This is a genomic window from Pseudomonas gessardii (assembly GCF_001983165.1).
GTDB classification, from domain to species: domain Bacteria; phylum Pseudomonadota; class Gammaproteobacteria; order Pseudomonadales; family Pseudomonadaceae; genus Aquipseudomonas; species Aquipseudomonas gessardii.
The window spans coordinates 1-57,671 of sequence record NZ_MNPU01000032.1; the positions used below are offsets into that span (position 1 = coordinate 1).

Annotated in this window: 51 protein-coding genes and 1 pseudogene (1 of these 52 running past the window's edge); 26 read left to right on the forward strand and 26 right to left on the reverse strand. The window is 60.6% G+C overall.

Translation table 11 applies throughout. The annotated features are described in order from the left end of the window. Positions 1-170: 170 nt before the first annotated feature. Positions 171-1,517: a metalloprotease PmbA gene (pmbA, locus tag BLL38_RS19775; protein ID WP_076964011.1), complete on the reverse strand. Its 1,347-nt coding sequence runs from the start codon at positions 1,515-1,517 to the stop codon at positions 171-173. A 108-nt stretch (positions 1,518-1,625) separates the two neighbouring features. Here pmbA and yjgA point away from each other — a divergent pair, with 108 nt between their 5' ends. Beyond that, positions 1,626-2,147: a ribosome biogenesis factor YjgA gene (yjgA, locus tag BLL38_RS19780; protein WP_029291815.1), complete on the forward strand. Its 522-nt coding sequence runs from the start codon at positions 1,626-1,628 to the stop codon at positions 2,145-2,147. A gap of 45 nt (positions 2,148-2,192) precedes the next feature. Here the strand turns inward: yjgA and tldD are convergent, their stop codons facing one another. The 8 genes from tldD to mreB form a co-directional block, all read right to left on the reverse strand. Next, positions 2,193-3,635 carry a metalloprotease TldD gene (tldD, locus tag BLL38_RS19785; protein ID WP_076964012.1) on the reverse strand — a complete coding sequence of 481 codons (1,443 nt, stop codon included), beginning with the start codon at positions 3,633-3,635 and terminating at the stop codon, positions 2,193-2,195. 16 nt (positions 3,636-3,651) lie between these two features. Further along, positions 3,652-4,500 (reverse strand): carbon-nitrogen hydrolase family protein, encoded by an 849-nt coding sequence (locus BLL38_RS19790; RefSeq protein WP_076964013.1) that lies wholly within the window; start codon positions 4,498-4,500, stop codon positions 3,652-3,654. Positions 4,501-4,548: 48 nt separating this feature from the next. Then, positions 4,549-8,364: a YhdP family protein gene (locus tag BLL38_RS19795; protein ID WP_076964014.1), complete on the reverse strand. Its 3,816-nt coding sequence runs from the start codon at positions 8,362-8,364 to the stop codon at positions 4,549-4,551. Positions 8,365-8,439: 75 nt separating this feature from the next. Continuing rightward, on the reverse strand, positions 8,440-9,897 hold the full coding sequence (gene rng / locus BLL38_RS19800; protein ID WP_076964015.1) for a ribonuclease G: 1,458 nt from the start codon (positions 9,895-9,897) through the stop codon (positions 8,440-8,442). A gap of 69 nt (positions 9,898-9,966) precedes the next feature. After that, positions 9,967-10,563: a Maf family protein gene (locus tag BLL38_RS19805; RefSeq protein WP_076964016.1), complete on the reverse strand. Its 597-nt coding sequence runs from the start codon at positions 10,561-10,563 to the stop codon at positions 9,967-9,969. A 50-nt stretch (positions 10,564-10,613) separates the two neighbouring features. Continuing rightward, on the reverse strand, positions 10,614-11,102 hold the full coding sequence (gene mreD / locus BLL38_RS19810) for a rod shape-determining protein MreD (protein ID WP_029291827.1): 489 nt from the start codon (positions 11,100-11,102) through the stop codon (positions 10,614-10,616). Then, the gene (gene mreC, locus BLL38_RS19815) at positions 11,102-12,154 is read right to left on the reverse strand and encodes a rod shape-determining protein MreC (protein WP_076964017.1); all 1,053 of its coding nucleotides are present in this window, start codon (positions 12,152-12,154) and stop codon (positions 11,102-11,104) included. The genes mreD and mreC overlap by 1 nt, the downstream gene beginning before the upstream one ends. Positions 12,155-12,293: 139 nt before the next feature. Then, positions 12,294-13,331 (reverse strand): rod shape-determining protein MreB, encoded by a 1,038-nt coding sequence (gene mreB, locus BLL38_RS19820; RefSeq protein WP_002555108.1) that lies wholly within the window; start codon positions 13,329-13,331, stop codon positions 12,294-12,296. A gap of 210 nt (positions 13,332-13,541) precedes the next feature. Between mreB and gatC the strand changes: the two genes are divergently transcribed. From gatC to BLL38_RS19850, 6 genes are all read left to right on the forward strand, one after another. Beyond that, complete coding sequence (gene gatC, locus BLL38_RS19825; protein WP_003216077.1) at positions 13,542-13,829, forward strand: Asp-tRNA(Asn)/Glu-tRNA(Gln) amidotransferase subunit GatC; 288 nt, start codon at positions 13,542-13,544, stop codon at positions 13,827-13,829. Positions 13,830-13,845: 16 nt separating this feature from the next. Continuing rightward, on the forward strand, positions 13,846-15,297 hold the full coding sequence (gene gatA, locus BLL38_RS19830; RefSeq protein WP_076964018.1) for an Asp-tRNA(Asn)/Glu-tRNA(Gln) amidotransferase subunit GatA: 1,452 nt from the start codon (positions 13,846-13,848) through the stop codon (positions 15,295-15,297). A gap of 10 nt (positions 15,298-15,307) precedes the next feature. Continuing rightward, a complete protein-coding gene (gene gatB, locus BLL38_RS19835; protein WP_076964019.1) occupies positions 15,308-16,753 on the forward strand; it encodes an Asp-tRNA(Asn)/Glu-tRNA(Gln) amidotransferase subunit GatB in 1,446 nt (481 codons plus the stop codon). Positions 16,754-16,913: 160 nt separating this feature from the next. Then, positions 16,914-17,285 carry a septal ring lytic transglycosylase RlpA family protein gene (locus BLL38_RS19840; protein WP_076964020.1) on the forward strand — a complete coding sequence of 124 codons (372 nt, stop codon included), beginning with the start codon at positions 16,914-16,916 and terminating at the stop codon, positions 17,283-17,285. Positions 17,286-17,344: 59 nt separating this feature from the next. Further along, the gene (locus BLL38_RS19845) at positions 17,345-18,394 is read left to right on the forward strand and encodes a calcium/sodium antiporter (protein WP_169899099.1); all 1,050 of its coding nucleotides are present in this window, start codon (positions 17,345-17,347) and stop codon (positions 18,392-18,394) included. After that, on the forward strand, positions 18,391-18,774 hold the full coding sequence (locus BLL38_RS19850) for a carboxymuconolactone decarboxylase family protein (RefSeq protein ID WP_076964022.1): 384 nt from the start codon (positions 18,391-18,393) through the stop codon (positions 18,772-18,774). The genes BLL38_RS19845 and BLL38_RS19850 overlap by 4 nt, the downstream gene beginning before the upstream one ends. A 110-nt stretch (positions 18,775-18,884) precedes the next feature. On the opposite strand, the gene BLL38_RS19855 is transcribed toward BLL38_RS19850, so the two are convergent. After that, positions 18,885-19,826, reverse strand: coding sequence for an AEC family transporter (locus BLL38_RS19855; RefSeq protein ID WP_076964023.1), 942 nt, complete (start codon positions 19,824-19,826; stop codon positions 18,885-18,887). A gap of 263 nt (positions 19,827-20,089) precedes the next feature. On the opposite strand from BLL38_RS19855, the gene BLL38_RS19860 reads away from it, so the two are divergent. Together BLL38_RS19860 and BLL38_RS19865 are read left to right on the forward strand one after the other, a co-directional pair. Next, positions 20,090-21,247, forward strand: coding sequence for a phospholipase (locus BLL38_RS19860; protein WP_076964024.1), 1,158 nt, complete (start codon positions 20,090-20,092; stop codon positions 21,245-21,247). A gap of 189 nt (positions 21,248-21,436) precedes the next feature. Further along, on the forward strand, positions 21,437-21,649 hold the full coding sequence (locus tag BLL38_RS19865; protein WP_076964025.1) for a hypothetical protein: 213 nt from the start codon (positions 21,437-21,439) through the stop codon (positions 21,647-21,649). A 16-nt stretch (positions 21,650-21,665) separates the two neighbouring features. On the opposite strand, the pseudogene BLL38_RS19870 reads toward BLL38_RS19865, so the two are convergent. From BLL38_RS19870 to rplM, 8 genes and pseudogenes are all read right to left on the reverse strand, one after another. Beyond that, positions 21,666-21,848: pseudogene (locus BLL38_RS19870) on the reverse strand (GntR family transcriptional regulator); the annotation flags it as partial. Between the two features lie 105 nt (positions 21,849-21,953). Further along, entirely contained in the window at positions 21,954-22,367 is a 414-nt protein-coding gene (locus BLL38_RS19875; RefSeq protein WP_076964026.1) for a ClpXP protease specificity-enhancing factor, read from the reverse strand. 17 nt (positions 22,368-22,384) lie between these two features. Continuing rightward, a complete protein-coding gene (locus BLL38_RS19880; protein WP_027604841.1) occupies positions 22,385-23,002 on the reverse strand; it encodes a glutathione S-transferase N-terminal domain-containing protein in 618 nt (205 codons plus the stop codon). Between the two features lie 150 nt (positions 23,003-23,152). After that, complete coding sequence (locus BLL38_RS19885; RefSeq protein ID WP_076964027.1) at positions 23,153-23,932, reverse strand: cytochrome c1; 780 nt, start codon at positions 23,930-23,932, stop codon at positions 23,153-23,155. After that, positions 23,932-25,143, reverse strand: coding sequence for a cytochrome b (locus BLL38_RS19890; protein ID WP_076964028.1), 1,212 nt, complete (start codon positions 25,141-25,143; stop codon positions 23,932-23,934). Before BLL38_RS19890 ends, BLL38_RS19885 begins: the two co-directional genes overlap by 1 nt. Beyond that, positions 25,143-25,736, reverse strand: coding sequence for a ubiquinol-cytochrome c reductase iron-sulfur subunit (petA, locus tag BLL38_RS19895; protein ID WP_076964029.1), 594 nt, complete (start codon positions 25,734-25,736; stop codon positions 25,143-25,145). The genes BLL38_RS19890 and petA overlap by 1 nt, the downstream gene beginning before the upstream one ends. Positions 25,737-26,003: 267 nt before the next feature. Beyond that, positions 26,004-26,396 (reverse strand): 30S ribosomal protein S9, encoded by a 393-nt coding sequence (gene rpsI, locus BLL38_RS19900; protein WP_003171743.1) that lies wholly within the window; start codon positions 26,394-26,396, stop codon positions 26,004-26,006. Between the two features lie 14 nt (positions 26,397-26,410). Next, complete coding sequence (gene rplM / locus BLL38_RS19905) at positions 26,411-26,839, reverse strand: 50S ribosomal protein L13 (RefSeq protein WP_029291908.1); 429 nt, start codon at positions 26,837-26,839, stop codon at positions 26,411-26,413. A gap of 248 nt (positions 26,840-27,087) precedes the next feature. Here rplM and BLL38_RS19910 point away from each other — a divergent pair, with 248 nt between their 5' ends. After that, on the forward strand, positions 27,088-28,128 hold the full coding sequence (locus BLL38_RS19910) for an NADP(H)-dependent aldo-keto reductase (protein ID WP_076964030.1): 1,041 nt from the start codon (positions 27,088-27,090) through the stop codon (positions 28,126-28,128). Positions 28,129-28,240: 112 nt separating this feature from the next. Here BLL38_RS19910 and BLL38_RS19915 read toward each other — a convergent pair whose 3' ends face one another. Then, a complete protein-coding gene (locus BLL38_RS19915) occupies positions 28,241-29,377 on the reverse strand; it encodes an acyl-CoA dehydrogenase family protein (RefSeq protein WP_076964031.1) in 1,137 nt (378 codons plus the stop codon). A 220-nt stretch (positions 29,378-29,597) separates the two neighbouring features. On the opposite strand from BLL38_RS19915, the gene BLL38_RS19920 reads away from it, so the two are divergent. Beyond that, positions 29,598-30,518, forward strand: coding sequence for a GlxA family transcriptional regulator (locus BLL38_RS19920; RefSeq protein WP_169866093.1), 921 nt, complete (start codon positions 29,598-29,600; stop codon positions 30,516-30,518). A 172-nt stretch (positions 30,519-30,690) separates the two neighbouring features. On the opposite strand, the gene zapE is transcribed toward BLL38_RS19920, so the two are convergent. The 3 genes from zapE to BLL38_RS19935 all read right to left on the reverse strand — a co-directional run bounded on the left by zapE (position 30,691) and on the right by BLL38_RS19935 (position 33,874). Beyond that, on the reverse strand, positions 30,691-31,785 hold the full coding sequence (gene zapE / locus BLL38_RS19925; RefSeq protein WP_076964033.1) for a cell division protein ZapE: 1,095 nt from the start codon (positions 31,783-31,785) through the stop codon (positions 30,691-30,693). Positions 31,786-31,864: 79 nt separating this feature from the next. Continuing rightward, entirely contained in the window at positions 31,865-33,220 is a 1,356-nt protein-coding gene (locus BLL38_RS19930; RefSeq protein WP_076964034.1) for a tryptophan--tRNA ligase, read from the reverse strand. Positions 33,221-33,244: 24 nt separating this feature from the next. Further along, positions 33,245-33,874, reverse strand: a complete 630-nt coding sequence (locus BLL38_RS19935; protein ID WP_076964035.1) for an alpha/beta hydrolase — start codon at positions 33,872-33,874, stop codon at positions 33,245-33,247. A gap of 147 nt (positions 33,875-34,021) precedes the next feature. On the opposite strand from BLL38_RS19935, the gene BLL38_RS19940 reads away from it, so the two are divergent. Beyond that, positions 34,022-34,459, forward strand: a complete 438-nt coding sequence (locus BLL38_RS19940) for a Z-ring associated ZapG family protein (protein ID WP_076964036.1) — start codon at positions 34,022-34,024, stop codon at positions 34,457-34,459. Between the two features lie 183 nt (positions 34,460-34,642). Here the strand turns inward: BLL38_RS19940 and BLL38_RS19945 are convergent, their stop codons facing one another. Further along, a complete protein-coding gene (locus BLL38_RS19945; protein WP_029291924.1) occupies positions 34,643-35,203 on the reverse strand; it encodes a response regulator transcription factor in 561 nt (186 codons plus the stop codon). Then, a complete protein-coding gene (locus BLL38_RS19950; RefSeq protein WP_076964037.1) occupies positions 35,196-36,458 on the reverse strand; it encodes an ATP-binding protein in 1,263 nt (420 codons plus the stop codon). Before BLL38_RS19950 ends, BLL38_RS19945 begins: the two co-directional genes overlap by 8 nt. 225 nt (positions 36,459-36,683) lie before the next feature. Between BLL38_RS19950 and BLL38_RS19955 the strand changes: the two genes are divergently transcribed. From BLL38_RS19955 to BLL38_RS20005, 11 genes are all read left to right on the forward strand, one after another. Beyond that, positions 36,684-37,391 carry an SIMPL domain-containing protein gene (locus BLL38_RS19955; protein WP_076964038.1) on the forward strand — a complete coding sequence of 236 codons (708 nt, stop codon included), beginning with the start codon at positions 36,684-36,686 and terminating at the stop codon, positions 37,389-37,391. Between the two features lie 86 nt (positions 37,392-37,477). Then, positions 37,478-39,079, forward strand: coding sequence for an ABC transporter substrate-binding protein (locus tag BLL38_RS19960; RefSeq protein WP_076964039.1), 1,602 nt, complete (start codon positions 37,478-37,480; stop codon positions 39,077-39,079). A gap of 258 nt (positions 39,080-39,337) precedes the next feature. Beyond that, positions 39,338-40,963: an ABC transporter substrate-binding protein gene (locus BLL38_RS19965; RefSeq protein WP_076964040.1), complete on the forward strand. Its 1,626-nt coding sequence runs from the start codon at positions 39,338-39,340 to the stop codon at positions 40,961-40,963. Positions 40,964-41,328: 365 nt separating this feature from the next. Further along, on the forward strand, positions 41,329-42,873 hold the full coding sequence (locus BLL38_RS19970; protein WP_373562104.1) for an ABC transporter substrate-binding protein: 1,545 nt from the start codon (positions 41,329-41,331) through the stop codon (positions 42,871-42,873). A gap of 170 nt (positions 42,874-43,043) precedes the next feature. Further along, on the forward strand, positions 43,044-44,447 hold the full coding sequence (locus tag BLL38_RS19975; protein ID WP_076964042.1) for an OprD family outer membrane porin: 1,404 nt from the start codon (positions 43,044-43,046) through the stop codon (positions 44,445-44,447). An 81-nt stretch (positions 44,448-44,528) separates the two neighbouring features. Continuing rightward, a complete protein-coding gene (locus BLL38_RS19980; protein WP_076964043.1) occupies positions 44,529-46,124 on the forward strand; it encodes an ABC transporter substrate-binding protein in 1,596 nt (531 codons plus the stop codon). A gap of 72 nt (positions 46,125-46,196) precedes the next feature. After that, positions 46,197-47,207, forward strand: coding sequence for an ABC transporter permease subunit (locus tag BLL38_RS19985; RefSeq protein ID WP_076964044.1), 1,011 nt, complete (start codon positions 46,197-46,199; stop codon positions 47,205-47,207). A gap of 10 nt (positions 47,208-47,217) precedes the next feature. Then, positions 47,218-48,129, forward strand: a complete 912-nt coding sequence (locus BLL38_RS19990; protein WP_038443398.1) for an ABC transporter permease subunit — start codon at positions 47,218-47,220, stop codon at positions 48,127-48,129. A gap of 10 nt (positions 48,130-48,139) precedes the next feature. Then, the gene (locus tag BLL38_RS19995) at positions 48,140-49,108 is read left to right on the forward strand and encodes an ABC transporter ATP-binding protein (RefSeq protein ID WP_076964045.1); all 969 of its coding nucleotides are present in this window, start codon (positions 48,140-48,142) and stop codon (positions 49,106-49,108) included. After that, complete coding sequence (locus BLL38_RS20000; RefSeq protein WP_076964046.1) at positions 49,108-50,079, forward strand: peptide ABC transporter ATP-binding protein; 972 nt, start codon at positions 49,108-49,110, stop codon at positions 50,077-50,079. The genes BLL38_RS19995 and BLL38_RS20000 overlap by 1 nt, the downstream gene beginning before the upstream one ends. A gap of 341 nt (positions 50,080-50,420) precedes the next feature. Further along, a complete protein-coding gene (locus tag BLL38_RS20005) occupies positions 50,421-52,679 on the forward strand; it encodes a TonB-dependent siderophore receptor (RefSeq protein WP_076964047.1) in 2,259 nt (752 codons plus the stop codon). Between the two features lie 159 nt (positions 52,680-52,838). Here the strand turns inward: BLL38_RS20005 and BLL38_RS30685 are convergent, their stop codons facing one another. Further along, the gene (locus BLL38_RS30685; RefSeq protein ID WP_139201316.1) at positions 52,839-53,264 is read right to left on the reverse strand and encodes a hypothetical protein; all 426 of its coding nucleotides are present in this window, start codon (positions 53,262-53,264) and stop codon (positions 52,839-52,841) included. A 220-nt stretch (positions 53,265-53,484) separates the two neighbouring features. Next, positions 53,485-55,068 (reverse strand): peptide chain release factor 3, encoded by a 1,584-nt coding sequence (locus tag BLL38_RS20010; protein ID WP_076964048.1) that lies wholly within the window; start codon positions 55,066-55,068, stop codon positions 53,485-53,487. Between the two features lie 329 nt (positions 55,069-55,397). On the opposite strand from BLL38_RS20010, the gene BLL38_RS20015 reads away from it, so the two are divergent. The 3 genes in view from BLL38_RS20015 to BLL38_RS20025 are tightly spaced (at most 20 nt apart) and all read left to right on the forward strand, a layout consistent with a single transcriptional unit that may run on beyond the window. Then, positions 55,398-56,114, forward strand: a complete 717-nt coding sequence (locus BLL38_RS20015; RefSeq protein ID WP_076964049.1) for an ABC transporter permease — start codon at positions 55,398-55,400, stop codon at positions 56,112-56,114. A 20-nt stretch (positions 56,115-56,134) separates the two neighbouring features. Further along, a complete protein-coding gene (locus BLL38_RS20020) occupies positions 56,135-57,028 on the forward strand; it encodes a glycine betaine ABC transporter substrate-binding protein (RefSeq protein WP_076964050.1) in 894 nt (297 codons plus the stop codon). Positions 57,029-57,041: 13 nt separating this feature from the next. Then, positions 57,042-57,671: the 5' portion of an ABC transporter permease gene (locus BLL38_RS20025; RefSeq protein ID WP_076964051.1), read on the forward strand. Its footprint extends 24 nt past the window's final position; 630 of the gene's 654 nt are visible here — the first part of the coding sequence; it begins with the start codon at positions 57,042-57,044; its stop codon lies off the right edge, out of view.

Here is a 57,671-nt window from a genome sequence, read left to right on the forward strand (position 1 = left end):
CCTCTGGCTAACACTTCCCCTTGCCGGGTGTGTAGAGGACTTTCACCTCCCAGTCACCAGCGTGGCCACCACAGCCAAGCTGGTTGCGCTTGCGCGCAACGCGCCATGCCTGGCGCACCAAAAAAAACGCCACCCCAAGGGGTGGCGCTGTTGTGCAGGCGGCGGGGGGCTTAGCTGCCGGCGATGGTCATACGCTCGATCAGCACCGAGCCGGTGCGGATATTGCTGCGCAGTTCCAGATCGTTACCCACGGCGACGATCTGCTTGAACATATCGCGCATATTGCCGGCGATGGTCACTTCCTGGACAGCGAACTGGATTTCGCCATGCTCCACCCAGAAACCTGCGGCACCACGGGAGTAGTCGCCGGTGACCATGTTCAAGCCATGGCCCATCAACTCGGTCACCAGCAAGCCACGGCCCATACGGCGCAACAGCGCCGCCTGGTCTTCATCGCCATGGGTCACGAACAGGTTGTGGACGCCACCGGAGTTGGCGGTACTCGGCAAACCGAGCTTGCGCCCGGCGTAGGTGCCCAGTACGTAGGACACCAACTCGCCCTTCTCGACAAACGGCTTGGCGTAGGTCGCCAGGCCATCGCCATCAAAGGCCGAACTGCCCATGGCGCGCATCAGGTGCGGGCGCTCATCCAGGGTCAACCACTCGGGAAACAACTTCTGGCCCAGTGCACCTTCAAGGAACGACGATTTGCGGTACAGGTTGCCCCCGGAAATCGCCCCCAGGAAGCTGCTGAACAGACCACCTGCCAACTCCGCCGAAAACAGCACCGGCACTTCGCACGTCGGCACCGGGCGCGCGCCCAGACGGCTCGCGGCCCGCTGCGCGGCGCGTTGGCCGATGCTGGCCGGATCCGCCAACAACTCGCCCTGGCGACTGACGTCATACCAGTAGTCACGCTGCATCTGGCCATCACCCTCGGCGATCATCACGCAGCTCAAGCTATGGCGCGTTGATGCATAGCCGCCGATAAACCCGTGGCTGTTGCCATACACACGGCAACCCTGGTGGGTACTCAAGGTGGTGCCATCGGCATTCTTGATCCGGCTGTCGGCATCAAACGCCGCAGCTTCGCAGGCCAGGGCTTTTTCGATGGCCTGCTCGGGGCTGATATCCCAGGCGTGAAACAGGTCGAAATCTTTCAGATCCCGCGCCATCAAGGCCGCATCCGCCAAACCCGAGGCCTCGTCTTCGGAGGTATGCCTGGCAATCGCCAGGGCGGCGGCGACGGTTTCGCGAATGGCTTCCGGGCCGCTGGCCGAGGTACTGGCCGAGCCTTTGCGTTGCCCCACATACAAGGTGATACCAAACCCCTGGTCGCGGTTGAACTCGACGGTTTCCACTTCCCGCTGGCGTACCGAAGTCGACAGCCCCTGCTCCAGCGACACCGCCACTTCACAGGCACTGGCGCCCTGGCGCTTGGCCTCATTGATGATCTGTTCAACTTGTTCCTGCAGTGCCGGTAACGCTTGTGGACCGACGCTTTGGGCTGCACTCATGGTGTTCTCCACTCAAATTCTGCTTTCGGTTAAGGCCATCGAGCGACCGGGCCGGACAAGCGGCCCCCGACTGGTTATCATGGCGGCGTTTCTTTGCGGACTGCCACCATGGTTGATTCTTACGACGACTCCCTCGATGGGGAGAAAAGCAAAACCCAGGTCAAACGCGAGCTGCATGCTCTGGTTGATCTCGGCGAGCGCCTTACAACACTCAAGCCGGACTTGATTGCCAAACTGCCACTGACCGACGAAATGCGCCGGGCCCTGGCAGATGCACCCAAGCACACCGCGAATATCGCGCGTAAACGGCACATCATGTTTATCGGCAAGCTGATGCGCGACCAGGACACTGACGCCATTCTGACCTTGCTCGACCAACTCGATGCTTCCACCCGCCAATACAACGAACGTTTCCATAACCTGGAACGTTGGCGCGACCGCCTGATCGGCGGTGACGACGCTGTATTGGAGAAGTTCGTCCTGGACTATCCAGATGCCGACCGCCAGCAACTGCGCTCCCTGATCCGTCAGGCCCAGCACGAACTGGCACAGAACAAGGCGCCGGCCACCAGCCGTAAAATCTTCAAGTACATCCGTGAGCTGGACGAGACTCAACGCGGCCTGCGTTGATCCTCTTCCCCGGGTGGCGGTCTTCGCCACCCGAAGCTCCACGCCTTACGACCCCGTGCCACCCACGGTGATCGCATCAATTTTCAGGGTTGGCTGGCCGACACCGACCGGCACCGACTGCCCATCCTTGCCACACATCCCCACACCGCTGTCCAGCGCCAGGTCGTTACCGACCATCGACACCTTGCTCATGGCTTCCGGGCCGTTGCCAATCAGGGTGGCGCCCTTGACCGGCGCAGTGATCTTGCCGTCTTCGATCAAATAGGCTTCGCTGGTGGAGAACACGAACTTGCCGCTGGTGATATCCACCTGGCCGCCCCCCAGGTTGGCGCAATAGATCCCACGTTTGACCGAGGCAATGATCTCTGCCGGATCGCTTTCGCCCGCGAGCATGTAGGTATTGGTCATCCGCGGCATCGGCAAATGCGCGTAGGACTCGCGACGACCGTTGCCGGTACGCGCCACGCCCATCAGGCGCGCGTTGAGCTTGTCTTGCATATAGCCCTTGAGCACGCCGTTTTCGATCAGCGTGGTGCACTCGGTGGGCGTGCCTTCGTCGTCGACGCTCAGGGAGCCACGGCGACCGGCCAAGGTGCCGTCATCGACGATGGTGCAGAGTTTGGAGGCGACCATTTCGCCCATGCGCCCGCTGTAGGCGGAGCTGCCCTTGCGGTTGAAGTCGCCTTCCAGGCCATGCCCCACCGCTTCATGCAGCAAGACCCCGGACCAGCCCGACCCGAGCACCACCGGCAGCGTACCGGCCGGCGCCGGAATGGCTTCCAGGTTGACCAACGCCTGGCGCAACGCCTCGCGGGCATAGCCCATGGCGCGGTCTTCGGTGAGGAAATAGCGATAATCCGTACGCCCGCCGCCGCCATGGCCGCCGCGCTCGCGACGGCCGTTCTGCTCGACAATCACACTGACATTGAAGCGCACCAGCGGTCGCACATCCGCCGCCAGGCTGCCATCGGTGGAGGCCACCAGGATGCGCTCCCAGACACCGGCCATGCTCACGCTCACCTGCTGGATACGCGGATCGAGGGCACGGGTTGCGGCATCCACGCGCTTGAGCAGCTCGACCTTTTCGGCACGGCTCATGACTTCCAGCGGGTTGTCCGGGCCGTACAACTGGGTCACGTCCTGGGTACTGAACGCCTGCACGGTGCCGTTCTGCCCGGCACGGGAAATCGAACGCGCCGCGCGGGCGGCCAGGCCCAGGGCTTCCAGGGTGATGGCATTGCTGTAGGCAAAGCCGGTCTTCTCACCGGACTGCGCACGCACGCCAACCCCTTGGTCAAGGTTGAAGCTGCCGTCCTTGACGATCCCGTCCTCCAGGGACCAGGACTCGGAAATCTGCCCCTGGAAATACAGGTCGGCGGCATCAATACCCGGCCCGGCCAGGTCGCCCAGCACGGTTTGCAGACTTTCGATGGTCACGCCACCGGGCGCCAGGAGGTGTTCACTGACTGAGGACAACAACTCGCTCATAGGTTCGGCCTTAAATTCATCGTTCTGAAGCAGGTCGCTGTGCGCCCTGCGAGAAAAAGCGCCGGTGGCCTGCCACCGGCATGCGCGCCCGTATCGACGCTTGTTCACTGCTATCGCGTTCGGCCAACAACACCGCTTCACCTTGATCCTGTAGCGCCAGTACGCGCCCCCATGGGTCGACAATCGCCCCATGACCATAGGTTTCCCGTGGCCCCGGGTGCACGCCACCCTGGGCGGCCGCCAGCAGGTAACACTGGGTTTCGATGGCCCGGGCCCGGATCAGCACATCCCAATGCGCCGCGCCGGTTACCGCCGTAAAGGCCGAGGGTGCGGTAATCAATTCAGCGCCCGCCGCACGTAACTCGCTGTACAGCTCCGGGAAGCGCAGGTCATAACAGACCGTCAGCCCCAGGCGCCCCACCGGCGTATCGGCCACCACCACTTGGTTGCCATAAGCATAGTCGTCGGATTCGCGATAACGACCGCGTGCGTCCGCCACGTCCACATCGAACAAATGCAGCTTGTCGTAGCGGGCCACGATTTGCCCCTGCGCGTCGATCAACAACGAGCAGGCGTTGGACTTGGCGTCGGGTTGTTCCAACGCAGGCAACGGCAATGTGCCGGCCACTATCCATAAGTTGAGGTCACGGGCGGTCAGTTTCAACCAGGGCAGGATCGGACCCTCGCCCACCGCTTCGGCGCGGCCAATAGCGGCCACGTCGCGGCGCCCCATGGCAGCGAAATTTTCCGGCAGGACCGCCAGTTGCGCCCCCCCTGCCGCCGCCTGTTCCAGCAAACGCCGGGCCTGGGCCAGGTTGGCCAGGATATCGCTCTGGCTGACCATCTGGATTACCGCAAAGGACATGGGCCCACACTCCATAAAAAGCATGGGGCCATGCTACTCCACAGGGGCTTATTGTGGTTTTTCAAATGGCTTGTCGAAGGTGATTTTTGGATCTTTCCATGGCCCTTGCACCTTGTACTGGACGCTGGCAAAACGCGAGACCCGATCGCCGATCAGCTTGTCGATCAGGAACAATGCGCCACCAATGGCCGGCGCGCCTACGATCAACGCGGCAATCGGCAGGTTGTTGGTCACCGGCAGGGTCACCAGCAACTTGGCATCGACCCGGTCGGCCACCAGGTCCAGGGTGCCGTTAAGCTCCAGGTTGCTCGACGGCCCCGTGAGAACAATCGGCTCACGGGTCACAAACACACCATTGCTGGCGGCCAGCAGGCCCTTGACCCGGTCGTAGCTCAGGCCCTTGCCCAGCAGGTCCGAGAAGTCCAGGCGCAAACGCCGGCCAATCGAGTTGAAGTTCAGCAGGCCAAACACCCGCAACGCCTGGGCACCGCCCTCCACCTCGACAAACTGCCCCTTGCGAAACGACGCATCCAGGCTGCCGGAAAAACGCTTGGGCCCAACCCACGCAGGCGAACCGGGCCAGCGCCCGTCAACATCCAGATGGAAATCCTGGCTGGTGACCGTGGGCGCAAACCCCCAGCCCTTGAGCACATCGGCGATGTTCTTGCCATCCAGGCGCCCCTTGTACCAACTGCTGCTGGCACCCGGCCCCCCTTCCCAGCCGCCGGCGCCCTTGAGCTGCATGCCCTTGAGGCCCAGGTCGAGGTTGTTGAAGGCCATGCCCTTGGCGGTCGGGCGCACCTTCAGGGACCAGGCGCCAATCAAGTCAGGCCCCTGAAACAACTGGTCAATGGCGATATCCAGCGCCGGAATGTCCTTGGGGTTGATATCTGCCAGGGGATCAGGCGCGTTCTCGTCGGCCTGGACCGTGGGATCGACCGCCGGCAGCTTCACGTATTGCAGATTGATGGCGATAGGCGCGCCCTTGGCATCCGGCAGGCCAATCCCCCCCTTGGCTTGCTGGCTGTCGAGCTGCAGGCCCCAGGCGGCGGGCTTGCGGTCCAGTTTCAGGGTGACCTGATCGAGTTGGGTACCAAACCCTGTGAGCTTGCCGATCTTGAAGTCGGCACTGCTCAACAGTTGTTTGGCATTGCCGCCTGGGTCATTGCCGGCATAGCGGTCGACCAACTTCTTCCAGGGATCGATATCCAGCTCCGACAGTACCCCGCGAATCCGCAGGCCCTTGCCACCGGGCAGCAAGGCATCGCCATCACCGAGGAACAGCTCGCCACGACCCTGGGCAAAGTTGTTCGCCGGAGCGGCAAAAGTAAAGTTCGCCAGCTCGCCGTAATCAAACCAGTAGCGCCGCTCCGCGCCCTGCAAGGTCATGCGCAATACACTGTCACGGCCCTGGCTGGCGGACATGCCAAACGGCGCCGGCAAATCCACCGCCACGCCCTTGAGGTTGGAGCTGACCCGCAACTGGCTGTCGGCACCGTCCAGGTCAAGCTGCAGTTGATACGGGATATCCCCGGACACCGGCAGCGGCTGGCCGACTTTCAGCCAGTCGGTAAGGCGCTTGACCGTCACCTGGCCCTTGGCCGTAACCCGCGTACTGAGATTGCCCGGTTTGCCACCGGCGGCAATCTGCGCCGTGATCGGCCGGTCGAAGGCCTGGGCGCTGATGTTCTGGCCACTCAGGCCCTTGGCGCTGTCGAAGCGGAACTCGCCCTTGAGCTGGCTCAGGTCCAGGGTCGGTTCGGCCAGTTGCAGGCGGGCCTTGTCGGTCTTGAAGTCCACCACGATTTTCGGCTCGGCGCCCTTGGCCAGGGGAATGTCCAGGTCCAGGGAGCCTTGCAGGTCGCCCTCGCCTTTCCAGCCGGCAAACGTCGATGCCGTGCCGATGGGCGCTTCCTGGAGGATCTTCAGACCATCCCCCAGGCCGCCGGCAAACCCGCCCGTGAGCAACAGATGGCTGTCCTGGCCGGGTGGCGCATGGGGAATGTTGACGTAAATGTCCTTGACCCGGGTGTCGAGCAATTGCCCCTTGCTGGCCAGGATGCGCACGCCGGTTTCTTCGACAAACACTTCACCGGCCACCTTGCTCACATGGGGCCAGCCCGGCTGAAACGCCAACTCGGCGTCGTGCACCTTGAAGAACAGGCTGATATTGCGCGCCGCCGTCACGGCGTCGTGGTTCAGCGAACCCTGGTACTGGAAGAACCCTTCATCGACCGCGCCCTTGAGAATCGCCGTGCGCAGCCATTCATCCAGGGCCGGGCTCAACACCGCCGGCAGGTATTTGGCGGTAAAGCGTCCATCGCCGTCGACCATGCCGACCCGCAGATCCATGTAGTCTTCCTGGCTATGATCGAAATGCAGGCGAATCAGGAAGTCCGCCGCGACCTTGCCCTCTTCCCCCAGCACCTTGATATAGGGCGCAATCAGTGTGAAGCCTTGCTTATCCAGCTTCCACGTCAGGCGCGCGTTGGCCTGGATGTACTGCCAGGGCTTGGCGAAAATCGGGTCCAGGTGCAAGGCGAAGTCCTTGCTGTCCATGCGCAGCTCACCCTGGCCCAGGTCGCCGCTGATGCTGCCGGAGACATTGCGGGCCGCCGGCGCGCCGAAATAGGCATCAAAGCCCACGCGGTCGAGGTTGGCGGCAAAGCTGACGCGCTGGTCGCCCGTCTCCTCGGGACGATAATCCACCCGCACATTGCGCAGCACGCCCGTGGCCTTCAAGGCTTCGACAGCCTTGGCAAAACCTTCCGGCAATGGCGCCAGGGCATTGAGCAAGGGGGTGATCGGCGTCAGGTCCAGGCGGTCGGCCTGCAGGTTCCAGGTTTCCTGGCCCTTGTCGCTGGCCAGGGTCTGCTGCAACTGCAGGTGCGACTCCCAGCGGGTGTCGCCCAGGTTCATAGCCAGCGAGTCGAAGACCACCTTCAGGCCGCTGTCATTGCGCTGCAGGTAGGCCGTCAGGCCCAGGTTCTGGATGCTCACGGGTTTGCGCTGGGCATAACGGACCTTGGCTTGCGGTGCGTTGAGCCGCGCGGCGGCGCTTTGCAGCGTGCCATTGGCCCAGGTCAGCCAGAACTCGCCACCGGCTTTCAACTCGCTGAGTTTCCAGCCCTGGGTCAACTTCGCCGGAATCCATTGCGCCCAATTGCTCTGGGGCAGGCTCAGGTAAGCCTGGACTTCACCGTCGCGCCACTGGCTGGCACGGATCCGCGTGCGCAGGCTGAGGGCCAGCGGTTGCCCATCGGGCAGGGTCAGGCGCGCATCCAGGCGCTGGCGAGTGGCACCGGTTTGCAGGCTCAGGCCCACGTAGGTCAAGGTCAACGGCGCTTGCTCAAACGGCTGCAAGGTGACCTGGCTGTCCAGCAGCGAGACCTTCGCCACCGCCTGCATGCGCTGGAGCAGTTGCTCCGGGTCCAGGGGCTGGTCGTCCTGCACCGGCAGGCCTTGCAGTGCCCAACGGCCGTCCTGGTCTTCCTTGACGCTGAGCTGCAACCCGCTGACTTCCAGGTGGGCGATGCGCACATCCCACGCCAACAGGCTGGCCCAGACGTCGGGCACCACTTGTACCTGGTCCAGGCGCAAGGCACTGCTGCCTTCGCCGACCATCACATCGTGGGCGAGCAATACCGGGGCAAAACCGCTCCAGCGCCCTTCCAGGCTGCCAATGCTCAGGGGCATATCGACCGCCGCCTGCGCCTTGGCCTCGACTTCGGCACGGTACTCCGCCACCAAGGGTGTCAATTCACGGCCCAGGCTGACGTAGACCGCCGCCAGCACCAGCAGCAATGCACACAGGCCAAGGCCCCAACGGGTCAGTGCGGCAAAAAAGCGTTGCAGACGCTCCATGTCAGGCGACCCTCAAGGTAATAGTCGGACGGCAGATCAAGGTCTGGCGGTCTCGTTGAACAGGACGGATGCGAATCAGAGCAGCACCACGTCGTATTGTTCCTGGGAATACATGGTTTCGACCTGGAAACGGATGGTACGGCCAATAAAACCTTCCAATTCCGCAACGTTGCCCGACTCTTCGTCGAGCAACCGGTCCACCACCTTCTGGTTGGCCAGGACTCTATAACCCTCGGCCTGGTAAGCGCGTGCCTCCCGTAGGATTTCCCGGAAAATCTCGTAGCAAACCGTTTCCGGGGTCTTCAACTTGCCGCGCCCCTGGCAACTGCTGCACGGTTCGCACAGCACTTGCTCAAGGCTCTCGCGGGTACGCTTGCGGGTCATCTGCACCAGGCCCAACTCGGTGATCCCGATAATGTTGGTCTTGGCGTGATCGCGCTCCAGTTGCTTTTCAAGGGTGCGCAACACCTGGCGCTGGTGCTCTTCATCTTCCATGTCGATAAAGTCGATGATGATGATCCCGCCCAGGTTGCGCAGGCGCAGCTGGCGGGCAATGGCAGTGGCAGCTTCGAGGTTGGTCTTGAAGATGGTTTCTTCAAGGTTGCGATGGCCGACGAAGGCGCCGGTGTTGACGTCAATGGTGCTCATGGCTTCCGCCGGGTCCACCACCAGGTAGCCACCGGACTTGAGCGGCACCTTGCGCTCCAGGGCCTTCTGGATTTCGTCCTCGACGCCGTACAAGTCGAAAATCGGCCGCTCGCCGGGGTAGTGTTCCAGGCGGTCGGCGATTTCCGGCATCAGTTCGGCGACAAATTGCGTGGTGCGCTGGAAGGTTTCCCGCGAATCGATACGAATTTTCTCGATCTTCGGGCTGACCAGGTCGCGCAGGGTGCGCAGGGCCAGGCCCAGGTCTTCGTAGATGACGCTCGGCGCGCCGACGGTCTTGATCTGGGCACCGATCTGGTCCCACAGGCGCCGCAGGTAGCGGATGTCCATAAGGATCTCATCGGCTCCGGCGCCCTCGGCGGCGGTACGCAGGATGAAGCCGCCCGCTTCCTTGATGCCCTCGGCCGCCACGCAATCGCTGACAACTTTTTTCAGGCGCTCACGCTCACCTTCGTCTTCGATCTTCAGGGAAATGCCAACGTGGGCGGTGCGCGGCATATACACCAGGTAACGCGAAGGAATCGACAACTGCGTGGTCAGGCGCGCGCCCTTGGAACCGATAGGGTCCTTGGTGACTTGCACCACCAGGCCCTGCCCTTCATGCACCAGGGCGCTGATGCTCTCGACCGCCGGGCCTTCGCGCAGGGAGATTTCCGAGGCATGGATAAATGCGGCACGGTCCAGGCCGATATCGACAAAGGCCGCCTGCATGCCCGGTAGCACCCGCACGACCTTGCCTTTGTAGATATTGCCGACAATCCCGCGCTTCTGGGTGCGCTCGACGTGCACTTCCTGCAAAACACCGTTTTCTACCACCGCCACGCGCGATTCCATCGGCGTGATGTTGATCAGAATCTCTTCACTCATGGCTGGGTCTCGTTCAGGCGTTTTCACAATAGTGGCCGATCGCTTAAAGGTGGCGCTGGAATAAAGCGTTCAGCGCACGCAAAGGTGTTGCCAACAGGGTATGCCGAAATGGCCCAGCAGTTCTGCTGTTTCGCAGACTGGCAGGCCAACGACTGCGGAGTAGCTACCATTGAGCCCGGCGACAAATACTGCCGCCAACCCTTGGATAGCATAGCCGCCCGCCTTGTCCCGGGGTTCCCCGCTGTGCCAGTAAGTCGTTGCTTCGTGTGTGGAAACCTGGCGAAAACGCACGCGACTGCTGACCAGGCGCGTTTCGCAGCGCTGTCCATCGAGCAGGGCAATGGCGGTGAGGACTTCGTGTTCACGATCAGAAAGGGCCAACAGCATGGCCAGGGCATCGGCCTGGTCCACGGGTTTGCCCAGGATCCGGCCATCGAGGATAACGGCGGTATCGGCGCCCAACACGCAGGCATTGCGGGTATCGACCAATGTCGCCAGGCCTGCGGCGGCTTTGCCACGGGCCAGGCGCTCGACGTAAGACGCCGGCGACTCGTCGTCCAGGGGTGTTTCATCGATAGCCGCGTTGACCACGGTGAACGGCACGCCGATCTGGGTCAGCAGTTCACGCCGCCGAGGAGAGCCAGAGGCCAGATAAAGCGCATGCATTGCAGACTCTCCCTGTGGGTTCGATAACCAGGTAGAACCTCGCGCCCCACTCAATTGATTTTATAGCGGCGACGTAACCCACGCAGGCCAAAGCTGATCCATGGCCACAGCAGCGCGCTGACCAGGGCCGGCAAAACCAGCGCCAGGGTGGGTTGGCGGTTACCGGTCAAGGCACTGAGCCACAGTTGCACCAACTGGGCCAGGCCGAAGATCACCAGGATCACCAGGCACTGCTGCCACATCGGGAACATGCGCAGGCGTTGCTGCAACGACAGCACCAGGAAGGTAATCAGCGTGAGAATCAAGGCGTTCTGGCCAAGCAGCGTGCCATACATCACGTCTTCAGCCAGCCCCAGGCACATGGCCGTGACCATCCCGACCTTGTGCGGCAAGGCCAGGGCCCAGAAGGCCAGCAGCAGGGCCAGCCACAGCGGGCGCAGGATTTCCATGAACTGCGGCATCGGCGAAACGCTGAGCAGCATGCCGATGGCGAAGGTCAACCAGACCATCCAGCCATTGCGCGAATGAGTACCGGCCATTATTGCGCCCCCTGTCGAGTGGTTGCCGGCGCCGGAGCCGTCGCCGCTGGCTTGACTGGCCGAGCAGGTTGGGCCACCGGTCTGGCAGGTGTTGCCGTAGTGGGCGCGGCGGGTGCAACCGGGGCCGCCGGTTTGGGTACGGTTGCCGGGATAATCGGCGTGGTGGCGCCGTCTTGTTTTTCCTGCGCTTCCTGGGCCTGGGCGGCTTCGTTGGCACGTTCTTCCGGCGTGCGTGTGTCACTGAACACCAGCAACAGGTAGCGGCTACGGTTCAGCGCGGCCGTGGGCACGGCGCGGACAATCGCGAACGGCTGGCCGGAATCGTGGATCACTTCCTTGACCGTCGCCACCGGATAGCCCGCCGGGAACCGCTGGCCGAGGCCGGAGCTGACCAGCAGGTCGCCTTCCTTGATGTCGGCGGTGTCCGCCACATGCCGCAGCTCCAGGCGCTCCGGGTTGCCCGTGCCACTGGCAATCGCCCGCAGGCCATTGCGGTTGACCTGCACCGGAATGCTGTGGGTGGTGTCGGTCAGTAGCAGCACACGGGAGGTATAGGGCATCAACTCCACCACCTGGCCCATCAGGCCACGGGCATCGAGCACCGGCTGGCCCAGGACCACACCATCGCGCTCGCCCTTGTTGATGATGATGCGATGGGTGAAGGGGTTGGGGTCCATGCCGATCAACTCGGCCACTTCGACCTTTTCGTTGACCAACGCGGACGAGTTGAGCAACTCGCGCAGCCGCACGTTCTGCTCGGTCAGGGCCGCCAGCTTTTGCATGCGCCCCTGCAACAGCAGGTTTTCGGTCTTGAGTTTTTCGTTCTCGGCCACCAGTTCGGTACGGCTGCCAAACTGGCTGGCCACACCTTGCCATAGCCGTTGCGGCAGGTCGGTGATCCAGTAGGACTGCATCAAGACCAGCGACATCTGGCTACGCACTGGCTTGAGCAGTGTGAAACGGGCATCGACCACCATCAGCGCGACCGATAGCACGACCAGCACCAACAAGCGCACGCCCAATGAGGGGCCTTTAGTGAAGAGCGGTTTAATAGGCCGCTCCTCCCGGGCAGATATTCTCTTTATTCATACGGCATCAAACCGGCCTGGATGCAGATTGAAGAAGATAAACGCCAACAGGCAGCACTGCAAAGTGCTGCCTGCCTGGCGAAACATGGTGCAACCAACGAGCTTATTCGCTGGAGAGCAGGTCCATGGTGTGTTTATCCATCATTTCCAGTGCACGACCACCACCGCGGGCAACGCAGGTCAGCGGGTCTTCGGCAACGATCACCGGCAGACCGGTTTCCTGGGCCAGCAGCTTGTCGAGGTCGCGCAGCAAGGCACCACCACCGGTCAGCACCAGGCCACGCTCGGCGATATCGGAAGCCAGTTCCGGCGGCGACTGCTCCAGCGCGCTTTTGACCGCCTGAACGATGGTGGCCAGGGACTCTTGCAGAGCTTCCAGCACTTCATTGGAGTTCAGGGTAAAGGCACGTGGCACGCCTTCGGCCAGGTTGCGACCGCGAACATCGACTTCGCGCACTTCGCCGCCCGGGTAAGCGGTGCCGATTTCCTGCTTGATGCGCTCGGCGGTGGATTCGCCGATCAGGCTGCCGTAGTTACGACGCACATACGTGATGATCGCTTCGTCGAAGCGGTCGCCGCCCACACGCACGGACTCGGCATACACCACGCCATTGAGGGAAATCAGGGCGATCTCGGTAGTACCACCACCGATATCCACCACCATCGAACCGCGCGCCTCTTCAACCGGCAGGCCGGCGCCGATGGCAGCCGCCATTGGCTCTTCGATCAGGAACACTTCGCGGGCACCGGCGCCAAGGGCCGATTCACGGATGGCACGACGCTCCACCTGGGTGGATTTGCATGGTACGCAGATCAGCACACGAGGGCTGGGCTGCAAGAAACTGTTTTCGTGAACTTTGTTGATGAAGTACTGCAGCATCTTCTCGCAGACGCTGAAGTCGGCGATCACGCCGTCTTTCATCGGACGAATGGCGGCAATGTTGCCAGGTGTGCGGCCGAGCATGCGCTTGGCCTCGGTGCCCACGGCAACGACACTTTTCTGATTACCATGGGTCCGAATGGCCACAACCGATGGCTCATTCAGGACGATACCGCGCTCGCGCACGTAAATAAGGGTGTTGGCAGTGCCCAGGTCGATGGAAAGATCGCTGGAAAACATGCCACGCAGTTTCTTGAACATGGGAAAGGGACCCTAGGCAACGCGTGGGTAAAAAAGTGCGGCAAACTCTAACAACGACAGGGATTTTGGGCAAGGCGCCAATGTGCTAAATTGACCGACTTTCTGTGCACCTAACCCCACAATCGCGGCCTTATGACCGTAGAAATGCGGTAGTGTTCCGACAATCTAACACACGGATAGCTTCCGTTCTGTTTTCCACTGGAGAATCCCATGGCGCTTGAACGCTCCGACGTGGAAAAAATCGCTCATCTGGCCTGCCTGGGCCTCAATGAAGCCGATCTTCCACAGACCACCGCAGCCCTGAACAGCATTCTCGGGCTGGTCGACCAGATGCAAGCGGTGAATACCGACGGCATCGAACCCCTGGCCCACCCACTGGAAGCCAGCCAGCGCCTGCGCGCAGACGTCGTGACCGAACGCAATAACCGCGAGGCCTACCAGTCCATCGCACCTGCGGTCGAGAACGGCCTGTACCTGGTTCCGAAAGTCATCGACTAAAGGGAAAGAGCCTGCAATGCATCAATTGACTCTGGCCGAGATCGCCCGCGGTCTCGCCGACAAAAAGTTTTCTTCCGAAGAGCTGACCACGACCCTGCTGGCGCGTATCGCCGCGCTGGACCCGAAGGTCAACAGCTTCATCAGCCTCACCGAAGAGCTGGCCCTTAGCCAGGCCAAGGCCGCCGACGCCCGTCGCGCCAACGGTGAAAGCGGCGCGCTGCTGGGTGCGCCAATCGGTCACAAGGACCTGTTCTGCACCCAGGGCATCCGCACCAGCTGTGGCTCGAAGATGCTCGACAACTTCAAGGCGCCCTACGACGCCACCGTGGTCGCCAAGCTGGCCGAAGCCGGGGCCGTGACCCTGGGCAAGACCAACATGGACGAATTCGCCATGGGCTCGGCCAACGAATCGAGCTACTACGGCGCGGTGAAAAACCCGTGGAACCTGGAGCATGTGCCCGGCGGTTCGTCCGGTGGCTCGGCTGCCGCCGTGGCCGCCCGCCTGCTGCCGGCCGCTACAGCCACCGATACCGGCGGCTCGATCCGCCAGCCCGCCGCCTTCACCAACCTCACCGGCCTGAAACCGACCTACGGGCGTGTTTCCCGCTGGGGCATGATTGCCTACGCGTCCAGCCTCGACCAAGGCGGCCCCCTGGCCCGCACCGCCGAAGACTGCGCAATATTGTTACAAGGCATGGCCGGCTTCGACGCCAAGGACTCCACCAGCATCGACGAACCGGTGCCGGACTACAGCGCCAGCCTCAATACCTCGCTCAAAGGCCTGCGCATCGGCGTGCCGAAAGAGTATTTCAGCGCCGGCCTCGACCCGCGTATCGCCGAGCTGGTGCATAACAGCGTCAAGGAACTGGAAAAGCTCGGCGCGGTGATCAAGGAAATCAGCCTGCCGAACAACCAGCACGCGATCCCTGCGTACTACGTGATCGCCCCGGCCGAAGCCTCGTCGAACCTGTCGCGCTTCGACGGCGTGCGTTTCGGCTATCGCTGCGAAGACCCGAAAGACCTCACCGACCTGTACAAACGCTCCCGTGGCGAAGGTTTCGGCGTGGAAGTGCAGCGCCGCATCATGGTCGGCGCCTACGCCCTGTCGGCTGGTTACTACGACGCGTACTACCTCAAGGCGCAAAAGATCCGACGCCTGATCAAGAACGACTTCATGGCCGCCTTTAATGAAGTCGACGTGATCCTCGGCCCGACCACGCCGAACCCGGCCTGGAAGATCGGCGCCAAGACCGGCGACCCGATCGCCGAGTACCTGGAAGACCTCTACACCATCACCGCCAACCTCGCGGGCTTGCCGGGCTTGTCCATGCCTGCCGGTTTCGTCGACGGGCTGCCGGTGGGCGTGCAGTTGCTCGCCCCGTATTTCCAGGAAGGCCGCCTGCTCAATGTGGCGCACCAGTACCAGTTGAACACTGACTGGCACACTCGCACCCCTACCGGCTTCTGAGGAGAACACTATGCAATGGGAAGTTGTGATCGGGCTGGAGATTCACACCCAGCTCGCCACCCAATCGAAGATTTTCTCCGGTAGCGCCACCACGTTCGGCGCAGAACCCAACACCCAGGCCAGCCTGGTCGATCTGGGCATGCCTGGCGTATTGCCAGTGCTGAACCAGGAAGCGGTGCGCATGGCGGTGATGTTCGGCCTGGCGATTGACGCCCAGATCGGCCAGCACAACGTGTTTGCGCGCAAGAACTACTTCTACCCGGACCTGCCCAAGGGCTACCAGATCAGCCAGATGGAGTTGCCGATTGTCGGCAAGGGCTACCTGGATATCCCCCTGGAAGACGGCACGATCAAACGTGTCGGCGTGACCCGCGCACACCTGGAAGAAGATGCCGGCAAGAGCCTGCATGAAGAATTCAACGGCGCCAGCGGCATCGACCTGAACCGCGCCGGCACGCCGCTGCTGGAGATCGTGTCCGAGCCGGATATGCGCAGCGCCAAGGAAGCCGTGGCCTACGTCAAGACCATCCACGCGCTGGTGCGCTACCTGGGCATCTGCGACGGCAACATGGCCGAAGGTTCCCTGCGTTGCGATTGCAACGTGTCGGTACGGCCAAAAGGCCAGGTCGAGTACGGCACCCGCTGCGAGATCAAGAACGTCAACTCGTTCCGCTTCATCGAGAAAGCGATCAACACCGAAGTCCGGCGCCAGATCGAATTGATCGAAGACGGCGGCAAGGTGATCCAGCAGACCCGCCTGTACGACCCGAACAAGGACGAAACCCGCGCCATGCGCAGCAAGGAGGAAGCCAACGACTACCGTTACTTCCCCGACCCGGACCTGCTGCCGGTGGTCATCGAGGATTCGTTCCTCAATGACGTGCGCGCGACCCTGCCGGAATTGCCACCGCAAAAACGCGAGCGCTTCCAGGCGCAGTTCGGTCTGTCGGTATATGACGCCAGCGTCCTGGCGTCGAGCCGTGAGCAAGCCGACTACTTTGAGAAAGTCGTGAGCATCGCCGGTGACGCCAAGCTGGCGGCCAACTGGGTCATGGTTGAACTGGGCAGCCTGTTGAACAAACAGGGCCTGGAAATCGACGAAGCCCCGGTCTCGGCCGAACAACTGGGCGGCATGTTGCTGCGCATCAAGGACAACACCATCTCCGGCAAAATCGCCAAGACCGTGTTCGAGGCCATGGCCAGCGGTGAAGGCAACGCCGACGAGATCATCGAGAAGCGCGGCCTCAAGCAAGTCACCGACAGCGGCGCGATCTCGGCCGTTCTCGATGAAATGCTGGCGGCCAACGCCGAGCAGGTCGAACAGTACCGCGCAGCCGATGAAGCCAAGCGCGGCAAGATGTTTGGCTTCTTTGTGGGCCAGGCGATGAAGGCCTCCAAAGGCAAGGCCAACCCGCAACAGGTCAACGAATTGCTCAAGAGCAAGCTCGAAGGCTGATAGCAATGAATGGTCCGAGCTGGATTTTACTTGCGACTCGGACCCCATGTGGGAGCGGGCTTGCTCGCGATGGCGGAGTGTCAGTCAATGTATTTGGCGACTGATTCACCGCTATCGCGAGCAAGCCCGCTCCCACATTTGTAATGGGGACACCTTGAAAATGAAGCGTCTACTCGGCCTCTGCGCCCTGTTCTCCCTGCTCACCGGCTGCGCCAGTGGCCTGGTCGACCCCAACGGCTACGACGAAACCGGCACCGCGTCCTACTACGGCGCCAAGCACCACGGCAAGAAAACCGCCAGCGGTGAACCCTTCAACCAACACGCCCTGACCGCCGCCCACCGGCGCCTGCCATTCGGCACGCGGGTGCAGGTCACCAACCTGGCCAATGACAAATCCGTGGTGGTGCGCATCAATGATCGCGGCCCGCATACCCGTGGCCGGCTGATCGATCTTTCACGCAAGGCTGCCGAGCAGTTGGGTATGCTGCGCAGCGGAACCGCGCGCGTGCGCGTGCAAGCCCTGAGCAACTGACTGACGGAGCCCTGACCATTTTCGGATTAAGCGCCCTTTCGCCCATCAGCCTGATTGAACTGATCGGCGGCCTGTTGCTGCTGATTGCCGGCGCCCAAGTGCTGGTACGCGCCGCCGTGCGCCTGGCCGCCAGCCTCAAGGTCAGGCCGCTGATCATTGGCTTGAGTATCGTGGCCTTTGGCAGCAGCGCGCCGCAAATCGCCGTCAGCCTGCAGGCCACCCTGGCCGGCAATACCGATATTGCCGTGGGCAGCGTGATCGGCAGCAGCATCTTCAATATCCTCGTGACCCTGGGCCTGTCGGCGCTGATCATTCCCCTGCGCGTGTCGCGGCAACTGGTGCGCCTGGATATCCCGGTGATGATCGGCGCCAGCCTGCTGCTGTTTATTCTCGCCAGCGATGAACAACTGACTCCCATTGACGGCCTGACCTTGCTCGCGGCCCTGCTCGCTTACCTCGGCCTGTTGCTGTACCAGACCCGCCATTCACGCCGCCCACGCACCCGGGCCACGGTCGTGCAGGCGCCCTGGTTAAGCAGTTTGCTATGGATGCTCGGCGGGCTCGTGCTGCTGGTGCTCGCCGGGCATCTGGTGCTGGGAGCCGCAGTGGAGGTGGCCAGCGACCTGGGCCTGTCCGAGCGGGTGATCGGCCTGACCATCGTCGCCGTCAGCACCTCCCTGCCGTGCCTCGCCACCTCGCTGATTGCCGCCCTGCGCGGCGAACGGGAAATTGCGGTGGGCAACGTGATCGGCAGCAACCTGTTCAACCTGTTGGGGGTACTGGGCTTTACCGCGCTGGTGGCGCCGTCGCCCTTGTCGGTGTCGCCCAACGCCCTGGATTTCGACCTGCCGGTAATGCTCGGGGTTGTCGCGTTGTGCCTGCCGGTGTTCTACACCGGCTACCGCATCACCCGCGCCGAAGGCTTGCTGCTGCTGGGACTGTACCTGGCGTACGGGCTGCATGTGGTGTCCTTCACCACCGGCATGCCGCTGGCCAACAAGCTGGAACAACTGATGCTGTATTACGTCCTGCCAGCGCTGGTGGCTTTCCTGCTGCTCACCTCGCTGCGAGCCTGGCGCCGCCAACACCACAAGAGGGAATCGCAATGACCGATCAACCGAAATCCGGCGTGCAAATGCGTCGCCAGGTCATGGGTGATGTATTTGTCGACCGCGCCTTGGGCAATGCCACCGAATTCACCCAGCCGTTGCAGGACTTCGTCAACGAACATGCCTGGGGCGGGGTGTGGAACCGTGAAGGCCTACCGCTGAAGACCCGCAGCCTGATCACCCTCGCGGCCTTGACCGCCTTGAAGTGCCCGCAGGAACTCAAGGGCCATGTACGCGGCGCGCTGAACAATGGCTGTACCGTCGAAGAAATTCGCGAGGCGCTGCTGCACTGCGCGGTGTATGCCGGCGTGCCGGCGGCGATTGATGCGTTTCGGGCGGCGCAGGAAGTGATTGAGGCGTATCAGCCGGCCCCGCAGTGACTGTTAGATTGCTATCGCGGGCAAGCCCGCTCCCACACTTGAAGGTGTTCACCGCTCAAAAATGTGGGAGCGGGCTTGCCCGCGATTGGCCCTGAAGAACACTACTGATTTCAGATCCAGCCACCCGCCTGCAACACGAAAATCCCGATATTGGTGGTCAGCGCCGCCATCAGTGTGGTGATCACGATAATCGCCGCCGCCAACTCATGGTTGCCCTGGGCCGCACGGGCCATGACAAAACTGGCAGCGGCCGTCGGCGCGCCGAAATACAAAAACAGGATCCCCAATTCCGGCCCGCGGAACCCGTACAGCCACGCGCCGGCAGTCGCCAACAGGGGCAGCCAGATCATCTTCATCAGGCTGGCACTCAGGGCAATGTCGCCGCTTTTACGCAGGGCAGCCATGGACAAGGTGCCGCCGATGCAGATCAACGCCAATGGCAATGTGGTATCTGCCAGGTATTGCCCGGACTTTTCCAGCCAGCCAGGCAAGCCAATCTGGAAATACGCGAAGGGCGTGGCCGCAATCACGCTGATGATCAATGGGTTGGCCAGCACGCTTTTGCAGATACTCCACGGATCGGACTTGATCACCGGGCTGTAGACCGCCAGCACGATGGTCGACAAGGTGTTGTAGAACAGGATCACCAGGGCGGCGAGGATCGCGCCAAGGGAAATCCCGTAGTCGCCGTACATACTGGCCGCCAGTGCCAGGCCAATCACCCCGTTGTTACCGCGAAACGCACCCTGGGCATAAATGCCCCGGTCCTCACGCGGGCAACGGAAAATCGCCCAGCCCCAGGCCAGGGCAAAGCCGACCAACGTCGCAACAGAGAAATAGATCAGCAGGGCGGGCTTGAGCGCCGAATGCAGGTCGGCGTGCAGAATCCCCAGAAACAGCAACGCCGGCATGGTGACGTTGAACACCAGGGCCGATGCAGTGTGGATAAAGTTGTCGTTGATCCAGTTGATGCGCTTGAGCAAGGCCCCCAGGAACAGCATGGCAAACACCGGGGCGGTGATGGTCAGGGTTTGCAGGAAGATTGCCAGCATGCCGGGGAGAACCTTGGGTGAGCGTCGGTAGGTGGCTAATGATAAGCCATACAGCCAAGCGCCGCCTGAGAGAGCGCTTTCGCGAGCAAGCCCGCTCCCACATTTTGACCGTATTCCTACAGGGTAGACGCGGTCGAATGCAGGCATCTCGAGGTCATTTTTAGCAAGCGCCTTGACGTAGGAAATTATTCCTCTACTCTCTCAATAACTGTATATACATACAGTTATCAAGGAAGATTCCTACGACATAGCAAGGAGCTAACATGTCAGAACTTGAATCGGTCATTACCCGTAAACCCCTCCCCTCCCTGCGCTTTGAAGGCGGCGAGCACACCGCCATTGGCGATGACACCCAGCTGCGTTTCGTGCAGGGCGCACCCTCTATTCCGGGCGCGCAAGTCCAGCTTCACCTGCCCAACGGCCTGGCCCTGACCTATGGCCAGATCATCTCCCTGGGCGGTGACTTCTACGGGATTCCCGGCCAACCCATCAGTGACGGTGCATCACCCGCCAAGCGCGTGCAGCGTTTCACCGCCGCCTTCAACTCGCTGGCAACTTTGCCTGCGTCGCGCGAGGAAGCGGGCAAAATCCTCGCGGTGATGCAAAAGGAGATCAACGCGGTGAAGCAGGCCATCCAGGAGGGCAAGCAGCCTCATGAGGCCTATGACGCCCTAGGAGATACGTTGTCCGAAGAGTGGAACCGCATCACCGGCGGCGGTAGCGTCGTTTCCGCGATGGTTCCGTTGGGGCGCTACCTGAAGCTGGCGGCCGACAATGCCGACCATTTTGGCGAATGGGCACTGTCTGCCTATCTGGCCGGGCATACCGCCGCCCTGCAACAAGCGGTGGTAGCTCACCAAAGCGGCAGTGGCCAGCAACTGGAGCTGGCTTATGCCATGAACAGCTTTGCTGATCACTTCTTGACCGACCTGTTTTCCGCCGGGCACCTGCGCGTGCCGCGCAAGCAACTGGCCGCGGTGGTGACACCGGGTGAACTGGGGTCGTTGATCAGTCGCTTTATGCATGATGAAGACAGCAAGTTCGGGCTCAATGTACGCAATGCCCTGGGCGACCAATGGCATGCCTATGGCGACAAGCGCTATTTCGATAGCAACGACGCCGCCAACCGCACCCAGGTCAAACGTGCGGTGCAGGCTTCGGCTGATGAGATTTTCGAGGCGTATACCAGCGGTATCGCGCCCTCCCCGGCCACGTTCAAGGCACCGCTGCATGTGCCGGACCTGAATGCGGCGAACAATCCGGCAAATAACTTTTCGCCGCTGTTCAAGGCCGAGGGCGACAAGGTGTTGCGGCGCAAGGACGTCAACAACCTGAATGACAAGCAGTGGACCAATGATTGGTGGGGGTGGAGTACGTATCTGTTGCTTAAGGACTACACGCCGAACACCCCGCAGCCCTAACTAAACAACAGGAAAACAGGCGCGACGAACTCCATACCGTTCGTCGCTACTGTTAATTCTGACAGTAGCCCATTTTTGCCCCCCCTCCTACCGTGCAGTTGATCCCCAGAAACCAGCTGAGCCTGCATCCAGGTGCGCTGGCAGGCCGGGAATCCCGCTACAACTTTTTAATTTTTATTGAGGTGCACTATGGCGAACAAAGTAAAAGTTGGAATTGCCCACAAGAAGGGGGAAAAGCGTCATTTCGAGAGCGATTGTAGCTGCCTTCCCAATATTGGTGACGAAATAGTGGATCCTATCGCGGGCTTGGTAATCGTCCGGCGCAAGATTTGGAATTTCGACGACCCGGATGCCAACCTTGTTACTTTTGATACAGAAGCGTCCCCATATCCCCCCATTTAAATAATCTGGTCCCTGCTTACCCCCGCTGCGCCTGCGCCTCTTCATGAGCCTGGCGCCAGCGCTCGCGGCTATTGGTCAAATACAGCCGCATCGCCGCCCGCGCCGCCTCTGAATCCTGGCAGGCAATCGCCTCATCAATCTCTTCGTGCTCGCGGCTCAGGCGGCTTATGTAATGCTGCAGGTCAGCATGGGCCAGTTGTACAACCATCGTTCTGCCGGCCTTTCCCGTGCTTTAAATCGCGCAAAAAAATACCCCGGCCAAGGCCGAGGCACTTTCAACACTCACCCGTAGGCTTGTGTTCCGTTACTTCACCACTTTCAAGCTCGGCCGGCCGCTAGGGCGCGGTGGCTCGGAATCAGGTGGCGGCAGGTCATCTTCAATGTCGATCGCTTCGTCGTCTTCAAGGGACGACTCCAGATCAAACACCATGCCCTGGCCATTCTCCCGGGCATAAATGCCCAGGATCGCGCCGATGGGCACATAGAGCGTATGGGGTACCCCACCAAAACGCCCTTCAAAGCTGACCGCTTCATTGTCCATGTGCAGTTGACGCACGGCACTGGGCGAAACGTTCAGGACAATCTGCCCGTCACTGGCAAAACCTTGTGGCACCTGCACCGCAGGGAACTCGGAATTGACCAGCATGTGCGGGGTGCAATCGTTGTCCACAATCCACTCGTAGAGCGCGCGGACCAGGTAAGGTCGACTGGAGTTCATCAACGGCTCCTTAAGCCTTAGCGCATATCGCGTTCGACGCCAGACAGACTTGCCTGGAAAGCCTCACGCGCAAACTGGCGCTCCATGTAATCAAGCAGCGGCTTGGCAGGCCGCGGCAGTTCAATGCCCAGAATCGGCAAACGCCAGAGTATGGGTAATAGGCAGCAATCCACCAGGCTTTGTTCCTCGCTGAGGAAAAAAGGTTTATCGGCGAACAATGGAGAAACGCCGGTCAGGCTCTCGCGCAATTCCTTACGCGCCTGCACACGGGCAGCTTCTTTGCTGCGTGTATCCAGAATCAGATCCACCAGCCCACACCAGTCGCGCTGGATCCGATGGATCAGCAGGCGGCTGTTGGCACGCGCCACCGGATACACCGGCAGCAAAGGTGGATGGGGGTAACGCTCATCCAGGTATTCCATCACCACGGTTGACTCCCACAACGCCAGGTCACGATCGACCAGGGTGGGCAAGCTGCCGTAAGGGTTCACTTCGATCAGTTTCGGTGGATGACGTCCCACCTCCACACTGATGATCTCGGCGCTGACACCCTTCTCTGCGAGCACGATGCGTACTCGGTGGGAATAGTGGTCGGCGGGGTCGGAGTAACAGGCCAACCGGTTGGTCACGCCCATGGCGGTCCTCCTCGCTTGTTGAAATTATCGAAAGCTCAAAAACGAGCGCGCCCAGAGGGCATCTCTCGTAACACCTGGATCAACCAGAGCGTTACCCGTTCAGAGACGTCGCTGGGCGCGCAAGATTAACAGCAATTGCCTAAGGTTGGATCAATGCACATCCTTCCAGTATTCACGCTTGAGCAAATAAGCGAATACGAAGAAGAAAGCCAGGTACAACAACACATAGGTGCCGATGCGCTGGTGTTCCAGTTTGACCGGGTTGGCGGAGTACGCCAGGAAGGTCACCAGGTTCTTGACCTTCTCGTCGAACTGCTCCTCGTTCAGCGCGCCGCTCTTGGGCACGATGGTCAGTTGATCACAGGCCTCATGGGTCAACGGCGTGCCGGTCAGTGGGTCGTATTGCTTCTTGCCGTTTTCAACGACTTGAACCTGTTTGCAGCCTACCACCTGGCGCCCTTGCAGGCCGACCAGCACGTTAGGCATACCCACGTTAGGGAAGACCTTGTTGTTCACGCCCCAGGGGCGCGTAGGGTCTTCGTAGAACGACTTCAGGTAGCCATACAGCCAGTCGGTGCCACGGACGCGCGCCACCAGGGTCAGGTCAGGCGGTGCAGCCCCGAACCAGGCCTTGGCATCGGCCGGTTGCATGCCGATGTTCATGTGGTCGCCAATCTTGGCACCGGTGAACACCAGGTTGCTGAGCATCAGGTCGTGAGGGATGCCCAGGTCATCGGCAACGCGCTCGTAACGCTGGAACTTGGCGCTGTGGCAGCCCATGCAGTAGTTGGCGAACGTACGGGCGCCGTCTTGCATGGCAGCCTTGTCAGAAACGTCAATGTCGACTTTTTCCAGCTCGGCGCCTGCACCGGACGCCAGGGACAGGGCCGGCAGGGCAGCAAGAATCAATGCAGCGAATAATTTTTTCATCAGCCAGTCACCCTTTCCGGAACCGGTTTTGTCTTCTCGAGCCGGGTGTAGAACGGCATCAGAATGAAGTAGGCGAAGTACAGGAAGGTGCAGACCTGCGACAGCAACGTACGGCCAGGGGTCGGCGCCAGTACGCCCAGCACGCCCAGGATCACGAACGAAATGCAGAACACCCACAGCCAGATCTTGCTCAGCCAGCCCTTGTAGCGCATGGACTTGACCGGGCTACGATCGAGCCACGGCAGCACAAACAGCACGGCAATGGCTGCCCCCATGGCAATGACGCCCATGAGCTTGTCGGGGATCGCCCGCAAAATGGCGTAGAACGGCGTGAAGTACCAGACCGGGGCAATGTGTTCCGGGGTCTTGAACGCGTTGGCCTGCTCGAAGTTAGGTTTTTCGAGGAAATAGCCACCCATTTCCGGGAAGAAGAACACGATCGAGCAGAAGACGAACAGGAACACCACCACGCCGACGATATCTTTCACGGTGTAGTAAGGGTGGAATGGAATGCCGTCCAGCGGAATGCCGTTCTCGTCCTTGTGCTTCTTGATGTCCACGCCGTCCGGGTTGTTTGAACCCACTTCGTGCAGCGCCAGGATGTGCAGTACCACCAGGCCGAGAATCACGATCGGCAAGGCCACCACATGCAAGGCAAAGAAGCGGTTCAGGGTGATGCCCGAAATCAGGTAGTCACCACGGATCCACTGGGTCAGGTCGTTGCCGATGACCGGGATCGCGCCAAACAGTGAGATGATCACCTGGGCCCCCCAGTACGACATCTGGCCCCACGGCAGCAGGTAGCCCATGAAGGCCTCTGCCATCAGCGCCAGGTAGATCAGCATGCCGAACACCCACACCAGCTCACGCGGCTTCTGGTACGAGCCGTAGAGCAAGCCACGGAACATGTGCAGATAGACCACGATGAAGAACGCCGAAGCGCCAGTGGAGTGCAGCAGGCGCAGGATCGAGCCGTACTCGACGTCGCGCATGATGTATTCGACGGAGGCAAACGCTTCTTCCGCCGACGGGGTGTAGCTCATGGTCAGCCAGACACCGGTAACGATCTGGTTGACCAGAACCAGCAATGCGAGGGAGCCAAAGAAATAGAAGAAGTTGAAGTTCTTCGGCGCGTAATACTTGCTGAGATGGTCTTCCCACATTTTGGTGGCGGGGAAGCGCGCATCCACCCAATCCATGAACTTGCTCATTACGCGCTCTCCTTATCGACACCAATGACAATAACGTCGTCAGATTCGTAGTTGTGCGGCGGAACCGGCAGGTTCAACGGGGCAGGCTGAGACTTGTAGACGCGACCGGCCAGGTCGTAGTGGGAACCGTGGCAAGGGCAGAAATAGCCGCCAACCCAGTCCTTGCCCAAGTCCACTGGCGCGACTTCCGGGCGGAAGGTCGGCGAGCAGCCCAGGTGGGTGCAAAGACCGACCAGCAGCAGAATCTCTGGCTTGATCGAACGCGCTTCGTTTTGGGCGTAGGCGGGCTGGTCGGAATTCTTGGACTCGGGGTCAGACAACTGGCCCTCGATCTTCTTCAGATTCCCCAGGATTTCCTCGGTACGACGAACGATGAATACTGGCTGGCCGCGCCACTCAGCAATCATCTGCTGGCCTGGCTCGATCTTGCTGACATTCACCTTCACCGGTGCACCTGCGGCTTTCGCCTTGGCACTGGGAAACCATGACCCCACGAACGGGACCGCAGCCCCCACCGCTCCTGCAGCACCCACCACGGATGTGGCTGCTACCAAGAAGCGACGCCGGCCTGCATTCACGCCGTCATTGCTCATTCAGTCCTCTCCCATCAGCTTTTTGGCCTGTTAAATCAGGCGTCTACTAAGTATTAAATCTGAACTTATAAAAATTTTGCCGAATGGTAATGAAAAGCCCCACCTCTGACAAGGTAATTACCCGCAGCCTAGCCTCCAAGCCTTGTAGTATAGGGGGTCTACGGATGTGGCAAGTTGTCACACAGAAAAAACCTACATAAAACACGGACCATAAAAAACGCCCAGCTCCGTGAGGAGGCTGGGCGTTTTTGTGGAACGTAAAGCGAATTAACGCTTCGAGTACTGCGGACGCTTACGCGCTTTACGCAGACCGACTTTCTTACGTTCAACTTCACGGGCATCACGAGTCACGAAGCCAGCTTTGCGCAGAGCGCCGCGCAGGGTTTCGTCGTACTGCATCAGAGCGCGAGTGATACCGTGGCGGATTGCGCCAGCCTGACCACTTACACCGCCACCGATAACGGTGACGTAGATGTCGAACTTTTCAACGGTCTCGGTCAGTTCCAGCGGCTGACGAACTACCATGCGGGCAGTTTCGCGGCCGAAGAAGTTGTCCAGAGTGCGGTTGTTGATCGAGATGTTACCAGTGCCCGGACGCAGGAAAACGCGTGCGGTTGCGGTTTTGCGACGGCCAGTGCCGTAATTTTGAGTCGCCGACATAATGAACTATTCCGTTAAAACTTCAGTTCTTGGGGCTGCTGAGCAGCATGAGGGTGAGCAGCGCCCGCATAGACTTTCAGCTTGCGATACATGTCGCGACCCAGTGGGCCCTTCGGCAGCATACCTTTAACCGCGATCTCGATCGGGGCTTCAGGCTTCTTGGCAATCAGGCCTTCAAAGTTCGAAGACTTGATACCGCCTGGGAAACCGGAGTGACGGTAGTACATTTTGTCGCTTGCTTTGTTGCCGGTTACACGAACCTGCTCGGCGTTGATGATTACGATGTAGTCACCGGTATCAACGTGAGGGGTGTACTCAGGCTTGTGCTTGCCACGCAGACGGCTGGCGACTTCAGTGGCCAGACGACCCAGGGTCTGACCAGCGGCGTCGACGACAAACCAGTCGCGCTGAACTGTTTCCGGTTTTGCAGTAAAAGTTGTCATTCTTTAATAGCCTCAGGGGCCGCCCTGTAAATTAGACGGCGGATCTTACTGAATAGTGCGTACTTTGACAAGTCAAAGGCAGCCGGATACAGACGCTATCGGGGGCTCGGGTCAGCGCGTCCGTTCAACGGCAAGATTCTTCGGCAGGCGGCGCATCACTTCCACTGCAGAAAGAGGTGGGCAATTATGCAGATTGCGAAAAAAAATTCAACCTGCTTTTATGATTGTTTTCCCCAAAGGAGTACCCGATGGATTATCGAAAGCTGGGCCGGACCGATCTGAACGTGAGCGCGATCTGCCTCGGGACCATGACCTGGGGCGAGCAAAACACCGAGGCAGAGGCCTTCGCCCAGATTGAGCGGGCCAAAGGCGCAGGGATCAACTTCCTCGATACCGCAGAAATGTACCCGGTGCCGCCCAAGGCCGATACCTACGCCACCACCGAGCGCTACATCGGCAATTACTTCAAGAGCCGTGGCGACCGCGCCGACTGGATCCTCGCCAGCAAGATCGCCGGGCCCGGCAACACCATCGACTATATCCGCGACGGCCAGCTCAAGCACAACCGCAAGCACATCGTCGACGCGCTGGACGCCAGCCTCAAGCGCCTGCAGACCGACTGGATCGACCTGTACCAGTTGCACTGGCCGGAGCGCAGCACCAACTTCTTCGGGCAACTGAGCTACAAGCACCAGGAAGAGCCCGACCTGACGCCACTGGAAGAAACCCTCGAGGCCCTCGACGAGCAGGTCAAGGCCGGCAAGATCCGCCATATCGGCCTGTCCAATGAAACGCCGTGGGGCACCATGAAGTTCCTGGCGCTGGCCGAGGCCCGTGGCTGGACCCGCGCGGTGTCGATCCAGAACCCCTACAACCTGCTCAATCGCAGCTTTGAAGTGGGCCTGGCAGAGATCGCCATCCGTGAGCAGTGTGGCTTGCTGGCCTATTCACCCCTGGCGTTCGGCATGCTCAGCGGCAAGTACGAAGGCGGCGCACGGCCGGCCAAGGGGCGCCTGAGCCTGTACAGCCGCTTCAGCCGCTACTTCAACCCACAATCGGAAGCCGCGTGCAGCCGCTATGTGGCCCTGGCCCGCGAGCACAGCCTGGACCCGGCGCAGATGGCCCTGGCGTTTGTGACGCAACAGCCATTCGTGACCAGCAATATCATCGGGGCGACGACGCTTGCGCAGCTGGACAGCAATATCGCCAGTGCCGGGCTGAAGCTGTCGAAAGAGGTGTTGGAGGGGATTGAGGCGATTCAGAAGGATCATCCGAACCCTGCGCCTTGATTGACCTTTAGGCCGCCATCGCGGGCAAGCCCGCTCCCACATTTGAATGTATTCACAGATCAAAGGTGGGAGCGGGCTTGCCCGCGATGGGGCCCTCAAAAGCACCAGAGATTCAAAGCGCCCGCGCAATGATCTCCTTCATGATCTCATTGGTCCCCGCATAAATGCGCTGCACCCGCGCATCCGCCCAGGCCCGGGCGATTGGGTATTCCCACATATAGCCGTAGCCGCCGTGCAACTGCACACACTCGTCGAGCACCTTGCATTGCAGGTCAGTGGTCCAGTATTTGGCCATCGCCGCCGTGGGCACATCCAGCTTGCCTTGCAGGTGCTGCTCCAGGCACTTGTCGACAAAGACCCGGCCGATCTGCACCTCGGTGGCAATCTCCGCCAGCTTGAAGCGGGTGTTCTGGAAGTCGGCAATCGCCTTGCCAAACGCTTTGCGCTCGCGGGTGTAGTCCAGGGTCCATTGCAACGCCGCTTCGGCCGAGGCCAGGGCGCCAATCGCCACGGTCAGGCGCTCCTGGGGCAGCTCCTGCATCAGGTAGGCAAAGCCCATCCCGGCCTGGCCCAGCAGGTTCTCCTTGGGCACCCGCACGTCCTGGAAGAACAGCTCGGAGGTGTCCTGGGCTTTCATCCCCACCTTCTCCAGGCGCTTGCCCTTGTCAAAGCCCGGGGTATCGGCCTCGACTAGGAACAGGCTGGTGCCCTTGGCGCCGGCCTTGGGGTCGGTCTTGGCGACCACGATCACCAGGTCCGCCAGGAAACCATTGGTAATAAAAGTCTTGGAGCCGTTGATCACGTACTCATCGCCATCCAGCACGGCGGTGGTCTTGACCCCTTGCAGGTCCGACCCGGCCCCCGGCTCGGTCATGGCAATGGCCGTGACCATCTCCCCGGAAACGAGCTTGGGCAGGTACTTGTGCTTCAGCGTCTCGCTGCCGTAATGCAGGATATACGGCGCAACAATGTCCGAATGCAGGGAGAAGCCGATCCCGGTCAGGCCCAGGCGGCCGATCTCTTCGATCACCACGGTGCTGTAGAGAAAGTCCGCACCCAGGCCACCGTATTCTTCCGGCAGGTGCGAGCACAGCATCCCCGCCTCCCCCGCCTTGCTCCACAGGGCACGATCAATATGGCCCTGCTTTTCCCATTGCGCATGGAACGGCACCGCGTCTTTTTCGAGGAAGGTGCGCACGCTCTGGCGGAAGAGTTCGTGCTCGGAGCTGAACAAGGTTCTGGGAATCATGGGGCACCTGCGTCGATGGTCAGACAAAAACAAGATCACAGAGCCTAAGCTGCACGGCTGTCACAGGACACTGGACACATGCGACAAAAAATAAGACGATCCAGCCGTTAGTTGACCACTTTCCCCTATAAGAATAATCGAAATTATGTCTAGCCTTGTCTCCACGCCCCTGCGGCGCGTCAGCATTTTGGCCATTGATCGGGTGTTTGCCTCCACCCTCATGCAAGCCAAGGATTTTTTCCACCTCGCCAGCCTGCGTTACGGCAAACAGCAAGGCCTGGGCCTCACGCCGGCCTTTGAAACCCGCCTGGTGAGCCCCGACGGGCAATCGGTCTGCAGCTTCAGCGATGTGATCATGCCGGTGGACGGCGGCCTGGAAAACGCCGACATCATCGTGTTGCCAGCCTTCTGGGATGACTTCGACGCCCTGAGCAAGCGCTACCCGCAGATCCTGCCGTGGCTGCGCGAGCAACATGCGCGTGGCGCGGTGCTATGCGGCGAGGCCACCGGGGTGTTCTGGCTCGCCGAAGCCGGCCTGCTCGATGGCAAGGAGGCGACCACGTACTGGCGCTTCTTCAATGCGTTCAGCGAGCGCTTCCCCAAGGTCCAGCTCAACCAGGACAAGCACCTGACCGACGCCGACAACCTGTACTGCGCCGGCGGCACCACGTCGGCCTGCGACCTCTATATCTATCTGATCGAGCGTTTCTGCGGCGCCAATATCGCCCAGGCCGTGGCCCGCGACATTCTCTACGAAGTGCAGCGCAGCTACGCGCCGGGACGCATCGGCTTTGGTGGGCAGAAGCTGCACCAGGACGTGATCATCCTGCAGATCCAGCATTGGCTCGAAGAGCACTTCGCCGACAAATTCCGCTTTGAAGACGTGGCCCGCGAACACGGGATGAGCATCCGCAACTTTATGCGGCGCTTCCAGACGGCGACCGGCGACAAGCCGCTGCATTACCTGCAACGGCTGCGGATCGAGACGGCCAAGGGCTTGCTGTCGGGCAGCCGCAAGAGCATCAAGACCATCAGCTATGAGGTGGGGTACGACGATGCGAGTTTCTTTGCGCGGCTGTTCAGGCAGCACACGGAGTTATCGCCGAACCAGTATCGCCAGCAGTTCCAGCAGGCCGCCTAACTAAAACCACACACAATCAACTGTGGGAGCTGGCTTGCCTGCGATGGCGGCAAGTCAGTCACTGATGAGCTGGCTGACACACCGCTATCGCAGGCAAGCCAGCTCCCACAATTGATCTTCATTGCTGCCCGGAGCGCATACAAAAAGGCCTGCATCACAGCAGGCCTTTTTGTTAGGGCTTATGCGCCCGTGCCAGGAACTCGTGGGACTGCATCTCCAGCAAGCGGCTCAGGGTTCGTTGGAACTCGAAGTTCAAGCGCCCCCCGGTGTAGAGGTCCTTGAGTTCGACTTCGGCCGAGATGATCAGCTTGACGTTACGGTCATAGAACTCATCGACCATGTTGATAAAGCGCCGGGCGATGTCGTCGGTGGTGACACTCATCTGCTCGACACCGCTGAGGATCACGGCATGGAAGATCTTGCCCAGTTCGATGTAGTCGTTCTGGCTGCGCGGGCCGTCGCACAGTTCGCGGAAGTCGAACCAGGCCACGTCGTCACAGGTACGCAGGGCCATGATCTGGCGATTTTCGATCATCAACTTATCGTTTTCCACGGCCTGGGTGCATTCCGGCGTCAGCGCGCGGAAGCTCTTGCGCAGGCTTTCGTGGGCCGCGTCATCAAGGGGAAAGTGGAACAGCTCCGCCTGTTCGAGGTGGCGCAGGCGGTAATCGACGCCGCTGTCGACGTTGACAATATCGGTGTGCTGCTTGATCAGGGCAATGGCCGGCAGGAAACGCGCACGCTGCAGGCCGTCCTTGTACAGGCCGTCGGGCACGATGTTCGAGGTGGCGACCAGGGTCACGCCGTTCTTGAACAACTCTTCCATCAGGGTGCCGAGAATCATCGCGTCGGTGATATCGGACACGAAGAACTCATCGAAACAGATCACCCGCGCCTCTTGGGAAAAGCGCTTGGCGATGATGGTCAGCGGGTTCTTCTCGCCGTGCAGGGTCTTCATCTCTTCGTGCACGCGCTTCATGAAGCGGTGGAAGTGCGTGCGCGACTTTTCCTTGAACGGCAGCGCTTCAAAGAAGGTATCGACCAGGTAGGTCTTGCCGCGACCCACGCCGCCCCAGAAGTACAGGCCCTTGACCGGCACCTGGTCTTTCTTGCCAAACAGCTTGCTGAGCATCCCTGGCTTGCTCTGGGAGGCGGCGACCAGGTCTTCGTACAGGCGCTGCAAGTGACGCACCGCCGTTTCCTGGGCAGCATCATGAAAGAAGTCGGGGCGTTTCAGATCAGCTTGATATCGTTCTAGGGGCGTCATAATTTCGTTAGCAAGGCAACAAAAACGGGCCGTCACTGTAACGACGGCCCCGGATAATGGCAATCAACCCTTGGTCGGGTCAGTCCTCGATGGGCGTCAATGCCACGCGCACAGCGTCGATGGCCGCATCCCGCGCGGCACTGTCGGCAAAGGCCGGGCTGTCGGCGACACAGGCGCCTTCAAGCCACACGCTGAAGCCCAGGGCTTCACTGCGCACATCCAGCGCCTGGCCGGACTGCAACTGCTTGGTGACAGCACCCGCTGCCTTGCCGTCGGCAAAGTTGCGCGACAGCAACAGTTGCTCGCCATCGGCCGCCAGCAGGCGGAAGCGGAAGCTGCCATCGTCTTCACGGAAGCTGACAAAGCGCGCGGCCTTGACGGCCTTCTTCTTGGTGCTGGCCACCTCGGTGGGCGGGTTGACGAACGAGCGCAGGCCCACGGCTTCGCGCAGCTCTTGCAGGAATGGCGCGGCGACGGCACGGGCTTTATTGGCACCGACCAGCAGCAGGTCTTCCATATCCGAAGGGCGCGCCATCAATTGATGGTAACGCTCGCGGGCTTCGCCCAACTGGCCATCCAGCAGTTGGAACAGACGGTTCTTCGCCTCGCCCCAGCCCAGGCCATCGAGCAGTTCGCTGCGCAGCTGTTGTTCCTGCTCAGGGGTGGCGAACGCCTGGTACAGAGTGAACAGGTGCGAGTTGTCCGGATCCTTGGCCTCACCCGGCGCGCGGGAGTCGGTGACGATCCGCGAGATCGCGTCCTTCATGTCCTTGGCGGTGGTGAACAACGGGATGGTGTTGTCGTAGCTTTTCGACATCTTGCGCCCATCCAGGCCCGGCAAGGTGGCAACGCTTTCTTCGATCAACGCCTCGGGCATGGTGAAGAACTCTTTGCCCTTGCCGAACAGGTGGTTGAAGCGCTGGCCGATATCCCGGGCCATTTCCACGTGCTGGATCTGGTCGCGGCCGACCGGCACCTTGTGGGCGTTGAACATCAGGATGTCCGCCGCCATCAATACCGGATAGCTGTACAGGCCCATGCTGATCCCGGCATCCGGGTCTTCGCCGTTTTCCAGGTTCTTGTCCACCGAGGCCTTGTAGGCGTGGGCGCGGTTGAGCAGACCCTTGGCGGCAACGCAGGTCAGCAGCCAGGTCAGCTCGGGAATTTGCGGGATGTCGGACTGGCGGTAGAAAGTCACCCGCTCGACATCCAGGCCACCGGCCAGCCAGGTCGCGGCGATTTCCATGCGCGAGCGCTGGATGCGCTGCGGGTCATCGCACTTGATCAGGGAATGGTAGTCGGCCAGGAAGTAGAACGAATCGGCATTGGCATCCTGGCTGGCGAGGATCGCCGGGCGGATGGCCCCCGCGTAGTTGCCCAGGTGCGGGGTGCCGGTGGTGGTGATGCCGGTGAGGATACGGGTACGAGTCGTCATGGGTAATCGCTTATCAGACTGCTATCAATTTGAAAGGCGCGGCAGCACCAGATCCTTGAGATCGGTGAGCTTGCCATGAAAAAAGTGTCCACATTCTGCCACTTTCAGCAGTTCATGGGGGCGTTTGAGGGCCGCGGACCAGTCGTAGACGGTCTGCGGGTCGACCACTTCGTCGGTTTCCGGCTGGATAAGGGTCAACGGGCAGTCCTGTGGCAGCACGTCCTCATCCCGCAAACGCATGACCGCCGCCGCCACCATGAACAGATGCGCGAGTTTTTCGCCCTTGGCCTCCAGGCGCCCGCCCAGGCTTGCGGCCACAAATCCACCGAACGAGAAACCCAGCAACGTGATGGGCAGGCCCGGGTGTTTTTCACGCAGCCAACTGGCGGCGGCTTCGGCATCGTCCACTTCACCGGTGGCCATATCGTGGGTACCCGCGCTGGCACCGACGCCACGGTAATTGAAACGCAAAGTAATCAAACCGGCATCACGGGCGGTGCGTTGCAGGGTCGAGACGACTTTATTGAGCATGGTCCCACCCTGCACCGGGTTGGGGTGGCAGATCAGCGCCAGGCCACGTGGCTCGGGGTGATCCAGGTACAAGGCTTCCAATTGGCCTACCGGGCCATCGATCAAAACAGGGGTTTCACGCATGAGCAAGGAATGAACTCCGTGACCTCTCAAGGGGTCGACTCGTCTAGCTAAAAGTCTGTGCATGGCATCATTGCGAGCTTAATCGCGGTATACAGCGCAGGTCCGAGCCGTTAACGTAAAGCAAAGCCGTTTATAGAGGAAGGACTCGTGGAACACTCGCTCTTAGTTTGGTTGTTGCCGACTCTTGCCCTGGTTGCCGGTGTCGCCATTGGATTCCTGGTTGCTCGCCTGCTGCCGAATGCCGCGCCTAACCGCACGCAGCGTCAGTTGGATGACATCCAGGAACGTTTTGACAGTTATCAGAACGAGGTTGTTACCCACTTCAACAGCACCGCGTCCCTGGTCAAGAAACTCACCCAAAGCTACCAGGAAGTACAGGATCACCTCGCCGATGGCGCCAACCGCCTGGCCCTGGATGACATCACCCGCCAGCGTCTGCTGGCCGCGCTGCATTCCGATGCCACGCAAGCCCCACGAGAACGCCTGACCCCGCCCCGGGAAAACCAGGAGCCACCCCGGGACTACGCGCCAAAGACGCCGAACGCCCCCGGCATGCTGGATGAGCATTACGGCTTGAAGAAGTAAGTCGTTTTCAAGCCCTACAAAAAGCCCGGCTGATTGATGATCAGCCGGGCTTTTTTATTGGATGTGCACAGACCAATTGTAGGAGCTGGCTTGCCTGCGATAACGGTGGGTCAGTTGATAGCTACTTGACTGACACTGCGCTATCGCGGGCAAGCCCGCTCCCACATTGACCGAGTGCTACCTTCAGCGACGTACCGGGCGCTTCTGCAACTTGCGCTGCAAGGTCCGGCGGTGCATGCCCAGGGCGCGGGCGGTAGCCGAGATATTGCCTTCGTGCTCAGTCAACACGCGCTGGATGTGTTCCCACTGCAGGCGGTCCACCGACATCGGGTTTTCCGGCACCAGAGTGTCGAGGTCGGCGTGCTCGGAAAGCAGCGCGGCCAGCACGTCATCGGCGTCGGCCGGCTTGCACAGGTAGTTGCAGGCGCCGCGCTTGATCGCCTCGACAGCGGTGGCGATGCTGGAATACCCGGTGAGGATCAGCACGCGCATTTCCGGGTCCAGCTCCAGCAACTTGGGCAACAGCACCAGGCCCGAGTCCCCGTCCATTTTCAGGTCCAGTGCCGCGTAGTCCGGCAGGTCGGCCTGGGCGATGGTCAGGCCTTCTTCGGCGGAACCTGCGGTGCTGACGCGAAACCCGCGACGGCTCATGGCTCGCGCCATCACGCGGGTAAAGGTGGCATCGTCATCTACCAGCAACAGGTGCGGCAGTTCTTCGCCTTCGACTTGGATCTCGTCACTCATCGATGTCTCCTCGTGCAGCACGGGGCAGGCGCAGCTCGGTGAGCGTGCCGCCTTCCTCATGGGGGTAAAGTTTCACCGAGCCGCCAGCGCGGGTTACGCTGGCCTTGCTCAAGAACAGGCCCAGGCCGAAGCCCTTGCCCTTGGTGGTAAAGAATGGCTTGCCGATCTGCTCGGCAATGGCCAACGGCACACCCGCGCCGTGGTCGCGAATGCTGATGGTGAGGTTTTCCCAATCCCAGTCCAGTTGCACTTCCAACCCTTCCGGGCAGGCGTCAGCTGCATTGTTCAACAGGTTCAGCAGCGCCTGGGTCAGATCCGGCGGTGGCGCCATACGTGGCACTGTGCCCTGCCCCAGCAGGTGAAAACGGTAACTGGCTTCGGGCCGCATCAAGTGCCAGCGGTTCAGGGCTTCGTCCAGCCACTGGGTGACGTCTTGCATATCCACCGCCAGGCGCCGGTTGGCTTCAGCGGCGCGCACCAGTTGTTGCAAGGTCTGCTTGCACTGCTTGACCTGTTCCTGCAACACACCGAGGTCGTCTTGCAACGCCGGATCGTGATGGTCCTGGCGCATTTCCTTGATCAGCACGCTCATGGTCGCCAACGGTGTGCCCAACTCATGGGCCGCGCCAGCGGCCTGGGTGGCCACGGCCAGCAGTTGCTGGTCGCGCAGGCCTTCTTCGCGGCGGATGGCGCGCAGCTCTTCCTGGCGCCGCAGCTCTTCAGCCATGCGCGCGGCGAAGAAGGTGATCACCGCCGCCGACAGCGCGAAGCTCAGCCACATGCCGTAGATCTGCAGGTTTTCCCGGGCGATCGGGAAGGTTTCCAGGGGGTAGAACTGCGCCAGCAACAAGGTGTACAGCGCCAGGGCGATACCCGACAGGATCACCGAATAGCGCCATGGCAAGGTCACGGCGGCGATGGTCAGCGGTACCAAGTAATAGGAGACGAAGGGGTTGGTGGAGCCCCCGGAGAAATACAGCAACACACTGTGGATAAACAGGTCGCAGGCCAGTTGCAGGGCGTACTCCAACTCGGTCACCGGCCAGGTGGTGCGCAGGCGGATGGCCGTGAACACACACAGCACCGTGGAAAAGGCCAGGGTCACCCACAGTTGCAGCCAAGGCAGCGGCAGCAGTTCAAACCAGTAGGCGAGCCCGACGGAACCGGCCTGTGCGGCCAGCACCAGGGTGCGGATAAACGTCAGGCGCCAGAGGTTCTGGCGAGTGGCGGAAGTCAGTTTTACGGGGGCGAGCATGAGCTCTCCTGATGAGCGCTCCAGGCGGATCGCAGCAAGTATAAACGAAGCGACGGTACAGGCAGCGCGTCTGTGGCCCTTTGACGCAGGTCATGGCTTTATGACGGGGCGGGCGATGTTGACCGTTCGTCGGCATCCTACCCAGATGTAGAGATTTTGTAACCCGCCGAACCCGAATCGCCCGTCTACAGTCTTACCGAATACGATCACCCTCAAGGAGCTTCCATGTCACGTTTCACTCGCAGTGCCGTCGTTATTGCCCTCAGCGTTGCCAGCCTGCCTGCGCTGGCCGCCGATCAACTGCACTACAACCAGATTTCCCTGCGGGCCGAAGTCAGCCAGGAAGTGGCCCGTGACAAGATGATCGTCACTCTCTACACCGAGTCGCAAAACACCGACCCGGCTAAGCTCGCCGCCGAAGTCACGACCATCATGAACAAGGCGTTGGGCGAGGCTCGCGAAGTAAAAGGCGTGACCCTGCGCCAGGGCAGCCGCAACAGCTACCCGATCTACGACAACAAGAACCAGAAGATCACCGGCTGGCGCGAGCGCGCCGAACTGCGCCTGGAAAGCGCGGACTTCCCGGCGCTGTCCAAGCTCACCGGCGAGCTGCTCAACACCCTGAAAATGGACAATATGGACTTCGCCATTGCCGACCCAACCCGCAAGGCCAGCGAAGATGCCCTGCTCAAGGATGCGGTCGCCGCGTTCAAGGCCCGCGCCCAACTGGCCACCGATGCACTCGGCGGCAAGGGCTACAAGATCGTCAACCTGAACTTCAACACCAACGGCTACCCAATGCCGTACGCGCGAAATGGCGGCATGATGATGAAGGCGGCGGCAATGGATTCGGCGCCGACACCTGAAGTCGAAGCCGGCACCAGCCAGGTCAGCATGAGCGCCGATGGCGTGATTGAAGTACAGATGCCATAAGCCTTACCTGATGACCCACAACGGCGGTAACCTCGGTGACCGCCGTTTTTTTTGGCCGTTGTTTACCTGCCATCTCAGGGGTCACCATGGATAGAACTGTCTTCAAGCCGCTCCTTCTCGCTGCCAGCCTGCTGGCGTGCATGCCCACGGCCCAGGCGGCAAGCACCCTGGTCTACTGCTCCGAAGCCAGCCCCGCCGGGTTCGATCCGAGCCAGTACACCAGCGGCACCGATTTTGATGCCTCGGCCGAAACCGTGTTCAACCGCCTGACCCAGTTCAAGCGCGGCGGGACCGAAGTCGAGCCGGGCCTGGCGACCCGTTGGGAGGTGTCCAAGGACGGCCTGGCCTACACCTTTCACCTGCGCGACGGGGTCAAGTTCCACAGCACCGAGTACTTCACCCCGACCCGCGACTTCAATGCCGACGATGTGCTGTTCACTTTCCAGCGCCTGCTGGACGCCAACCATCCATTCCGCCAGGCCTACCCGTCCGAGTCGCCGTACTTCACCGATATGGGCCTGAACACCACGATCAAAAGCGTGGAAAAGCTCGACGAGCACAGCGTGCGCTTCAACCTCAATAACGTCGATGCCGCTTTCGTACAGAACCTGGCCATGAGCTTTGCGTCCGTGCAATCGGCCGAGTACGCGGCGCAGTTGCTTAAAGACGGCAAGGCCGCCGATATCAACCAGAAACCGATCGGCACCGGGCCGTTTGTGTTCAAGCGCTACCAGAAGGACTCGCAGATTCGCTACGTCGCCAATAAAGACTATTGGAAGCCTGAGGATGTGAAACTCGACAGCCTGGTGTTTGCGATCACCCCGGACGCCGCGTCGCGCCTGCAAAAGCTCAAGGCCGGCGAATGCCAGGTCAGCGGCTACCCGCGCCCCTCGGATATCGAGGTGATGAAGCAGGATCCAAACCTGCGTGTGCTGCAGCAGGCAGGCTTCAACCTGGGCTTTCTGGCCTACAACGTGACCCATCCGCCGCTGGACCAGCTCAAGGTGCGCCAGGCCCTGGACATGGCCATCGATAAGCCGGCGATTATCCAGGCGGTGTACCAAAGTGCCGGGCAATTGGCGCAGAACGCACTGCCGCCGGCCCAGTGGTCTTATGACCCCAGCATCAAGGACGCACCGCACGACCCTGCCAAGGCCCGGGCGCTACTAAAAGAAGCAGGGGTTGCACCAGGTACCACCATCAATCTGTGGGCGATGACTGTGCAGCGCGCCTCCAATCCCAACGCGCGAATGTCGGCGCAGATGATCCAGCAGGATTGGGCCAAAGTCGGGATCACTGCCAATATCGTCAGCTATGAGTGGGGCGAATACATCAAGCGCGCAAAAAACGGCGAGCACGATGTGATGATCTACGGCTGGACCGGCGACAACGGCGACCCGGATAACTGGCTGGGCGTGCTCTACAGTTGTGCCGCGGTCAAGGGCAGCAACTATGCAAAATGGTGTAACCCGCAGTACGACCAACTGGTGCAGAAGGCCAAGCTCAGCAGTGACCGTGACGAACGCATCAAGTGGTATCAGCAGGCGCAAAAAATACTTAAGGATCAAGTACCTATAACGCCTATTGCAAACTCGACGGTTTTCCAGCCGCTGCGCAAGGAAGTCCAGGACTTCAAGATCAGCCCGTTTGGCCTGACACCGTTCTACGGCGTAAGTCTGAATAAGTAACAATCATGCCCCAACCGGGTGCGCCAGACACCTCGTTCGGGCTTATTCGGTGCACTCCACGCACCGAAAAAAGCCCTCAAAAATACAGTTTCGTGTCGAAAATTATATGAATGCGACATTCCTGTACGTTCGTACCACTCTTTGGCGGTTGTAGCCTCTCAACGTCTTGCAATGGGTATGGGGCCTGCATAAGTATCCGCAGGCCGACTCACGAGGTCGCCCTCAATTCCAAAAATGACAACAAATCATGAGGCCAACATGCTTAAACACGCAGTCATTCCGTTTTTAGTCAGCGCCGGTTTAATGGCCGCTGCACCTTTCGCCCAGGCGGCGACTAATCTGGTGTTCTGCTCCGAAGGGAGCCCGGCGGGTTTCGACCCAGGCCAGTACACCACCGGAACAGACTTCGATGCTTCGGCCGAAACCATGTTCAACCGGCTCAGCCAGTTCGAGCGCGGCGGCACCGCCGTGATTCCTGGCCTGGCCACCAAGTGGGATGTTTCCGAAGATGGCCTGACCTACACCTTCCACCTGCGCGAAGGGGTCAAATTCCACACCACGCCGTACTTCAAGCCGACTCGTGAATTCAACGCCGACGACGTGCTCTTCACCTTCAACCGGATGATCAATAAAGACGATCCGTTCCGTAAGGCCTACCCCACCGAGTTCCCGTATTTCACGGACATGGGGATGGACACCAACATCAAGAACATCGAGAAAATCGACGACCACACCGTCAAGTTCACCCTTGGCACCGTGGACGCCGCGTTTATCCAGAACCTGGCCATGAGCTTCGCCTCGCTACAGTCGGCTGAATACGCAGCCCAACTGTTGAAGGACGGCAAGCCCCAGGACATCAACCAGAAGCCGGTCGGCACTGGTCCGTTCGTCTTCAAGAGCTACCAGAAAGACTCCAACATCCGCTTCACCGGCAACAAGGATTACTGGAAGCCTGAAGACGTGAAGATCGACAACCTGATCTTCGCCATCACCACCGACCCGTCGGTACGTGTACAAAAGCTCAAGAAGAACGAATGCCAGGTCACCCTCTTCCCGCGTCCGGCCGACCTCAAGGCCCTGGGCGAGGACAAGACCCTGAAACTGCCGCACCAGGCCGGTTTCAACCTGGGCTATATCGCCTACAACGTCATGCCGGTGCTCAAGGGCCAGACGGCCGCCAACCCATTGGCCGACCTGCGCGTACGCCAGGCCCTGGACATGTCGGTCAACAAGCAGCAGATCATCGACTCGGTGTACCAGGGCGCAGGCCAACTGGCGGTCAACGCCATGCCGCCGACCCAGTGGTCCTATGACGACACCATCAAGGATGTCCCGCACGACGTGACCAAGGCCAAGGCACTGCTCAAGGAAGCCGGCGTCAAGGAAGGCACCGAAATCACCTTGTGGGCCATGCCCGTCCAGCGTCCGTATAACCCCAACGCCAAGCTGATGGCCGAGATGCTGCAGAACGACTGGAAGCAGATCGGCTTGAAGGTCAACATCGTCAGCTACGAGTGGGGCGAGTACATCAAGCGCTCCAAGGGCGGCGAGAACCAGGCCATGATCATCGGCTGGAGCGGTGACAATGGTGACCCGGACAACTGGCTGAACGTGCTGTTCGGCTGCGACTCCCTGGCCGGCAACAACTTCTCCAAATGGTGTGACAAGAAATTCGACGGCATCGTGAAAGAAGCCAAGGCCACCTCGGACGTCGCCAAGCGCACCGAACTGTACAAACAGGCGCAACACGTCCTCAAAGATGCAGTCCCCATGACACCTATCGCGCACTCGACGGTGTACCAACCCATGCGCAACAACGTACAGGACTTCAAGATCAGCCCATTTGGCTTGAATTCCTTCTACGGGGTGAGCGTCAGCAAGTAGTGATCTCTGGCGGCGACGTTTCATAACGTCGCCGTTATTGCATCCGCCCAGATCCTAGGAATCGAACTACCCCCGCACGGGCTGCCGTCCTACAGCAGCTAACTGCGCAGGTTCCGTCCGATACCTACAAGGTCTGTCCGGTTCTGCGCATTTACCGCCCTGCCCTCGTTCCCTAACGTCGAGGTAGGCAAACGCTCAGTTCCGATACGGCATTTGCTGTGGATGGGAGCAGTGCTTTCTCCATGCCAGGTAAGGCATGGCGATTGTTCACTGACGAAAACGATAAACATGGATTGGGGACCGTCATGCGCCATACCACCGTTCTATCCGCGATATTCGGCACCAGCCTGTTGGCCGTCGCTTCGATGGGCCAGGCAGCCGAGAAGAAAAGCCTGGTGTTCTGCTCTGAAGGCAGCCCGGCCGGGTTCGATACCGCGCAATACACCACCGCCACCGACAACGATGCGGCCGAGCCGATTTACAACCGCCTGGTTGAGTTTGAAAAGGGCGAAACCGGCGTCATACCAGCGCTGGCGACCCAGTGGGACATTTCACCAGACGGCCTGACCTATACCTTCCACCTGCGCCAAGGGGTGAAATTCCACAGCAACAAGGAATTCAAGCCGACACGGGACTTCAATGCCGATGACGTGCTGTTTACCTTCAACCGCATGCTTGATCCCGACCACCCGTTTCGCAAGGCCTACCCCACCGAGTTTCCGTACTTCAACGGGATGAGCCTGAACAAGAACATCGCCAAGGTCGAGAAAACCGACCCGCACACCGTGGTGATGACCCTGAACACGGTCGACGCCGCGTTTATCCAGAACATCGCCATGAGCTTTGCCGCGATCCTCTCGGCCGAGTACGCCGAGCAACTGCTCAAGGCCGGTAAGCCCAGTGATATCAACCAGAAGCCGATTGGCACCGGGCCGTTTGTGTTCCAGCGTTACCAGAAGGATTCGCAGATCCGTTTCGCCGGCAACAAACACTACTGGGACCCGGGCAAGGTCAAGCTCGACCAACTGATCTTCGCCATCAACACCGACGCCTCAGTGCGGGTGCAGAAGCTCAAGGCCAATGAATGCCAGGTCACCCTGCATCCACGCCCCGCCGATGTCGAGGCCCTCAAGGCCGACCCGAACCTGCAACTGCTGACCAAACCCGGCTTTAACCTCGGCTACATCTCCTACAACGTGCGGCACAAGCCCTTCGACCAACTCGAAGTGCGCCAGGCCCTGGACATGGCGGTGAACAAGCAGAGCATTCTCAATGCCGTGTACCAGGGCGCGGGGCAACTGGCGGTCAACGGCATGCCGCCGACCCAGTGGTCTTATGACGACAGCATCAAGGACGCCGCCTACAACCCGGAAAAAGCCAAGGAACTGCTCAAGGCCGCCGGCGTCAAGGAGGGCACCGAGGTCACGCTGTGGGCCATGCCCGTCCAGCGCCCGTACAACCCCAACGCCAAGCTGATGGCCGAGATGCTGCAAAACGACTGGGCCAAGATCGGCCTCAAGGTCAAGATCGTCAGCTATGAATGGGGCGAGTACATCAAGCGCACCAAGAACGGCGAACACGATATCAGCCTGATTGGCTGGACCGGCGACAACGGCGACCCGGACAACTGGCTGGGCACCCTCTACAGCTGCGACGCCATCGGCGGGAACAACTACTCGATGTGGTGTGACCCGGCGTACGACAAGCTGATCAAGCAAGCCAAGGTCGTCACCGACCGTGAACAACGGACTGTTCTGTACAAACAGGCGCAGCAACTGCTCAAACAGCAGGTGCCGATCACGCCTGTCGCCCACTCGACGGTCAACCAGCCGTTAAGCACCAAGGTCGAAGGTTTCAAAGTGAGCCCCTTCGGCCGCAACGTGTTCTCGGGCGTCAGCGTCACCCCATAAGAAAATAACCGGATGCGCAGAGCGAAGTTGGCTCTGCCGCAAACGTGTAGCTGTAATTCGCGAAATCTCCTACAGCAAACGTTTGCAAAGGCTTGAAGAGTTACACACCCAATAACCGGCTCACCTAATAAGGCCGGTATTAAAAAAAGAGAACCAAAGGAGCTCCACCCATGAAACTAAGCAGCAAAGTGCTACTGGCCATGGCCATCAGCAGCATCACGGCTACCGCCTATGCGGAATCCGTAAGCCAGGACTTCGTTCCAACCACACTGGCCGGCACCAGCGCCCAAAGCGAAGCCAAGGGCTTTGTCGAAGACTTCAGCCTGGGCGGCCAGACGCGTAACTGGTACTCCCACGAAAGCCTGTACCGGGGTGGCGCGTGGAAATACCAGAAGCATGGCCAGACCCTGACCGACCGTAACCGTACCAACTGGGTACAGGGCACCATCCTCAACGCCAGCTCGGGGTTCACCCAAGGCACCGTAGGGGTCAAGACCGAAGTTGCGCTCTACAATGTCGTGGCCCTGGACCGCAGCCGACGCGATATCAAGGGTGGTTCAAACCGTACGCTGGCTCACTCCAACGGCGACGCCGTGGACCAGTGGAGCAAACTGGGCCTGGCCAACATGCAGTTCCGTGTGTCCAACACCACTTTGACTGCCGGTCGCCAGAACTTCAGCACGCCGATTGTCGACACCATCGGCAACCGTGCCCTGCCCTCCAGCTTCCAGGGTGTGAGCTTCAACAGCGAAGAATTCAGCAACCTGTCGTTCCAGGGTGGCGTGTTTGACCGCGTTTCCCCACGTTCCGAACAGAGCCTGTCGAAATTCCGTAGCGAGTACAGCCAGCAGGGTGCACGCAGCGCGACAACCGACAAGGTCTACACCCTGGGCGCCAACTACCAGCCGCTCAAAAGCCTGAAAACCAGCTTCTTCGGCGCCAACGTCAAGGACTTCTGGAACCAGTACTACTTCGGCGCAACCCACGAGCTGGGTGATAGCCAGGTCCTGTCCCTGACGACCGGCCTGAACTACTACAAGACCGTCGACGAAGGCAAAAAGTTGATGGGCGAAATCGACAACGATACTTACTCGCTGTCGCTGGGCCTGGCTCACCAGGCTCACAGCCTGACGTTCTCCTACCAGGAAGTTAACGGTAACGAGTACTTCGACTACCTGCACGAAACCAACGGCATCTACCTGGCCAACTCCCTGACGTCGGACTTCAACGGCCCGAACGAGAAGTCCTTCCAGATCGCCTACGGCATCAACATGGCCGAATACGGCGTGCCGGGCCTGAAGTTCAACATCTACTCGGCACGCGGCTGGGGCATTGACGGTACTCACTACAAGGGTAACCGCAATGGCGCCTACGCCTACACCGGCATCGAAGTTCAAGACGGCGAGAAACACCAGGAATACGGTGTAGGCGCCGGTTACGCGATCCAGAGTGGTCCGCTCAAGGCCACGGCTATCCGTGCGACCTACGTCGAGCACCGTGGCAGCGAATTCCAATCTGACGGCAGCGTCAAAGAATTCCGCCTGGTTACCACCATCCCGTTCAACATCCTTTAATTAGCGCCCGGTAGACGGCAGGCTCAGGACGAGCCTGCCGTCTACCTTTGTGTGGTTGAATCGATTGCAGAGGGCTCTTCAATGAAAATGCTCCCGTTACAAGCCGCCATGACCGCTGCACTGTTGAGTGTGGCCCTGGGCATTTCGGCCAAGCCGCTGGTGGTCTGCACCGAAGCCAGCCCGGAAGGCTTCGACCCGGTCGTGTACGTCACGGCTGTCACCGCCGATGCCGCCGCCGAAACCATGTTCAACCGCCTGGTGGACTTCAAGCCCGGCACTACCGAAATCCAACCCTCACTCGCCAAATCGTGGGACATCAGTGAAGACGGCCTGACCTATACCTTCCACCTGCGCGATGACGTGAAGTTCCACACCACCGACTACTTCAAGCCCACGCGCAACCTGAATGCCGACGACGTGCTCTGGAGCTTCCAGCGTCAACTGGACCCGAAACACCCATGGCACAACAAGTCCACCACCGGCTTCCCCTATTTTGAAAGCATGGGTTTCAAGGAACTGCTCAAAAGCGTCGAGAAGACCGATGACCACACCGTGGTCTTCACCCTGACTCGCCCCGAAGCACCGTTCCTGGCCGATGTCGCCATGCCGTTCACCGCCATTCACTCCGCCGAATACGCCGACAAGTTGCTGGCCGCCAACAAGACCGGCGAGCTCAACAGCAAGCCGATCGGCACCGGCCCGTTTATTTTTACCCGCTACCAGAAGGACGCCCAGGTGCGCTTCAAGGCCAACCCGGAGTACTTCCGTGGCAAGCCGCCCGCCGACCCGCTGATCCTGGCCATCGCGGTGGATAACAACGTGCGCCTGCAAAAGCTCAAGGCCAATGAGTGCCAGATCGCGCTGTATCCAAAACCTGACGACCTGCCGAGTATCAAGGCCGATCCAAACCTGAAGGTCGCGGAACTGGCGGCGATGACCACCGCCTACACCGCCCTGAACACCACCCACAAGTACATGAGCGACGCGCGGGTGCGCCACGCGATCAACATCGCGTTCGACAAACAAGGCTATAACGAATCCCTGTACGGCAAAGGCAATGCCGTCGATGCCACCGGCCCGTACCCGCCGACCCTGCTGGGCTTCAACGACCAGCTGAAAAACCCGGCCCGCGACCTGGACAAGGCCCGCGCCCTGCTCAAGGAAGCCGGCGTACCGCAAGGCACCGAGTTCAGCCTGTTCACCCGCAACGGCGGCGGCCCGACCAACCCCAACCCGATGCTTGGCGCCCAGCGCATGCAGGCGGACCTGGCGCAGATCGGCCTGAAGGTCAATATCAAGGTCATGGAATGGGGCGAAATGCTCAAGCGCGCCAAGGCTGGCGAGCACGACATGGTCTCCGCCGGCTGGGCCGGGGATAACGGCGACCCAGACAACTTCCTCACGCCCAACCTGAGTTGCGATGCGGCCAAAAACGGCGAAAACTACGCCCGCTGGTGTAACGAAGAATTTCAGGGTTTGATCGACAAGGCCCGCGCCGTGGCTGAACCCGCTGAACGCGCTGCACTCTATGAACAGGCGCTGGCCGTTTTCGACAAGGAGCAACCGTGGATCCCCATGGCTTACCCGAAAATGTTCACCGCCATGCGTAAGAACGTCGAGGGATATACCCAAAGCCCCCTGACCAACAATAACTTCGCCACCACCCAGGTGAAGTAAAAAAGACGCCCGGCCCCGTCGAGGTTGACGGAGCCGGGCCTGCCTAACCGGCTGATTGAGGTAGAGACCACGATGTTTAGTTTTATTGCCCGCCGATTGGGGTTATTGATCCCAACGTTTTTCGGCATCACGTTGCTGACTTTTGCGTTGATTCGCATGATCCCTGGCGACCCCGTAGAAGTCATGATGGGCGAGAGGCGGGTTGACCCCGAGATGCACGCCCAGGCAATGGAACGCCTTGGCTTGAACAAACCCTTGTATGCGCAATACCTGGACTACATCGGCAAGCTCGCCCAGGGCGACCTCGGCGAATCCCTGCGTACCCGCACCAGCGTTTGGACCGAGTTCAGCGCCCTGTTCCCCGCGACCCTGGAACTGTCCATGGCCGCCCTGTTGTTCGCCGGCATCCTCGGGCTATTGGCCGGGGTGATCGCGGCCTTGAAACGAGGATCCCTGTTCGACCATGGGGTGATGGGCATCTCCCTGGCGGGATATTCGATGCCGATCTTCTGGTGGGGCCTGATCCTGATCATGTTCTTCTCGGTCAGCCTGGGCTGGACCCCGGTTTCCGGGCGTATCGACCTGCTCTACGACATCGAGCCGCGCACCGGCTTCATGCTGATCGACACCCTGCTGGCCGACGAGCCGGACGCATTCTGGGACGCCCTGCACCACCTGATCCTGCCGGCCATCGTACTGGGCACCATCCCGCTGGCGGTGATTGCGCGGATGACCCGTTCCTCGATGCTGGAAGTGCTGCGCGAAGACTACATCCGCACCGCCAAGGCCAAGGGCCTGTCGCCGGCGCGCGTGGTGTTCGTGCATGGCCTGCGTAACGCGCTGATCCCGGTGCTGACGGTGGTCGGCCTGCAAGTCGGCACCCTGCTGGCCGGTGCGGTCTTGACCGAAACCATCTTCTCCTGGCCCGGCATCGGCAAATGGCTGATCGAAGCCATTGGCGCACGGGACTACCCGGTGGTGCAAAACGGCATCCTGCTGATCGCCTGCCTGGTGATCCTGGTGAACTTCGTGGTGGATATCCTCTACGGCTTCGCCAACCCACGCATCCGTCACCAGCGCTGAGATCATGACCATGACCACACCAACTCCCGTGTCAGCAGTCGATCAGAGCCTGCTGTACCCGTCGCCGTACAAAGAATTCTGGCAAGCCTTCTCCAAGAACAAGGGCGCGGTTGCCGGCCTGCTGTTTATGCTGCTGATCGTGTTCTGCGCGATCTTCGCCCCCTGGGTGGCCCCCCATAACCCCAGCGAGCAATACCGCGACTTCCTGCTGACCCCGCCGTCGTGGCTCGAAGGCGGGCAGATGCAGTTTTTGCTGGGCACCGACGAACTGGGCCGTGACTTGCTGTCGCGCCTGATCCAGGGCTCGCGCCTGTCATTGCTGATCGGTTTGTCGTCGGTGGTGATGTCGCTGATCCCGGGGATCCTGCTGGGCCTGTTCGCCGGGTTCTTCCCGCGCCTGCTCGGCCCGACCATCATGCGTCTGATGGACATCATGCTGGCCCTGCCCTCGCTGCTGCTGGCCGTGGCGATTGTCGCCATCCTCGGCCCTGGCCTGATCAACACCGTGATCGCGATTGCCATTGTGTCGCTGCCCTCCTATGTGCGCCTGACCCGCGCAGCGGTGATGGGCGAGCTCAACCGTGACTACGTGACGGCCGCGCGCCTGGCCGGGGCCGGCCTGCCGCGCCTGATGTTCGTCACCGTGCTGCCCAACTGCATGGCGCCGTTGATCGTGCAGGCCACCTTGAGCTTCTCCTCGGCGATTCTCGATGCCGCCGCCCTGGGCTTCCTCGGCCTTGGCGTGCAACCGCCGACGCCTGAGTGGGGCACCATGCTGGCTTCGGCCCGTGACTACATCGAACGCGCCTGGTGGGTTGTAAGCCTGCCTGGCTTGACCATTTTGCTCAGCGTGCTGGCAATCAACCTGATGGGCGACGGACTGCGCGATGCGCTGGACCCGAAACTCAAGAATGCCGCGTGAGGAGATTCCCATGTCACTGCTAGAAATCAAGAATCTCAATGTGCGCTTCGGCGACAAAACCGCTGTGCCGGTGGTCGATGGCCTCGATCTGGCCGTGGACAAAGGCGAAGTACTGGCCATCGTTGGCGAGTCGGGTTCGGGTAAATCCGTGACCATGATGGCGCTGATGGGCCTGATCGAGCATCCCGGCATCGTCACCGCCGACGCCTTGACCTTCGACGGCAAAGACATGCTCAAGCTGAGCAACCGTCAACGCCGGCAGATCGTCGGCAAAGACCTGGCGATGGTGTTCCAGGACCCGATGACCGCGCTGAACCCCAGCTACACCGTGGGTTTCCAGATTGAAGAAGTGCTGCGCCTGCACCTGAAAATGTCCGGCAAACAAGCGCGCAAGCGGGCCATCGAACTGCTGGAAAAGGTCGAGATCCCTGGCGCCGCCAGCCGCATGGATGCCTACCCGCACCAACTGTCCGGCGGTATGAGCCAGCGTGTGGCAATTGCCATGGCGATTGCCGGCGAGCCGAAACTGCTGATCGCCGACGAGCCGACCACCGCCCTGGACGTGACCATCCAGGCGCAGATCATGGAACTGCTGCTGGCTCTGCAAAAAGAACAGAACATGGGCCTGGTGCTGATCACCCACGACCTCGCAGTCGTCGCGGAAACCGCCCAGCGCGTGTGCGTGATGTACGCCGGCCAAGCCGTGGAAGTCGGCCAGGTGCCCGGCCTGTTCGACGTACCGGCCCACCCGTACAGCGAAGCGTTGCTGGCGGCGATCCCGGAACACAGCATGGGCGCGGCGCGTCTGTCGACCTTGCCGGGCATCGTCCCCGGCCGTTATGACCGCCCGCAAGGCTGCCTGTTGTCGCCACGCTGCCCGTATGTGCAGGACAGCTGCCGCCAGACCCGTCCGACCCTGGACCCGCAAGCCCACAGCCTTGTGCGCTGCTTCTACCCCTTGAACCAGGAGGTGGCGTAATGGCCGTCGTTCTTACTGCCCGCGACCTGACCCGTCACTACGAAGTGTCCCGTGGCCTGTTCAAGGGCCACGCCACGGTGCGCGCCCTCAATGGCGTGTCGTTCGAGCTGGAAGCCGGCAAGACCCTGGCCGTGGTGGGTGAGTCGGGTTGTGGCAAGTCCACCCTGGCCCGCGCGCTGACGCTGATTGAAGAGCCGTCGTCCGGCTCGTTGAAAATCGCCGGCCAGGAAGTCGCCGGCGCCGACAAGGCCCAGCGCAAGCAACTGCGCAAAGACGTGCAGATGGTGTTCCAGAGCCCCTATGCCTCGTTGAACCCCCGGCAGAAAGTCGGTGATCAACTGGGCGAGCCGCTGTTGATCAACACCAACCTGTCCGCCGCCGAACGCCGTGAAAAAGTGCAGGCGATGATGAAACAGGTGGGCCTGCGCCCTGAGCATTACCAGCGCTACCCGCACATGTTCTCCGGGGGCCAGCGCCAGCGCATCGCCCTGGCCCGGGCCATGATGCTGCAACCCAAGGTGCTGGTGGCGGATGAACCGACCTCGGCGCTGGACGTGTCGATCCAGGCCCAGGTGCTCAACCTGTTCATGGATTTGCAGCAGCAGTACAACACCGCCTATGTGTTTATTTCCCACAACCTGGCGGTGGTGCAACACGTCGCGGATGACGTGATGGTGATGTACCTCGGCCGCCCGGTGGAAGTGGGCCCCAAGGAAGACATCTACGCCCGCCCCCTGCACCCGTACACCCAGGCGCTGCTGTCGGCCACCCCGACCATCCACCCGGACCCGAACAAGCCGAAGATCAAGATCGTCGGCGAGCTGCCCAACCCGCTGAACCCACCCTCCGGCTGCGCCTTCCACAAGCGCTGCCCGTATGCGACCGAGCGCTGCAGCAGTGAAGAGCCGTTGTTGCGCGAACTGGACAAGCGCCAGGTGGCTTGCCATCACGCGGAGCAGTTCGTCGCCTGACCCCACCCTGTGGAGCAGGTTTGTGTGGGATCGGGCTTGCCCGCGATAGCATCACCGCGGTTTAACTGACAGCACGAGGTGCCTGCATCGCGGGCAAGCCCGCTCCCACACAAGCCCGCACACAGGGCGATACAGCGTTGTACAGCCTCTCCCGCCAGATTGCGCATCAGTCTGGCGGGAGGGGCTTTTTTGTTTTTACCCAAGTGTAAAAGTTGTAAATGACATTTACTTGTATTTGATAATGACTAGCATTCCGGCGCACAGAGCGCGCCGAATCCTGCTGGAAGGCAATTCTGGTGCATCTCGCTCAGTTGCCACCTTCCCTAAAGGATTCTGCGGACATGTCACCTCGATTCAGGCTCAGCCATTTCTCCCTGGCGTTTATCGCCGCCCTCTCATCGCCCACGCTGCTGGCGGACACCCAGGAAAGAGAACGCGGCAAAGTGCCGATAGAGGCAACCGACCTGCCCGTCGATGGCACCTCCCAAGCCCTGGAGCTGAGTGAAACGCGCATCCTCGGCACCGCCGCCGAAGAGCTCAAGCAAGCCCCCGGCGTGTCGATCATCACCGCCGAAGACATCAAGAAGCGCCCCCCCACCAACGACCTGTCGGACATCATCCGCCGTGAGCCGGGCGTCAACCTGAGCGGCAACAGTTCCAGCGGCAGCCGAGGCAACAACCGCCAGATCGACCTGCGCGGCATGGGCCCGGAAAACACCCTGATCCTGATCGATGGCAAGCCCTCGACCTCGCGCAACGCCGTGCGTTACGGCTGGAGCGGCGACCGCGATACCCGTGGCGAAACCAACTGGGTGCCGGCCGAAGAAGTCGAACGCATTGAAATCCTGCGTGGCCCGGCGGCTGCGCGCTACGGCTCCGGGGCCATGGGCGGGGTGATCAACATCATCACCAAGCGCCCCACCGACCAGTTGCACGGCTCGCTGACCACCTACGTGTCGCTGCCCGAAGACGATGCCGAGGGCATGAGCAAGCGCACCAACTTCAACCTCAGCGGCCCCTTGAGCGACACCTTGGCCTTCCGCGTCTACGGCGGCCTGAACAAGACCGATGCCGACGACTCCACCATCAACCAGGCCGAGCAGGCCAGCGCCGACTCCCTGGTAGCGGGCCGCGAAGGTGTGCGCAACAAGGACGTCAACGGCCTGCTCAGCTGGCAATTCACCCCCGAGCAAACCCTGGACCTGGAAGCCAGCTACAGCCGTCAGGGCAATATCTTCGCCGGCGACACCATGCTCAACGGCGGCGGTGTATTCGTGAACAGCCTGGTCGGCAAGGAAACCAGCGTGATCCAGCGCAGCAGTTTCTCCGCCACCCACCGTGGCGAGTTCGACTGGGGCTCGACCCTGGCATCGCTGAGCCACGACCTGACCCGCAACGCACGCCTCAACGAAGGCCTGGCGGGTTCCGGCGAGGGCGCGCCCTCCGCCACCGCTGGCCGTTTCGAATCGCGGCTGCGCAACACCCGGGCCACGGCCGAGGTCAACCTGCCCCTGAGTTTCGGCACCGAGCAGGTGCTGACCCTGGGCAGCGAATACCTCTACGAGTCGATGAACGACCCGGGGTCGCTGCGCCCACAAAGCTACGACCCTGGCACAGGTGGCGTACCGAGCATTCCGGGGATGAGCCGCAGCAGCACCAAGACCACGGCCTCCAGCTATGCGCTGTTCGCCGAGGACAACATCGAAGTCGGCAGCAAGACCATCATCACCCCCGGCCTGCGCTACGACGATCATGAAGAGTACGGCGGCAACTGGAGCCCGAGCCTCAACGCCTCGCACCAACTGACCGATGAGCTGAGCCTCAAGGGCGGGATTGCCCGCGCCTACAAGACGCCCAACCTGTACCAGTCCAACCCCAACTACTTGCTGTACAGCCGCGGCAACGGTTGCAACGCCAGCGAAGCGAACTCCGGCGGCTGCTACCTGGTGGGTAACCCGGACCTGAAACCGGAAATCAGCGTCAACAAGGAAATCGGCCTGGCCTATGACAAAGGCACCTGGCGCACCAGCGCGACGTACTTTCGTAATGACTACAAGAACAAAATCAACGCCAGCAACACCGCCGCCTACCGCCTGGACGGCGGGCGCCGTGTGCTGGAGTGGGAAAACAGCGGGGCGGCACTGGTGCAGGGGGTCGAGGGCAACCTGTTCATGACCCTGCGCGACGATCTGGACTGGAACACCAACCTGACCTACATGATCGACTCCAAGGACAAGGACACCGGCGAACCGCTGAGTGTCATTCCCAAGTACACGGTCAACACCACCCTGGACTGGCAGGCCACCGACAAGCTGTCGTTCCAGGTCAGCGGCACCTACTACGGCAAGCAGGAGGCGCCGACCCTCAACTCCCGCAGCGCCAACCGCTATGATCGCAGCGCCCAGCAGGATGTGGACCCGTACGGCTTGATGGGCTTGAGCAGCGGCTACGAGTTCAACAAGAACCTGAGCGTGCGCGTGGGCATCGAAAACCTGCTGGACAAGCGCCTGTACCGCAAAGGCAATGCTGACGATGCCGGTGCCCAGACTTATAACGAACCGGGTCGGGCTTATTTTGCGTCGGTGACGGCTTCGTTCTGACTCTCGCCCAACACCCCCTCCGGCTCCGTCAGGCATAGCTGATGGAGCCTTTTTTTCGAGGTTATCCCTGCACCACAACAAAAAACATCCACCGCCATTAACTCCAATCGCAAACTGCAACTTATGCAATACATCCAACAAAGTACCTGACAACAAAATTCAACTATCGATAGACTCCGCAGGCAAATTGCTAAAGCCATTACAATGCCAAAACCCTTCTATTTCATGCGTAATAAGCGTTTGTGAATTTCTAGCAGTAAACTTGAAAGACACGATTGCCAGCGCATTAGTGGTGCTGACAACACCACTGATCATTCCAGCAATGGCTGTATATTTTCGACCAGGATCAGCCCTTGGAATGTACTCGGCTTTCCAAAGGCTATTTAGAGGAAGATTAAAATGCCAAAACTCTGGCACATCATAGAACCACAGCTGAATACTACCTCCCTCACTTCCAGAACCGGCACCTCCAACTAAAAGGTTATAACTACCGCCGTTGTACAGATCACCGCCGCCTGCTTCAAATGACTTACCGTCATCAGTAAATATCAACTGGCCGACGCCCAGCCTCGACTTATCCGACATGATACTGTCCTCCCATCAGGGTTTATTTTTAGAGGGTTGCCCCTCCCCCTAAAAAAATAGAAGGATTGCCTTAGAGCGTCTACTGTCAACTCTGACAGTAAGCGCCAGAAACTTTTTGAATACCTGAAACGCCGAACCCCCACAGATAATTAACCTGTGGGGGTTCGAGGGCTGGAGCTATGGACGGCGCTCCGACAAAAAGCACCCAGTCATCTCTCTATCAGTGATGCTCACGGGTCGCCCGGAACTTCACATCCGGCCAGCGCTCTTCCATCAGCGCCAGGTTGACCCGCGTCGGCGCCAGGTAGGTCAGGTGACCGCCGCCGTCGATGGCGAGGTTTTCCACGGCCTTGTTGGAAAACTCTTCGAGCTTCTTCTTGTCACTGCAATCAATCCAGCGCGCGGAGTACACGGTGATTGGCTCGTAGGAGCATTCGACCTTGTATTCCTCTTTCAAGCGGCTGGCCACCACATCGAACTGCAGCACACCCACGGCGCCGAGGATGATGTCGTTGCTGCGCTCGGGGAAGAACACCTGGGTGGCGCCCTCTTCCGCCAACTGCTGCAAGCCTTGGCGCAGTTGCTTGGATTTGAGCGGGTCGCGCAGGCGCACACGGCGGAACAGTTCCGGGGCGAAGTGCGGGATACCGGTAAAGCTCAGGGCTTCGCCTTCGGTGAAGGTGTCGCCGATCTGGATGGTGCCGTGGTTGTGCAAACCGATGATGTCGCCGGCAAACGCTTCTTCCAGTTGCTCACGCTCCGAGGAGAAGAACGTCAGGGCGTCACCGATGCGCACGTCCTTGCCGGTGCGGACGTGGCGCATCTTCATGCCTTTTTCGTATTTGCCGGAGCAAATGCGCATAAAGGCGATACGGTCGCGGTGCTTGGGGTCCATGTTCGCCTGGATCTTGAACACGAAGCCGCTGAATTTCTCTTCAACCGGCTCCACGGTACGCTCGTTGGCAACCCGCGCCAGTGGTTTCGGTGCCCAGTTGACCACCGCATCCAGTACGTGATCGACGCCGAAGTTGCCCAGGGCCGTCCCGAAGAACACCGGGGTCAGTTGGCCGTCGAGGAACTCCTGCTGGTTGAATTCGTGGCAGGCGCCCTGCACCAGTTCCAGTTGGTCGACGAAGCGGTCGTACTCGTCGCCCAAGTGGGCGCGGGCTTCATCGGAGTCGAGTTTCTCGATGATTTTCACATCGGTGCGTTCATGCCCATGGCCGGCGGTGTAGACAATGATGTAGTCGTCGGCCAGGTGGTACACGCCCTTGAAGTCGCGGTAGCAGCCAATCGGCCAGGTGATCGGCGCGGCCTTGATCTTCAGGACCGCTTCGATTTCATCGAGCAGTTCGATCGGGTCGCGGATGTCGCGGTCGAGTTTGTTGATAAAGCTGACAATCGGCGTGTCACGCAGGCGGCACACGTCCATCAGCGCAATGGTCCGTGGCTCGACGCCCTTACCACCGTCGAGGACCATCAAGGCCGAGTCCACTGCGGTCAGGGTGCGGTAGGTGTCTTCGGAGAAGTCTTCGTGGCCTGGGGTGTCGAGCAGGTTGACCATGTGTTCGCGATAGGGGAACTGCATGACCGACGTGGTAATGGAAATACCCCGTTGCTTCTCCATCTCCATCCAGTCGGAGGTGGCATGGCGATCAGACTTGCGGGATTTCACCGTGCCGGCCACCGCGATCGCCTTGCCCATCAGCAGGAGCTTTTCGGTGATGGTGGTTTTACCGGCATCGGGGTGGGAAATAATGGCGAAAGTGCGGCGTTTCGCGACTTCGGCGGCCTGGTGGGTCATGGGAAATCGCCTGGCAGGTGAGTCAAAAAAGGGCGGCGAGTATAGCGTAAACCAAGGCTCCCGAACCACCGCTCACCCGATGGGGGGTGGCTAAATGCTGCCAAGTATGGAACCTTTTAAAAGGTAGAGACGTCCACTCCCCTGCTACCGCACTCGTAACAGGGGCTGAAAAATCAGCAAGTTAGCCTGACGAGGCTGCGCTCATGGCTCGACCTCATGCCGTTTTGCCGGCATTGGCGAGCTGCTTTTCGCGACCACATTTATTGGCAGCCAGGAATGGCAATGCCACACGAGAATGTGCTCGCCGACTGAAATAAAGGAGTCCGCCTGTGGCTATTCGCTATGGCAAAGGGCTGATAGGAGGCGCGGTTGTCGTCGCGCTCCTGGCCCTGCTGGTCCACTGGATCGGCATCAACACGATCGAACTGTACCGCGACGATTTGTTGTTTTACCTGCAAGCTCACCTGATTCTTGTACTTGTCTCCATGCTGGCTGCCCTGATCGTAGGGATCCCCGCCGGTATCCTGCTCAGCCGACCGAACAGGGTCGAGCACGCAGAACGTTTCATGCAGATCTTCAACATCGGCAACACCGTCCCTCCCCTGGCCGTACTGGCCATCGCCCTCGGCGTCCTCGGCATCGGCAGTGGCCCGGCGATCTTCGCCCTGTTCCTCGCCTCCTTGCTGCCTATCGTGCGCAATACCTATGAAGGCCTGAAAAACGTTCAAGGCTCGCTCAAGGAAGCCGCCGTCGGCATCGGCATGACCCCGCGCCAGGTGCTGTTTCGCGTCGAGTTGCCCAACGCCGTGCCGATCATCATCGGTGGCGTGCGTGTGGCCCTGGCGATCAACGTCGGCACCGCACCGCTGGCGTTCCTGATTGGCGCCAACAGCCTGGGCAGCCTGATCTTCCCCGGCATCGCCCTGAACAACCAGCCGCAATTGCTGCTCGGGGCCGCGTGTACCGCGCTGCTGGCGTTGCTGCTTGACGGCCTGGTGACCATGGCCAGCCGCCTCTGGCTGGAACGCGGGTTGCGTGCGTCTTAAGGCTGGGTAAAGGAATCGACATGAAAAAACTGACTTTGCTACTGAGCTGCGTCCTGCTGTTTGCCGGCATTGCGCAAGCCGCTGAAAAACCGGTGATCCGCATCGGCGCCCGGGTCTTCACCGAACAGACCCTGCTCGCCGAAATCACCTCCCAGTACCTGCGTACCAAGGGCTACGACACCCGCGTGACCGGCGGCCTGGGCAGCAACCTGGCGCGCAGTGCCCAGGAAAGCGGGCAACTGGACCTGATCTGGGAATACACCGGTGTATCCCTGGTGGCCTACAACCATGTGGACGAAAAGCTCGACAGCGAACAGTCCTACGCCAGGGTTAAAGAACTCGACGCGAAAAAAGGCCTGGTCTGGCTCTCGCCGTCGAAATTCAGCAACACCTACGCCCTGTCCCTGCCGGAAAACGTGGCCAAGGAGTATCCGCAGATCAACACCATCAGCGACCTGACCCAGGCGCTGGCCGAGCCGACCCGTGAGAACCGCCTGGTGGCCCTGGACACCGAGTTCGCCAACCGTTCCGACGGTATGGCCGGCATGGTCAAGCTGTACGGCATGAACCTCACCCGCAAGAACTCCCGGCAGATGGACGCCGGCCTGGTCTACACCGCCCTGCGCAATGGCCAGGTGTTTGCCGGCCTGGTGTACACCACCGATGGCCGCCTCAACGCGTTCAAGTTGAAGCTGCTGGAAGATGACTTGCACTACTTCCCGGACTACACCGCAGCCCCGGTGGTACGCCAGGTTTATCTGGATGCCCACCCGCAATTGGCCGCCGACCTCAAGCCCCTGGCGGCGCTGTTCGACGATGAGACCATGCGCCAGCTGAACGCGCGGGTCGACGTCGACCATGAAAGCCCATCGGCCGTTGCCGCTGATTTCCTGCGCCAGCACCCACTCAACTAAAAGAGGAGAAGACATGGAATTTTTAAACGCCTTTTCCCATCTTGATTGGGCCCAAGTCCTGCACCTGACCTGGCAGCACATCACCCTGGTCGGGATCGCCGTGATCCTCGCGATTGTCGTCGGCGTGCCCCTGGGCGTGCTGATGACCCGCTTCCCGACCTTGGCCGGCCCGTTGCAGGCCAGCGCCACCGTGCTGCTGACCGTGCCGTCGATTGCCCTATTCGGCCTGCTGCTGCCGTTCTACTCCAAGTTCGGCCAGGGCCTGGGGCCGATGCCGGCCATCACCGCGGTGTTCCTCTACTCCCTGCTGCCGATCATGCGTAACACCTACCTGGCCCTGACCGGCGTCGAGCCGGGCATCCGCGAAGCCGCCAAAGGCATCGGCATGACCTTCGGCCAGCGCCTGCGCATGGTCGAGCTGCCCATCGCCGTACCGGTGATCCTCGCCGGGGTGCGCACCGCCGTGGTGATGAATATCGGGGTGATGACCATTGCCGCCACCATCGGTGCCGGTGGTCTGGGTGTACTTATTCTGGCTTCCATCAGCCGCAGCGACATGTCGATGCTGATTGTTGGCGCCGTACTGGTCAGTCTCCTGGCCATCTGCGCCGACCTGCTTCTGCAATGGCTGCAACGCTCGCTG

What these genes read in the sequence shown, in the direction of transcription:
- rpsI (WP_003171743.1), bottom strand. Translation starts at nt 26,396, where the DNA reads ATGTCGGCGACTCAAAATTACGGCACTGGCCGTCGCAAAACCGCAACC.
- BLL38_RS19910 (WP_076964030.1), top strand. Translation starts at nt 27,088, where the DNA reads ATGGATTATCGAAAGCTGGGCCGGACCGATCTGAACGTGAGCGCGATC.
- BLL38_RS20010 (WP_076964048.1), bottom strand. Translation starts at nt 55,068, where the DNA reads ATGACCCACCAGGCCGCCGAAGTCGCGAAACGCCGCACTTTCGCCATT.
- gatB (WP_076964019.1), top strand. Translation starts at nt 15,308, where the DNA reads ATGCAATGGGAAGTTGTGATCGGGCTGGAGATTCACACCCAGCTCGCC.
- gatC (WP_003216077.1), top strand. Translation starts at nt 13,542, where the DNA reads ATGGCGCTTGAACGCTCCGACGTGGAAAAAATCGCTCATCTGGCCTGC.
- tldD (WP_076964012.1), bottom strand. Translation starts at nt 3,635, where the DNA reads ATGAGCGAGTTGTTGTCCTCAGTCAGTGAACACCTCCTGGCGCCCGGT.
- BLL38_RS19795 (WP_076964014.1), bottom strand. Translation starts at nt 8,364, where the DNA reads ATGGAGCGTCTGCAACGCTTTTTTGCCGCACTGACCCGTTGGGGCCTT.
- pmbA (WP_076964011.1), bottom strand. Translation starts at nt 1,517, where the DNA reads ATGAGTGCAGCCCAAAGCGTCGGTCCACAAGCGTTACCGGCACTGCAG.
- BLL38_RS19915 (WP_076964031.1), bottom strand. Translation starts at nt 29,377, where the DNA reads ATGATTCCCAGAACCTTGTTCAGCTCCGAGCACGAACTCTTCCGCCAG.
- BLL38_RS20020 (WP_076964050.1), top strand. Translation starts at nt 56,135, where the DNA reads ATGAAAAAACTGACTTTGCTACTGAGCTGCGTCCTGCTGTTTGCCGGC.
- BLL38_RS19875 (WP_076964026.1), bottom strand. Translation starts at nt 22,367, where the DNA reads ATGAACTCCAGTCGACCTTACCTGGTCCGCGCGCTCTACGAGTGGATT.
- BLL38_RS19980 (WP_076964043.1), top strand. Translation starts at nt 44,529, where the DNA reads ATGAAAATGCTCCCGTTACAAGCCGCCATGACCGCTGCACTGTTGAGT.
- BLL38_RS19930 (WP_076964034.1), bottom strand. Translation starts at nt 33,220, where the DNA reads ATGACGACTCGTACCCGTATCCTCACCGGCATCACCACCACCGGCACC.
- BLL38_RS19865 (WP_076964025.1), top strand. Translation starts at nt 21,437, where the DNA reads ATGGCGAACAAAGTAAAAGTTGGAATTGCCCACAAGAAGGGGGAAAAG.
- BLL38_RS19890 (WP_076964028.1), bottom strand. Translation starts at nt 25,143, where the DNA reads ATGAGCAAGTTCATGGATTGGGTGGATGCGCGCTTCCCCGCCACCAAA.
- BLL38_RS19990 (WP_038443398.1), top strand. Translation starts at nt 47,218, where the DNA reads ATGACCACACCAACTCCCGTGTCAGCAGTCGATCAGAGCCTGCTGTAC.
- BLL38_RS19960 (WP_076964039.1), top strand. Translation starts at nt 37,478, where the DNA reads ATGGATAGAACTGTCTTCAAGCCGCTCCTTCTCGCTGCCAGCCTGCTG.
- BLL38_RS19935 (WP_076964035.1), bottom strand. Translation starts at nt 33,874, where the DNA reads ATGCGTGAAACCCCTGTTTTGATCGATGGCCCGGTAGGCCAATTGGAA.
- BLL38_RS19950 (WP_076964037.1), bottom strand. Translation starts at nt 36,458, where the DNA reads ATGCTCGCCCCCGTAAAACTGACTTCCGCCACTCGCCAGAACCTCTGG.
- gatA (WP_076964018.1), top strand. Translation starts at nt 13,846, where the DNA reads ATGCATCAATTGACTCTGGCCGAGATCGCCCGCGGTCTCGCCGACAAA.
- BLL38_RS19850 (WP_076964022.1), top strand. Translation starts at nt 18,391, where the DNA reads ATGACCGATCAACCGAAATCCGGCGTGCAAATGCGTCGCCAGGTCATG.
- zapE (WP_076964033.1), bottom strand. Translation starts at nt 31,785, where the DNA reads ATGACGCCCCTAGAACGATATCAAGCTGATCTGAAACGCCCCGACTTC.
- rng (WP_076964015.1), bottom strand. Translation starts at nt 9,897, where the DNA reads ATGAGTGAAGAGATTCTGATCAACATCACGCCGATGGAATCGCGCGTG.
- BLL38_RS19840 (WP_076964020.1), top strand. Translation starts at nt 16,914, where the DNA reads ATGAAGCGTCTACTCGGCCTCTGCGCCCTGTTCTCCCTGCTCACCGGC.
- BLL38_RS19885 (WP_076964027.1), bottom strand. Translation starts at nt 23,932, where the DNA reads ATGAAAAAATTATTCGCTGCATTGATTCTTGCTGCCCTGCCGGCCCTG.
- BLL38_RS19985 (WP_076964044.1), top strand. Translation starts at nt 46,197, where the DNA reads ATGTTTAGTTTTATTGCCCGCCGATTGGGGTTATTGATCCCAACGTTT.
- BLL38_RS19860 (WP_076964024.1), top strand. Translation starts at nt 20,090, where the DNA reads ATGTCAGAACTTGAATCGGTCATTACCCGTAAACCCCTCCCCTCCCTG.
- BLL38_RS19790 (WP_076964013.1), bottom strand. Translation starts at nt 4,500, where the DNA reads ATGTCCTTTGCGGTAATCCAGATGGTCAGCCAGAGCGATATCCTGGCC.
- BLL38_RS19965 (WP_076964040.1), top strand. Translation starts at nt 39,338, where the DNA reads ATGCTTAAACACGCAGTCATTCCGTTTTTAGTCAGCGCCGGTTTAATG.
- BLL38_RS30685 (WP_139201316.1), bottom strand. Translation starts at nt 53,264, where the DNA reads ATGTCGGATAAGTCGAGGCTGGGCGTCGGCCAGTTGATATTTACTGAT.
- BLL38_RS20000 (WP_076964046.1), top strand. Translation starts at nt 49,108, where the DNA reads ATGGCCGTCGTTCTTACTGCCCGCGACCTGACCCGTCACTACGAAGTG.
- BLL38_RS19880 (WP_027604841.1), bottom strand. Translation starts at nt 23,002, where the DNA reads ATGGGCGTGACCAACCGGTTGGCCTGTTACTCCGACCCCGCCGACCAC.
- BLL38_RS19920 (WP_169866093.1), top strand. Translation starts at nt 29,598, where the DNA reads ATGCAAGCCAAGGATTTTTTCCACCTCGCCAGCCTGCGTTACGGCAAA.
- rplM (WP_029291908.1), bottom strand. Translation starts at nt 26,839, where the DNA reads ATGACAACTTTTACTGCAAAACCGGAAACAGTTCAGCGCGACTGGTTT.
- BLL38_RS19970 (WP_373562104.1), top strand. Translation starts at nt 41,329, where the DNA reads ATGGGCCAGGCAGCCGAGAAGAAAAGCCTGGTGTTCTGCTCTGAAGGC.
- petA (WP_076964029.1), bottom strand. Translation starts at nt 25,736, where the DNA reads ATGAGCAATGACGGCGTGAATGCAGGCCGGCGTCGCTTCTTGGTAGCA.
- BLL38_RS19975 (WP_076964042.1), top strand. Translation starts at nt 43,044, where the DNA reads ATGAAACTAAGCAGCAAAGTGCTACTGGCCATGGCCATCAGCAGCATC.
- BLL38_RS19945 (WP_029291924.1), bottom strand. Translation starts at nt 35,203, where the DNA reads ATGAGTGACGAGATCCAAGTCGAAGGCGAAGAACTGCCGCACCTGTTG.
- BLL38_RS19805 (WP_076964016.1), bottom strand. Translation starts at nt 10,563, where the DNA reads ATGCATGCGCTTTATCTGGCCTCTGGCTCTCCTCGGCGGCGTGAACTG.
- mreB (WP_002555108.1), bottom strand. Translation starts at nt 13,331, where the DNA reads ATGTTCAAGAAACTGCGTGGCATGTTTTCCAGCGATCTTTCCATCGAC.
- BLL38_RS20005 (WP_076964047.1), top strand. Translation starts at nt 50,421, where the DNA reads ATGTCACCTCGATTCAGGCTCAGCCATTTCTCCCTGGCGTTTATCGCC.
- BLL38_RS19855 (WP_076964023.1), bottom strand. Translation starts at nt 19,826, where the DNA reads ATGCTGGCAATCTTCCTGCAAACCCTGACCATCACCGCCCCGGTGTTT.
- BLL38_RS19955 (WP_076964038.1), top strand. Translation starts at nt 36,684, where the DNA reads ATGTCACGTTTCACTCGCAGTGCCGTCGTTATTGCCCTCAGCGTTGCC.
- mreD (WP_029291827.1), bottom strand. Translation starts at nt 11,102, where the DNA reads ATGGCCGGTACTCATTCGCGCAATGGCTGGATGGTCTGGTTGACCTTC.
- BLL38_RS19995 (WP_076964045.1), top strand. Translation starts at nt 48,140, where the DNA reads ATGTCACTGCTAGAAATCAAGAATCTCAATGTGCGCTTCGGCGACAAA.
- yjgA (WP_029291815.1), top strand. Translation starts at nt 1,626, where the DNA reads ATGGTTGATTCTTACGACGACTCCCTCGATGGGGAGAAAAGCAAAACC.